Below are 57,030 nucleotides of genomic sequence, written 5' to 3'. Positions count from 1 at the left end.
GCGTGCGCGACACTCGCCACCAGGCATTCCTTGGCGCTTTTCCTGAGTTTTTTGATCAGTCGTTCCTGACGCAATGCGTCGCTCTTGTCGCGACACCGCTCGGTGTAGACCAACGCCATTGCCGGGCTGGAAAGAAAGAACCGGGCGCCCTTGCCGCTTTGATGCTTGGCAAAACGTCGCACGGGGTCATCGCTGATCCCGCAATAGAGCGAACCGTTGGCCGCGCGAACGAGGTAGACGAACCAGGTTTTACTCACGGGCGTGTCGGCGTCGACAGGGCTTTCGCTGAGGGTGGTCACGTGACGATCAGGGCTTGAAGGGAAACAAGCCGCGATCTTATCAGCGACTGGCCTGGAATGCCTTCAACCCCTTCAATGCCTGGGCGCGAACGGCATTGCGCACCAGCGGCGTCCAACCCAGCAGTAACCCTTTGAAACCCAGCGCCTGACGGGACCAGGTCCACAAGTCGAAGCTGTCGTGATGCTCGCAGATCTTGCCGTCGCGAAAAACAAAGCGCGCCTGAATGTCGTTGATCACGGTGTTGCCGGTCTGGCTGAACAGGTAGGTCGCGACCCAGTGAGCGCTGCCCGTGCGCTCGTCGGCTCGAACGTTATCGAACGTCAATGAGAAATCCTTGGCCCGTGTTGTGAGCATGCGCCACATGTCACCCGCGTCGCGCCCGCGCAGTTCGCCAAAGGCCGGATCGCTGAACACCACGTCGTCGGTGTAGCAGTCGGCCATGGCCTCGGCATCCAGGCGTTGGAAGGCTTGGTAGAACCGGGTGATCAACAGGGCGTGGGCATCACTCATGGGCAGACTCCGGGCGTCAGAAAAGATTGCCTGCACGATAGTCTGCAATTGCGCGCAGGACCATCGGCATTCGTGGGCCGAATACCGACAGTACGAGGCCGTCAGACTTTTTCGCTGACCACCTGAACATACAACGTCCGACCGGCCCCGAGACCGGCAATGATTGCACCGAGACCGATCACGCCGAAAATCCAGCCCACCGCGTTCCAGCCACCGGTCCAGTCATGCACGATACCGACCGCGAACGGCCCCATGGACGCCAGGGTGTAACCGAAGCCCTGGGCCATGCTCGACAGGTTCGCCGCCACATGCGCATCGCGCGAACGCAGCACGATCAGGGTCAACGCCAGGCTGAATGCACCGCCCTGCCCCAGGCCCAACAGGATCGCCCAACTCCACAGGCCATTGATCGGCGCATACAGGCAACCGAACAAACCACTGAGGGTCAGCAGCATGACCACGACAATCGCCAGTCGCTGGTCCTTGCCGCGTGTGGCCAGCCATGGAGCGGCCAGTGAACTGGCCAACTGGACGATCACCGAACCCGACAGCACCAGCCCCGCCTGGGTCGGGGTCAGGCCGCGGCCGATCAGAATCGAAGGCAACCAGCCGAACACGATGTACGCCAGGGACGATTGCAGGCCCATGTACAAGGTCACCTGCCACGCCAACGGGTCACGCAACAAGCCGCGAACGCGATACGCCACGTTGTGCGCGCCGTGTTTCTGACCACCCACTTGCGGCAACCAGAACAATGCCGCCACGAACGCCGGCACCACCCAGAAGCCCAGCCCCAGTGCCCAGCTCTTGTCGAAATGTTCGCTCAACGGCACGGTGGCGCCTGCCGCCATGGCCGCACCCAGGCACAGGGCCATGGTGTAGACACCGGTCATGGTGCCGGCCTGCTTTGGGAAATCGCGCTTGACGATGCCCGGCAGCAATACGCCGATCACGCCAATACTGGCGCCTGCCATCACGCTGCCTGCAAACAAACCGATCTCACCGAACGAACTGCGCACGATGATCCCGCCCGCCAGCATCAGCAAAATACCCAACACCACCCGCTCGGCACCGAAGCGACGCGCCAGCACGGGTGCCAATGGCGCAAACAGGCCGAGGCAAAGCACTGGCAAGGTGGTCAGCAAACCCGCTTGAACGGCGCTCAAGCCAAGGCTTTTCGACACTTCACTGAGCATCGGCGCCATGCTCGACAACGCCGGGCGCAAGTTCAGCGCCACCAGAATCAATCCCAGCAGCAACAGCCAGGGCCGCCCCAGGATCGGTCGGCTTTTCTGCACTTCTTCGTCATCGGCCTCGGCGTCAATCAACAGCTCATCAAGCTCTGCCGTGCGTTTGGGTTCATTCATGCTGCTGTTGCTGCTGGACATGGATTTCTCGGTTTCAGGGTTCATTGATCAACTGCCTGGACAGGGCTTTGGCCCTTTCCGGGTCACGTTGCTCGACGGCATCAAGCAGCTCGATGTGAAGATCGAACACCTCTTGGCGTCGTGGGGTGATGTTTAACGTCTGGCGCAATTGCGCGCCGACGATGCTGGAGAAGTAGCGATAAAGCTCGCTGAGTGTCGGGTTGTGCGCGGCGTCGACCAGACGGCGGTGAAACACCAGGTCGCACGCGATGTAACTGTCGAGATCACCGTGATAATGGCTGCCGCTGACGCCCAATGCCTCGCGCAACGCCACCAGGTCTTCGTCGGTGCGGCGCAGGGCCGCGAGGCCGATGGCCTCGACCTCGAGAATGTGCCGGGTCTCACGTGCCTGCTCATGGGAGCAGCGGGACAACGCTTTTACGGTGTCCAGCGGATCGACGACCGCACGCAGGTAACTGCCATCGCCCTGGCGAATTTCAATCAACCCGGAAAACGCCAGTACGCGCATGGCTTCACGCACGGTATTACGGCTGATGCCGAGCTCAGCGGATAACTCCGGCTCGGTGGGCAGGCGCTGCCCAACGGTCCAGGCACCTTGGGTAATGCGCAGGCGCAATTGATCCAGGGCCTGATCGACCAGGGATCGTTTAACCAATGGAGAAATTTCTGACATGTTATTCGCCCTGTCATCCAATCATAGGATGAATTTTCTGACATGGTAGTCAGCTTTGTCCGACAGAGCAACCACGGCGCACAAAACCCTGTAGCAGCTGGCGAGACCTGCGTTGGGACGCGAAGCGGCCCGATTTTCAAGCGGACATCGCGGCGTCCAGAGAACGACCGCTTCAGTCGAGCGCGACCCCGGAGCCAACGCAGGCTTCGCCAGCTGCTACAAAGGGCTGCATTTGCGTAAGCGAAAAAAAACCCGGAACACGTCCGGGTTTATGTTCAGCGCTTGAATCAGATCAATGCAGAATCTGGCTCAGGAACAGTTTGGTGCGCTCATTCTGCGGATTATCGAAGAAGTCATTCGGCGCAGCCTGTTCAACGATTTCACCCTTGTCCATGAAGATCACGCGGTTGGCCACGGTGCGCGCGAAACCCATTTCGTGGGTAACGCAGAGCATGGTCATGCCGTCTTCGGCGAGGCCGATCATCGTGTCCAATACCTCTTTCACCATCTCGGGGTCGAGTGCCGAAGTCGGTTCGTCGAACAGCATGATTTTCGGTTTCATGCACAGCGCGCGGGCGATCGCCACACGCTGTTGCTGGCCGCCGGACAGCTGCCCCGGGAATTTATGCGCCTGCTCCGGAATGCGTACGCGCTCCAGGTAATGCATGGCAATTTCCTCGGCCTTGCGCTTGGGCATCTTGCGCACCCACATCGGCGCCAGGGTGCAGTTCTGCAGGATGGTCAGGTGCGGGAACAGGTTGAAATGCTGGAACACCATGCCGACTTCACGGCGTACCGTTTCGATCTGTTTGAGGTCGTTGGTCAGCTCCACACCATCGACCACGATGCGGCCTTGCTGGTGTTCTTCCAGACGATTGAGGCAACGAATGGTCGTGGACTTGCCGGAACCCGACGGGCCGCACAGGACGATACGCTCGCCCTGCTTCACGTTCAGGTTGATGTCTTTCAACACGTGGAACTGGCCGTACCACTTGTTCACGCCCTGCATCTGAATAATGCCTTCAGGGCTCACAGGCTGTTTGATCGCTTCGCTCATAAAAGAACTCCTAACGCTTGTGGCCAGTGTCGAGCTTACGTTCCAAATGCATGGAGTAGCGCGACATACCAAAACAGAAAATCCAGAACACCAGGGCTGCAAACACATAGCCTTCAGTGGCCATGCCCAACCATTTCGGGTCGGCGGCGGCTTGCTTGACGCTGTTGAGCAAGTCGAACAGGCCGATGATGATCACTAGGCTCGTGTCCTTGAACAGCGCAATGAAGGTGTTGACGATGCCTGGGATCACCATCTTCAGGGCTTGCGGCAGAATCACCAGGCCCATGCTGCGCCAGTACCCGAGGCCCATCGCCGCAGCCGCTTCGTACTGACCCTTTGGAATCGCTTGCAGACCACCTCGCACCACTTCAGCCACATAGGCCGACTGGAACAGGATCACGCCGATCAGCGCTCGCAGGAGTTTGTCGAAGTTCATGCCTTCGGGCAGGAACAACGGCAGCATCACCGAGGACATGAACAGCACGGTGATCAAGGGCACGCCGCGCCAGAATTCGATGAAGGTCACACAGACCACACGAATCGCCGGCATGTTCGAACGACGACCCAGCGCCAGGACGATACCCAGCGGCAACGCACCGGCAATACCCACCGTCGCGATCACCAGGGTCAGCATCAGACCGCCCCACTGGCTGGTCGCCACTTGGGGCAGGCCGAACACGCCGCCATGCAGCAAGCACCAGGAAATGATCGGGTAGAGCACCAGGAAGCTCAGCCCGTACACCGCTTTACGCGGGAAGCGCGAGATGAACAACGGCGCGACGCCGATGACCGCGAGCCACACGGTCAGGTCCACGCGCCAGCGCAGTTCCGGTGGGTAGTAGCCGTACATGAACTGGCCAAAACGCTGCTGGATGAACACCCAGCAGGCGCCCTCCTTCGTGCAGTCGGCGCGTGTCGTGCCGACCCAGTTGGCGTCCAGGATGGCCCACTGCAGGATCGGCGGCACCACCAGATAGATCAGATAGAACGCGAACAGGGTCAGCAGGGTGTTGAGCCAGCTGGAAAACATGTTCGCGCGCATCCACGCCATCGGCCCGAAGACTTTGCTCGGTGGCGGCATGTCAGGTTTGAAAGTATGAGTACTCATGCGCTTTTCCTTACCGCTCGATCAGCGCAATGCGCTTGTTGTACCAGTTCATCAGCAGGGAAATGCTGATACTGATCGCCAGGTACACGCTCATGGTGATCGCAATCACCTCGATGGCTTGACCGGTCTGGTTCAGCACCGTGCCGGCAAACAACGAAACCATTTCCGGATAACCGATACCGGCCGCCAGCGAAGAGTTCTTCGCCAGGTTCAGGTATTGGCTGGTCAGCGGTGGAATGATCACGCGCAGGGCTTGCGGGATGATGACCTTGCGCAGGGTCGGACCGTTGCGCAGGCCCAGGGAATGCGCCGCCTCGGTCTGGCCATGGCTGACCGACTTGATGCCTGAACGCACGATCTCGGCGATGAACGCCGCGGTGTAAACGGTCAGGGCCAGGGTCAGCGCCAGCAATTCCGGGATCAGCACCCAGCCACCGACGAAGTTGAAGCCTTGCAGCTTGGGCATTTCCCAGTGCACAGGTGTACCGAAGATCAATATGCACAACGCAGGGATCACCAGAAACAGTGCCAGCCCGGTCCAGAACTTGTGGAACGGTACGCCAGTGGCCTCAAAGCGCTTGTTGGCCCAGCGGCACATCAGCACGATGGCGACGATGGCAACGACGACACTGACCACGAACGGCCAGAAGCCGTCCGCCGCCAGTGCGGCCGGCATGTTCAGGCCGCGGCTGCTGACGAAGAAGGTATCGCCGAAGTTGTGGCTGTTGCGCGGTCCTGGCATGGTCAGGAATACCGCGAAGTACCAGAACAGGATTTGCAGCAGCGGCGGAATGTTGCGGAAGACTTCCACATAAACAGTCGCCAGCTTGGCAATGATCCAGTTCTTCGACAGCCGTGACACGCCGACGATGAACCCGAGGATCGTCGCCAGGATCACGCCGATGAATGTCACCAGCAGTGTGTTGAGCAAGCCGATGACAAACACCCGGGCATAGCTGTCCGATTCGGTGTAGTCGATCAGGTGTTGAGCGATGCCGAAACCGGCACTGCGCTCCAGAAAGCTGAAGCCGGAGGTAATGCCCCGGTGTTGCAGGTTGGTCTGGGTGTTATCGAACAGATACCAGCCCATCGAGACCACCGCCACAATGGTGATGATCTGAAACAGCCACGCACGCACTTTGGGATCGCTGAGGCTGAGCCTCTGCTTTGGTGCGCCGATTGAATTTTGCATGAAGTGCCCCGGATGTAATGGAACAGAACATCACCCGGTGGTTGGCCCACCGGGTGATAGAACCATCAGCGCACTGGTGGTGCGTATTGAATGCCGCCGTTGTTCCACAGGGCGTTCAAGCCGCGGTCGATTTCCAGAGGCGTGCTTTTGCCGAGGTTTTTCTCGAACACTTCGCCGTAGTTACCGACTTGCTTGACGATCTGTACGACCCAGTCTTTCTTCACTTTCAGGTCTTTGCCGTATTCACCGTCGGTGCCCAGCAGACGAGCGACGTCCGGGTTCTTGGTGCCTTTGGCTTCAGCTTCAACGTTCTTCGACGTGATGCCGGCTTCTTCAGCGTTGAGCATGGCGTAGCCAACCCAGCGCACGATGGCCAGCCACTCGTCGTCGCCGTTACGCACGACCGGACCCAGAGGTTCTTTGGAAATGGTTTCCGGCAGAACCACGTAGTCCTTCGGCGCAGCCAGCTTGCTGCGCTGGGCGAACAGTTGGGACTTGTCGGAAGTCAGCACGTCGCAACGACCCGATTCCAGCGACTTGGCGCTTTCATCAGAGGTGTCGAACGTGATCGGGGTGTATTTCAGACCGTTGCCACGGAAGTAGTCGGAAACGTTCAGCTCGGTGGTGGTACCGGCCTGGATGCAGATGGTCGCGCCATCCAGCTCTTTGGCACTTTTCACGCCCAGTTTGTTGTTAACCAGGAAGCCGATGCCGTCGTAATAAGTGATGAAGCCCGGGAATTTCAGGCCCATGCCCGAGTCGCGGGAGCTGGTCATGGTGGTGTTGCGCGACAGGATGTCAATTTCGCCGGATTGCAGCGCGGTGAAGCGCTCCTTGGCGTTCAACTGACTGAACTTGACCTTGGTTGCGTCGCCGAAGACGGCAGCCGCTACAGCACGGCAGTAGTCAGCATCGATACCCACGATCTTGCCAGTGGAGTCCGGCACCGAAAAACCCGGCAGGCCGTCACTCACACCGCACTGTACGAAACCTTTCTTCTGTACGCCATCCAGGGTTGCACCCGCCTGAGCGAACCCGCTGACACCGAGTACTGCGGCTGCAGTCACGATAGCCAGGGTGGATTTCAACATCTTCATTCAAACCTCCAGTTTTGCTCTTGTTGTGTCGGAGCGTGAGTCCAGTCGCACCCTTATGAGGCGTTGTTGACCCGTGTTGGCTTTTTTTAGGGTCAAGCGACGTAAGACCTTAGCTATGAGTCTAGTAGGAGAAAATCCACATCATGGATCACTCACTTCTCACCAATCGGCCGAACGGGCTGTAGCCCTTTCACATTCGCTAAGCCCGTAGCGGCCATTGGCGAACATCCATCACCGGATTTTTTTTGCTATCCCACCAGGAACAATGGCCTGATAGTGTTACCGACAGGCGTGGGATTTTTCGTACTCGCTTTTCCATAGCAAAGCCCGTACCAGACCGTTCGTGAAAGCGATTCAGCGACAGGTCAAGATCAAAACTTGTAGCCTTGCGACATCTTCTTAACTGATCCACCAGACGCGCACTCAGATCTCGCACTCAATGAGCGCGCACGCACACATTTGGAGCGACCATGACCGAGCCCTTGATTCTTGAACCTGTAAAGCCAGTAGATGCCTGCGTTATCTGGCTGCACGGCCTGGGCGCCGACCGCTACGACTTCCTGCCGGTGGCCGAAGCCCTGCAGGAAACCCTGTTGACCACTCGCTTCGTTTTGCCTCAGGCACCGACCTGCGCCGTGACCATTAATGGTGGCTACGAGATGCCGAGCTGGTACGACATATTGGCCATGAGCCCGGCGCGCGCGATCAACCGCGAGCAGCTGGAAGAGTCGGCGCAACGGGTAATCAATTTGATCGAAGTGCAGCGCGCCGTTGGAATAGACGCCTCGCGGATTTTCCTGGCCGGTTTTTCACAGGGTGGCGCTGTCGTATTACACACCGCCTTTTTGAAATGGCAGGGTCCGCTGGGTGGCGTACTCGCCCTCTCCACTTATGCGCCGACCTTCAGTGATGAACTGGAGCTTTCGGCCAGTCAGCAGCGCACACCGGTGTTGTCCTTGCACGGGCAGTACGATGACGTGGTGCAAAATTCGATGGGTCGCAGCGCCTACGAGCATTTGAAGACCCGTGGTGTCACCGTGACATGGCAGGAATACCCAATGGGTCACGAAGTGTTACCTGAGGAGATTCGCGATATCGGTGTCTGGATCGCCGAGCGTTTGCGTTAAACACCCTGTGAAAAACAGCACCTTTAATCATCACACTACGCCGCGCCCGATTCTTGCATTACACTGGCCGGCGTACATTCCTTAATCAATTGATGAGATGACCGTGCTCAAAGCACTCAAGAAAATGTTCGGTAAAAGCGAGACTGAGCAGCTCGCGCCAGTCTCCAGCGCTCCGTCTCACAACCCCAGCCACCGCACCGACGGTAATCAGTCTGGCCGGACCGCAACCGCAGCGGTACCGACACACGAGCCGATGACCACACCGGCCACTCCTCCTGTCGAGGCCATTGCCTCTGAACAGCCGCGCAGCGAAGCGCCGAAACCTGTCAAACCCCGTCGCGAACCGAAGCCGAAAGCGCCGGTCATTCCCTGGAAACTCGAAGACTTCGTTGTCGAACCCCAGGAAGGCAAAACCCGTTTCCATGATTTCAAACTCGCCCCTGAACTGATGCATGCCATCCAGGACCTGGGCTTCCCGTACTGCACGCCGATCCAGGCACAGGTGCTGGGCTTTACGCTCGCGGGCAAAGACGCCATCGGTCGTGCCCAGACCGGCACCGGCAAAACCGCCGCGTTCCTGATCTCGATCATTACCCAACTGCTGCAAACCCCGCCGCCGAAAGAGCGTTACATGGGTGAACCGCGGGCACTGATCATTGCACCGACCCGGGAACTGGTGGTGCAGATCGCCAAGGACGCGGCCGACCTGACCAAGTACACCGGTCTCAACGTCATGACGTTTGTGGGCGGCATGGACTTCGACAAGCAACTCAAGCACCTCGAAGCCCGTCACTGCGACATCCTCGTGGCGACGCCGGGTCGCTTGCTCGACTTCAACCAGCGCGGCGACGTGCACCTGGACATGGTCGAAGTGATGGTGCTGGACGAAGCCGACCGGATGCTCGACATGGGTTTCATCCCGCAAGTGCGTCAGATCATTCGCCAGACTCCGCCGAAGAACGAGCGCCAGACGCTGCTGTTCTCCGCGACCTTCACCGAAGACGTGATGAACCTGGCCAAGCAATGGACCACCGAGCCGTCGATCGTCGAGATCGAGTCGCAGAACGTGGCCAGCGAAAACGTCGAGCAGCACATCTATGCAGTGGCCGGCGCCGACAAATACAAACTGCTCTACAACCTGGTCAACGACAATGGCTGGGAGCGAGTGATGGTCTTCGCCAACCGCAAGGATGAAGTACGGCGCATCGAAGAGCGCCTGGTACGTGACGGCGTCAACGCTGCGCAGTTGTCCGGCGATGTGCCGCAGCACAAGCGCATCAAGACCCTGGAAGGTTTCCGCGAAGGCAAGATCCGCGTGCTGGTCGCCACCGACGTTGCCGGCCGTGGCATCCACATCGACGGCATCAGCCACGTGATCAACTTCACGTTGCCGGAAGTCCCGGACGATTACGTGCACCGTATCGGTCGGACCGGTCGTGCCGGCGCTGAAGGCGTGTCCATCAGTTTTGCCGGTGAAGACGACTCCTACCAGCTACCGTCCATCGAGACGCTGCTGGGGCGCAAGATCAGCTGTGAAACGCCGCCGACGCATCTGCTGCGGGCCGTTGAGCGCAAGCGCCCGTAACGCGGGTCGAGTAAAAAAGGCGCAGCCGGAAACGGACTGCGCTTTTTTTTCGCCCGGGAATTTATCAGAGGCTTGCTAGAGACAACTAAAAGTCCATAATGGACAAATAAGTTTAGTTTAAGCCCCCCCGGAGCCGACCATGTCCAGTTCGTCGATCGTGATCACCCAACCCCAGGCTCGAGAGCTGCTGGCACAGGTCGATGTGCCGCAGATCCTGCGCAAACTGTTTCGCGACCTGGCTGCTGGAAAGGCCTTGCAACCGGCACAGCAGCTGGTCGAGTTCCCTCAAGGGGCGGGCGACTTCATCAACTATCTGGGTGTCCTGGCCGAAGACGGTGTCTATGGGGTCAAGACCTCGCCCTATATCGTGCGCGAACAAGGCCCATTGGTCACAGCGTGGACGTTGCTGATGTCGATGCAGACTGGCCAGCCCTTGCTGCTGTGCGATGCAGGAGAATTGACGACAGCGCGCACCGCCGCGACCACCGCCGTCGCCATCGACGCGCTCGCGCCGTTGAACGCGCGACGCCTGGCGATTATCGGCAGCGGCAAAGTGGCCCAGGCGCACCTGCATTACGTCAAGGGACTGCGCGATTGGCAGAGCATCACCCTCTATTCGCCAGGCTTGAGCACGCTTGATCCGCAGGCATTGGCGCAGCTCAAAAGCCTCGATCCGCGCCTGTCCCTTGTCGAGAGTCGCGAGGCCGCCGTCCACGACGCCGATGTGATCATGCTCTGCACCTCGTCCGCCGGCCCGGTGATCGATCCGGCCACGCTAAGCAAACCGGCGCTGATCACATCGATCAGCACTAACGCCCCTCGTGCCCACGAAGTACCGCCGCAAAGCCTCAATGACATGCAGGTGTTCTGTGACTATCGTCTGAGCACCCCGGGCTCGGCCGGTGAAATGCTGATCGCCGGTGAGCAACATGGTTGGGACAGCAACAGCATCGTGGGCGACCTGCCCGATCTGCTCAGCGAAAAAGTGCAGCGCCCGGACTATGACCGTCACGTGTTTTTCCGCTCGATCGGCCTGGGACTGGAAGACATTGCACTGACAAACGCCATTTACCAATTGCAGCACTAACACCACCGCCCCTCTGTGGGAGCCGGGCTTGTCCGCGATGCAGGCGCCACGGTCTGTCAGGCACACCGCGGTGATGCAATCGCGGGCAAGCCCGGCTCCCACAGGGTTCCTATATAACAATGGCATTTACGCCCCATCAGGAGACGTTCATGAGCCAGGCAGACTTCATCATCATCGGCGGCGGGATTGCCGGCGCTTCCACCGGTTTCTGGCTGTCGCAGCATGCCCGGGTCATCGTGCTCGAACGCGAATCCCATCCGGCCTATCACTCGACCGGACGTTCCGCCGCGCTGTACACCGCCGCTTACGGCACGCCCCAGGTGCGGGCGCTGACCCAGGCCAGTCGCGATTTCTTCGACGCGCCGCCCGCCGGTTTCTGTGAACACCCGCTGCTGACGCCGCGCGGCGAGATGACCGTGGACTTCACCGGTGACCCTGCCGAGCTGCAAAACCAGTACCTGAGCGCGAAAGCGACGGTGCCGCAAATGCAGCTGCTCAGTGCAGAAGAGGCCTGCGTGCGCCTGCCGATCCTGCGTCGGGAAAAAGTCCATGGGGCCATTTATGACCCTACCGCCAGCGACATCGATACCGATGCCCTGCATCAGGGGTATCTGCGCGGTATCCGTCGCAATAAAGGCGAAGTCCATACCGATACCGAAGTCCTGAGCCTGACCCGCGATGCCGACGGTGTATGGCAGGTGCAAACCCGCAATCAAACCTTCAGCGCCCCGATCATCATCAACGCCGCCGGCGCCTGGGCCGACAGGATCGGTGAGCTCGCTGGCGCCAGAACGCTGGGACTGCAACCGAAGCGCCGCGCGGCCTTTATTTTCGCCGGCCCTGAAGGTGTGGATATCCATCATTGGCCCATGCTGGTCAGCCTCGACGAATCCTTCTACATGAAACCCGACGCCGGTATGTTCCTTGGCTCTCCGGCGAACGCCGACCCTGTGGAACCCCACGACGTGCAGCCCGAAGAACTGGACATCGCCATGGGCATCTACCAGATCGAAGAAGCGACCACCCTGACCATCCGCCGTCCGACCCGCACCTGGGCCGGTTTGCGCAGTTTTGTCAGCGACGGTGATTTATTGTCGGGCTTCGATCCCCTGGTCCCAGGCCTGTTCTGGGTGGCTGCACAAGGCGGTTACGGCATCCAGACATCGCCCGCCATGGGCCAGGCCAGCGCCGCTTTGGTGCGCGGTGAAGCGCTGCCCGCATCCCTCACGCGTTTTGGCTTGAACGCCGAGATGCTTTCCCCGGCACGCCTCGGTTGATGCGGCACTGGAGTGACGTTTCAGACTGTTTGCGGCAAACTCCCGGCGCCCCTTTTGACGGGCGCTGACGTGGCCTGGAGCTCTACTTGATGAACGCACCCGAAAAAGACCCGGCCCTGGATAACTACCGAGCCATCAGCGATGCAATCGCCACCCTGTTCTTTCCCCACGCCGAGGTGGTGCTGCACGATCTGCGCACGCAAAAGGTCGACTACATCGCCAACAACCTGTCGAAGCGGGAAATCGGTGATGACTCATCCCTGGAAGACATGCTCAGCGAAGACATCAGCGAGCGAAACATCGGGCCGTACGAAAAGCTCAACTGGGACGGTCAGAAAATTCGCAGCCTGAGCAGTGTTTTGCGTGACAGCGAGGGCCAACCGCTGGCGGTGCTGTGCATCAATCTGAATATTTCTTTGTTCGAGAATGCCAAGGCGGCACTGGATTTGTTTCTGTCGCCGAGCAAGTTGATTCCACAACCGGATTCACTGTTTCGCGATGACTGGCAGGAGCGGATCAACACCTTCCTGCATGCCTGGCTGCGCGAGCGTCAGCTGAGCCTGAGCATGCTGACCCGGGACCATAAACGCGAACTGGTGCTGGCGCTGCACGCCGAAGGCGCCTTCAAGGGCAAAAGCGCCTCCAACTACGTCGCCAACGTCCTGAACATGGGCCGGGCAACGGTGTACAAGCATTTGAAGGAACTCAAAGGCTAAAAGCTGCACCGCGATCCGTGTAGCAGCTGGCGAAGCCTGCGTTCGAGGACGAAGTCCTCGCCTGCAAGATAACCGTGATCGACCTGTTGCATCGCAGCGACCGGACTGGCGAGGACTGCGTCCTCGAACGCAGGCTTCGCCAGCGGCTACAAGGGGTGTTGCGTCTGGACTGGCGAGGGCGGAGGTTACTCCAGCGCCGAAGCCGGGCCGAAGAACTCGTAGCGGCTTTGCTTCTCGGGTACGCCCAAGGCTTTGAGGTGGCGCTTGATCGCTGCCATGAAGCCTTTAGGCCCCAGGAAATAGGCGTCCACGTCGCGCTCCTGCGGCAACCATTCGCCCAACTGCTCCTGACTTAACAACCCGACGCGGTGCGCCGCCGGGCTCACACCATCATCTTCGTCATAGCAGTAGAAGCGCTGCAGCTGCGGATGACGTTCAGCCAGCCCGTCGATCCAGTCACGAAACGCGTGGACGCTACCGTTGCGCGCGCAGTGGATGAAATGCACCGGCCGTTCGGTCGCCAACGCCGCTTCGAGCATCGCCAGTGTCGGGGTGATGCCGACACCGCCGCTGATCAGCACCAGCGGCTTGTCGCTGGCACTCAGCGTGAATTCACCCGATGGCGGGAACAGCTGGATCTTTGCGCCGACATGCAGCTGATCGTGCAAATGATTGGAAGCGCGACCACCCTGTTCGCGCTTGACGCTGATGCGGTACTGACCATTGTTGGCCAACGCCGACAATGAATAGTTACGACGGATCTCTTCACCGTCGAGGACCAGCTTCATGCCGATGTACTGGCCGGGTTCTGCCGCCAGAATCGGGCCCTTGTCAGCCGGCTCGAAGTAGAACGAAATGATCTCCGCGCTCTCTTCCACTTTGCTCGCCACGATGAATTCCCGCGCGCCGCGCCAGCCACCGGGCGCGTGCTCCTTTTGGTCGTAGATAGCGGTCTCGGCACCGATCAGAATGTCAGCCAGTTGCCCATAAGCCGCACCCCAGGCGCTCATCACTTCGGGGGTCGCAATCTCGTCGCCAAGCACTTCGGAAATCGCGCGCAGCAGGCAGGTACCCACAATCGGGTAGTGTTCCGGAAGGATCTGCAGGGCCACGTGCTTGTTGATGATCTTGGCCACCAGGTCGCCCAACTGGTCAAGCTGATCGATGTGCCGCGCGTACATCAACACACCGTTCGCCAGGGCGCGAGGTTGATCACCGCTGGCCTGATGGGCCTGGTTGAACAGCGGGCGCACTTCAGGGTATTCGGAGAGCATCATGCGGTAGAAGTGAGTGATCAACGCTTCGCCGCCGCTTTCCAACAACGGCACGGTGGATTTGACGATTGCGCGGTCTTGAACGCTAAGCATAGGGTGACTCCTGAGCGACGTGGATTACCAACTGATTACCCTATGCTTATCAGTATTCGTGCCAGTTAATTTTTCGTTATAAATCAACAATTTAAAACCTTTATAGTCATTTAGACGCTTGCTTCTATATAGTCATACCGACTACACGGAGTCACTATGACTGCAAAATCCCTGCTGACGACATTGCTTCCACTGGTCGCTGACCTGTCCCGCGAACTTCCGGAAGGTGAGCGCTATCGGCGCTTGCTCGAAGCCATGCGCGCCCTGCTGCCCTGTGATGCAGCAGCGCTGTTGCGCCTTGATGGCGAATGGCTGGTGCCACTGGCAGTCGACGGCTTGAGTACCGACACCCTCGGTCGACGTTTCAAGGTGAGTGAGCATCCACGTTTCGCGGCGCTGCTCAGCAGCCCCGGACCGACCCGGTTCGCCGCCGATAGCGAACTGCCCGATCCGTACGACGGTCTGGTCGCGGGCCTGGATGAGCATCTTGAAGTCCACGATTGCATGGGCTGCCCCCTGTTCATCGACGAGCGCCCGTGGGGCTTGCTGACCCTTGACGCCCTTGATCCGGAACGCTTTGAACCGATCGAACTGGACGCCCTGCAAGCCTTCGCCAGCCTCGCCGCCGCCACGGTCAACGCTGCCGAACGCATCGAGCGCCTGGCCAATCGTGTCGAAGACGAGCATCAGCGCGCCGAGGTTTATCGCCAGGCGAGCGGGCAGCAAAACCGCGAAATGATCGGCCAGAGCAAGACCCACAAGCGACTGGTCGAAGAAATCAACCTGGTGGGCGGCAGCGACCTGACCGTGTTGATCACCGGGGAAACCGGGGTGGGCAAGGAACTGGTCGCCCAAGCCATCCACGCCGCGTCTGCCCGCGCCGATAAACCGATCATCAGCCTCAATTGCGCCGCACTGCCGGACACCTTGGTGGAAAGCGAACTGTTCGGCCATGTCCGAGGTGCGTTCACCGGTGCGATGAATGATCGACGCGGTAAGTTCGAACTGGCCAATGGCGGCACACTGTTTCTGGATGAAGTCGGCGAGTTGTCCCTGACGGTGCAGGCAAAGCTGCTGCGTGTTCTGCAAAGCGGCCAACTGCAGCGCCTGGGGTCGGACAAGGAGCATCAGGTGGACGTGCGCCTGATCGCGGCGACCAACCGTGACCTGGCGGAGGAAGTGCGCAGTGGTCGCTACCGTGCCGATTTCTATCACCGCCTGAGTGTCTACCCGCTGCTGGTGCCCGCCCTGCGCGACCGAGGCCGCGACGTGCTGTTGCTCAGCGGCTTCTTCCTCGAACAGAACCGCTCGCGCATGGGCTTGAACAGCCTGCGCCTGAACAGCGATGCCCAGGCTGCATTGCTGGCGTACGACTGGCCTGGCAACGTGCGAGAGCTGGAACACTTGATTGGCCGCAGTGCCTTGAAGGCGCTGGGCAACTGCAAGGAACGGCCGAAGATTCTCAGCTTGAGTGCCGCGGACCTGGACCTGCCCAACGGCAGCATTGAAGTGACCGCACAACCCTCCGCCGCCGCTCCGGTGCCGCTGGTGTCGGGAGATTTGCGCGAAGCCACCGAGCAGTATCAACGCCAACTGATCGGCGCCTGCCTTGAGCGCCACCACAACAACTGGGCAAGCGCAGCGCGTGAGCTAGGCTTGGACCGGGCGAATCTCGGGCGGATGGCCAAGCGATTGGGCATGAAATAACACACCCTCCATTCACCACGTTTCATGTAGCAGCTGGCGAAGCCTGCGTTCGGCTGCGAAGCAGTCGTGAAACCTGAGTATCGGGTCCCGTTGAGTCACTGGGTCGACTATATAGACGACTGCTGCGCAGCCGAACGCAGGCTTCGCCAGCTGCTACATAGGTCGCGTCGGTCGGTGATACCGGGTAATTGACCTAAAGCCTGCCCTTTACGAGTCGATAACCCGGCATCGATAGCTGTTGGCGATCCCGCGATCGCCTGCCACCTTTTTCCACAGAAGGTTTTTATGTCTTCCAACAAAGCCCGCGCAGACTCACTTTCGCTTCTGCTGTTTACCTTGCGCAGCGGCAAGCTGATGGCGATCAACCTGCTGAAAGTCAGTGAAATCATTCCCTGCCCGCCACTGACCAGGCTTCCGGAATCGCATCCACACGTCAAAGGCATCGCCACCTTGCGCGGTATGTCCCTGTCGGTGATCGACCTGAGTCGGGCCATCGGCGAACGTCCGCTTGAGGACCCCAACGGTGGTTGCCTGATCGTCACTGACGTCAGTCGCTCCAAGCAGGGCCTGCACGTCCAGGCGGTGAGCAAGATCGTCCACTGCCTGACCACTGACATCCGCCCACCGCCTTATGGCTCTGGCGGCCTGCGCTCGTATATTACCGGCGTCACGTCGGTCGACGGTACGCTGGTGCAGGTGCTGGATATCGAGAAAGTCATCCACGGCATTGCCCCGGCCCAGATCGAATCAGCCCCGACCGAACTCAGCATGGAAGACGCCGAAATACTCGGCACCGCGCGAATTCTGGTGGTAGATGACAGCCAGACAGCGCTGCAACAATCGGTACACACCCTGCGCAACCTCGGCCTGCAATGCCATACCGCCCGCAGCGCCAAGGAAGCCATCGACTGCCTGCTGGACCTGCAAGGCACCGATCAGCAGATCAACCTGATCGTCTCCGACATCGAAATGTCCGAGATGGACGGCTACGCCTTTACCCGCACCCTTCGCGAAACACCTGACTTCTCGCACCTCTACGTGCTGCTGCACACGTCGCTGGACAGCGCGATGAACAGCGAAAAGGCGCGACTGGCGGGCGCGAATGCCGTGCTGACCAAGTTTTCCTCACCCGACCTGACCAAGTGCCTGATCACAGCGGCCAAGGCTGTCGCAGAACAGGGTCATTGAGTGTTGGCTGAGCAATTCTGTTTCTTGATGCGGCGCAACCTCACCGAGGCTGTGCCTGACTTCATCTGGCCGCAGGACATCGTGTTGACCCTCTACCGTCCTGAATTGGCCGAGGCCGTTCATCAGCTGATGGAGATGGGTTATCAGCAAGGCGGCGGGCGAGTACCGGCGCTGGATCTCTGGCAACGGCGCTTTGAAACCGACCCCGAGTACGATCCGAGCCTGTGCTTTATTGCGCTGGATGCTCAAGGCGTCGTGGGCGTGGCCCAGTGCTGGACCAGCGCCTACATCAAGCACCTGGTGGTGCACCCTCGAGCCCAGGGCCGGGGATTGGGACGTGCTTTACTGCTGCAGGCGTTCAACGTGTTTCAACAGCGGCGCGAAGGGTTTGTGGATTTGAAGGTGCTAGAGGACAACGTTCGGGCGCAGCATCTGTATGAAAGTGTCGGGATGCGTGTCGTTCGCCGGGAACTGGTTCCGGGTTGATACCGCTATCGCCCCATCAGGCATACTGGCCACCAAAAGCCCAAGGACTCCTGAACCATGAAAGCCAGCACTCTGTCCCTTCTCTGCCTCACGGCTCTGGCCACCCACGCCAACGCTTCCAGCCCCGACGCCTGGACTGCCTACGACAAGGCCGTGATCGCCAGTTGCACCAAGGCCAGCGGCCTGAAGAACGTCAAACCCGTCGGCAAGTCCGCGCAGTTCGATGACCGGGTCGACTACACCGCCCTCCTGCTGCAAGGCCAATACCCGCAAAAACACATGAAAGGCCAGCAAGGGACCGAGTTGTGCCTCTACAACAAGAAAACCAAAACCGCCTACGTCACCGAATGGGATTCCATTCGCCCAACCACTAAGGCGCAGTGACCGGTCAGATCGGATAATGCTGCGCGCCGTGCATGACCGGTTCTAGCCATCAACACGGATGTGTGGCGCATAACTTGCTTCGACGCAGGTCTTCGCGGTGGCTTTCTGTCGCCGATTCCTGCTTCCGGATGCGACTGACTGCTCAATGAATACAACGTTTTCCTGCGTAGGTTGCGGCAAATGCTGCAACGACCACCATGTACCCCTGACCCTGGAAGAAGCCCGCATGTGGGCGAATGACGGCGGCCAGGTGATCGTGTTGGTCGAAGGTTTTCTGGGCAATGGCCTCGGGCTGCCCCTGCAGCAACGCGAACACGCCGAACGCCGTTCGGCGGTGGTTCGCAGCGGCGAGTCCGACGCGTACGTCGCCATCACCTTTGCTGCGTACAACGCCGGTCGCTGCCGGAATCTTGACGAAGACAACCTTTGTCGCATCTATGAACGTCGCCCCTTGGTGTGCCGCATCTACCCGATGGAAATCAATCCGCACATCCCCCTGAACACCGCGGTGAAGGAATGTCCGCCGGAGTCGTGGGAAAAAGGACCGGATCTGATTGTGGGGGGTGAATTGGTGGATCAGGAACTGGCAGGGTTGATCCATCGTTCCCGTCAGGCGGATCGTGACGAGATTCAAACCAAGGATGCGATTTGCGCGTTGCTGGGGATTCGCACCACCGCGCTCAAAGGTGACGGATTCACTGCCTATCTGCCGGACATGACGGCGTTTGCCACGACCCTCGATGAGGTGATCGGGCAAACGCTACCGGAATGGGGCAGTGAGTGGCAGTTTCATCTGTCAGGTGAAGACGTCGCCGGGCAGGTGCTGGCGGCGGGGGCGGAAGTGGCACGCGAGATGACGCCGAACTATGCGTTCATCTCGTTGCGGGCGGCTTGATTCAGCCAGAAGTGCTGTGCCTGAGATGGCCTCATCGCGAGCAGGCTCACTCCTACACCGAACCGCGCCTGGCGCGGTTTAAATGTGGGAGCAAAGCTTGCTCCGGGCGGCGTTCCGACGATAGCGGTACAGCGGATAACAAAGTTCTGAAACCTAACGCTTGCCCATCGAACGACGAGTACCCGGAGGCGCGGCACCTGGCGTCTTGGTGTGGCCGTTCTTAGCGCCGTTCTTGTACCACGGCTGGCTGGCGCTCTTGGCCGCTGCCAGGTCACCCGGTTTGAACGGGAACTTGAACGCCGGGATGGCGGCTTTGGTTTCGCTGTCTGCGCTGGAGTCGACGCTGTCTGGCAGGTCTGCCTGGTCGTCGCTCAAAGCGGCGGCAACCGGCGGTTGTGTCGGGGAAGTCATGAAAGCTCCGGGGTGATGCAATAGAGTCGGGCCCGGTCAGCGAGCCGCGAAAGGCGGCAGTATACCTGCACGGCCGACACACGCACGCGCACCTTCGGTCGGCCGTGAAAGAATTTCCCCTCGACCCTGCCCGCTGCTTCCTACAGGTAGGTGATGGTGACGATGCCCTTTTCAGAGGTTGTCGCCACGCCGATCCCGTCTGAACTCAAGCGCTCGAACGTCGCCGTAAGAGGCATCGAGCCGCGAGCACAAGCATTTCGGTAGGTGTTCACCTCTACGCTCACCCCCGGGGTTACCTGAAGACGTCTGGACTCGGTGAATTGCACAGCACCGGCCTGCCCTACCGCGCACCCGGCCTCGACAATCTGACCGACAAAACTGATCTGCCCCGATTCACTTCTGGGCGCAGCAGTCACCGCTAGCGGTATAAATAACAGCACACTCGAAAATAGAAATGTCAGCTTCATTTCAAGGCCACTCCGTTATTGTTTTGAGGTCACACCTTTTGTATCTGCCCGCAGGAAAAGATCTTTAGTCAGCGTAGTTCCTGTCGCTAACAGCCCCGCCCTCACACGGGAGCGTCTTGTACGCGGATATTTCGCGCAGACGCGTACGAAACTGACAGCGCCGTCAGTTAGCAGTCACTTTCCTGACGGCGTAACAGGGCTATAAGGAAGGTATAAACCTGACCGTCCTTCCGTCTCATCTGCCCGGCGCCCGACTCGCATGCGAATTCAGAAAAAACCCGCCCTGCTCGCCACCCTTCTGATCGCGCTGATAGCGCTGGGCGTCTGGTACGTGACAAAACCGGCCACGGCAAAACTCGCGGCCCCCACCGCAATCCCCGTGCGCGTGGTCAACGTCGCCGAAAAAGACGTCCCTCGCTATGTCACCGGCATTGGTTCGGTCCTGTCGCTGCATAGCGTTGTCGTGCGCCCGCAGATCGACGGCGTCCTCACCAAATTGCTGGTCAAGGAAGGTCAGTTGGTCAAGGCCGGCGACCTGCTGGCCACCATCGATGACCGCACGATTCGCGCCAACCTCGATCAGGCCCGGGCACAACTGGGCGAGAGTCAGGCGCAGCTGCAGGTGGCCCTGGTAAACCTCAAGCGCTACAAACTGTTGAGCGTCGATGATGGCGTTTCCAAGCAGACCTACGATCAGCAACAAGCATTGGTGAACCAGCTCAAGGCCACGGCACAGGGTAATCAGGCATCGATCGACGCGGCACAGGTGCAACTTTCCTACACCCAGATTCGCTCCCCGGTGACCGGTCGCGTCGGTATTCGTACCGTGGACGAAGGTAACTTCCTGCGCATGACGGATACCCAAGGGTTGTTTACGGTGACCCAGATCGATCCGATCGCGGTGGAGTTCTCGCTACCGCAGCAAATGCTGCCGACCCTGCAAGGCCTGATCAACGACCCGGAGCATGCTCAGGTCAAGGCGTACATCGGCGCCGACACCGACAGTGAGACCGACAACCTACTGGGCGAAGGCCATCTGACCCTCATCGACAACCAGATCAACGCCAACACCGGGACCATCCGCGCCAAGGCGGAATTCAACAATGCCGGACAGAAGCTGTGGCCCGGTCTGTTGGTGACGATAAAAATTCAGACAGCGCTGGTTAAAGATGCGCTAGTAGTCCCGCCTACCGTCGTACAACGCGGGCTCGATCAGCATTTCGTTTACCGGGTCAAAGGCGACAAGGTCGAAACCGTCCAGGTACAGATGGTCTATCAAGGCAGCGGCCAGGACATCATCAAAGGCGTGAACCCGGGCGATGTGTTGGTCAGTGATGGGCAGTCTCGGCTCAAGCCAGGCTCGACGGTTCAGGTGCTGACCGAGCCACCGCAGGTGGTTCAATCGGAGCCTAAGCCATGAAGGGTCATGGCTCGGTTTCCGCCTGGTGCATTGATCATCCGGTGGCGACGATCCTGCTGACCTTCGCCTTGGTATTGCTCGGCGTTATCGCCTTTCCGCGCTTGCCGATCGCTCCGCTGCCGGAAGCCGAGTTCCCGACAATTCAGGTGGCCGCGCAGCTACCCGGCGCCAGTCCGGAAACCATGGCTTCATCGGTGGCCACCCCACTTGAAGTGCAATTCAGCGCCATCCCCGGCGTGACCCAGATGACCTCGAGCAGCGCCTTGGGCTCGACCAACCTGACCCTGCAATTCACCCTCGACAAAAGCATCGACACTGCCGCGCAGGAAGTTCAGGCCGCGATCAACACCGCCGCCGGCAAACTGCCTAAAGACATGCCGACGTTGCCGACCTGGAGGAAGGTCAACCCGGCCGACAGCCCGGTGCTGATCCTGAGCGTCAATTCGACCCAGATGCCCGGCACCGAACTCAGCGACCTGGTGGAAACCCTGCTCGCCCGTCAGATCAGTCAGATCGACGGCGTAGGCCAAATCAACATTACCGGTCAGCAACGTCCCGCGATTCGCGTGCAGGCTTCGGCCGATAAACTCGCCGCCATCGGCCTGACGCTCGCGGACATTCGCCTGGCGATCCAGCAGACCAGCCTGAACCTGGCCAAAGGTGCGTTGTACGGAGAGTCGAGCATCTCGACGCTGTCCACCAATGACCAGTTGTTCCATCCCGAGGAATACAGCCAGCTCATCGTTTCCTACAAGGACGGTGCGCCGGTTCACCTCAAGGACGTGGCCAAAGTCGTCAACGGTTCGGAAGATGCCTACGTTCAAGCCTGGGCCGGCGATCAGCCGGGGGTCAACCTGGTGATCTCCCGTCAACCGGGGGCGAACATCGTCGAGACCGTGGACCGTATCCAGGCGGCCCTGCCGGCGCTGGAAGCCATGCTGCCGGCCTCGGTTCAGGTCAAGGTGCTGGTCGACCGCACACAGACTATTCGCGCCTCCCTGCACGAGGTGGAAATCACGCTACTGATCGCCGTCCTGTTAGTGGTGGCGGTCATGGCGTTGTTCCTGCGCCAATGGTCAGCCACGTTGATCGTGTCGGCGGTGCTGGGGGTATCGCTGATCGCCAGTTTCGCCCTGATGTACATCATGGGGTTCAGCCTGAACAACCTGACGCTGGTGGCGATCGTGGTGGCCGTGGGGTTTGTGGTGGACGACGCGATCGTGGTGGTGGAGAACATTCACCGCCATCTGGAGGCCGGCGACGGCATGCGCGAGGCGGCAATCAAGGGCGCCGGCGAGATCGGCTTCACCGTGGTGTCCATCAGTTTCTCGCTGGTGGCAGCGTTCATCCCGCTGCTGTTCATGGGCGGCGTGGTCGGGCGGTTGTTCAAGGAGTTTGCGCTGACGGCAACGTCGACCATCATGATTTCGGTGGTGGTTTCGCTGACGTTGGCACCGACGCTGGCCGCGCTGTTCATGCGTGCGCCTGTGCATCACGCCCACAGCAAACCGACGTTCGGCGAGCGCTTGCTGGCCGGCTACGAAAAACTGCTACGCCGCGCCCTGGCCCATCAGAAATTGATGATCGGTGTATTTGCCCTGTCCCTGGGCTTGGCAGTTGCCGGGTACATCTTCATTCCCAAGGGTTTCTTCCCGGTGCAGGACACCGGTTTTGTCCTCGGCACCACCGAAGCCGCCGCCGATATTTCCTACGGCGACATGGTGAAAAAACACCTGGCGATGGCCGAAATCGTCGCCGCCGATCCTGCCGTTCAGGCGTTTTCCCATTCGGTGGGCGTCTCCGGCAGCAACCAGACCATCGCCAATGGCCGGTTCTGGATCTCTCTCAAAAAACGCGGTGACCGCGATGTGTCGGCCAGTCAGTTCATCGACCGCATTCGCCCGCAACTGATGAAAGTCCCGGGTATCGTGCTGTACCTGCGCGCCGGGCAGGACATCAACCTCAGCTCGGGCCCGAGTCGCGCCCAATACCAGTACGTACTCAAGAGCAACGATGGCGCGACCCTCAGCACCTGGACCCAGCGTCTGACGGAAAAACTGCGCAGCAATCCGGCATTCCGCGACATTTCCAATGACCTGCAACTGGGCGGCAGCATTACGCACATCAATATCGACCGCAGCGCCGCTGCGCGTTTCGGGCTGACCGCCAGCGATGTAGACGAAGCGTTGTACGACGCTTTTGGGCAACGGCAGATCAATGAATTCCAGACCCAGATCAACCAGTACAACGTGATCCTGGAGCTGGACACCCAGCAACGCGGCAAAGCTGAAAGCCTCAACTACTTCTACCTGCGCTCGCCGTTGAGCGGTGAAATGGTGCCTCTGTCGGCCCTGGCCAAATTCGATGCGCCAACGGTCGGCCCGCTGTCCATCGCCCATGACGGCATGTTTCCCGCTGCCAACCTGTCGTTCAACCTGGCACCCGGCGTCGCGCTGGGCGATGCGGTGATCATGCTCAACCAGGCCAAGGCGGAGATCGGCATGCCGGCGGCCATGAGCGGTAACTTCCAGGGTGCGGCCCAGGCGTTCCAGAGTTCGTTGGCCAGCCAGCCATGGCTGATTCTTGCGGCCCTGTTGGCGGTCTACATCATTCTCGGCGTGCTGTACGAGAGCTTCGTCCATCCGTTGACCATCATTTCGACGCTGCCTTCTGCGGGGCTCGGAGCGGTCATCATGCTGTGGATTTGCGGCCAGGACTTTTCGATCATGGCGCTGATCGGTCTGGTGCTGCTGATCGGGATCGTGAAGAAGAACGGCATCCTGATGATCGACTTCGCCCTCGACGCACAACGCAATCGTGGCTTGCCGCCGGAAGAAGCGATTTATGAGGCCTGTATCACCCGATTCCGGCCGATCATCATGACCACGCTCGCCGCCCTGCTTGGCGCGTTGCCGCTGATGCTTGGCTACGGCACCGGCGCCGAGCTGCGCCAGCCATTGGGGATCGCGGTGGTCGGCGGCTTGCTGGTGAGCCAGGCGCTGACGCTGTTCACCACTCCGGTCATATACTTGTGGCTTGAGCGGGTTTTCCACCGGGGCTCACCCACTCCAGCACCCGCAGCGATGCCGGGGCTGGCGAACACAGACTGAGGCGGGGTCATGCGCGTTCTGATTATCGAAGACGAAGAAAAAACCGCGGATTATCTGCACCGTGGCCTGACGGAACAGGGTTACACCGTGGATCTCGCGCGCGATGGTGTCGAGGGTCTGCACATGGCGCTGGAAAGCGACTACGCGGTGATCGTCCTCGACGTCATGCTCCCGGGCCTCGATGGCTTCGGCGTATTGCGTGCCTTGCGTGCGCGCAAGCAAACCCCGGTGATCATGCTCACCGCCCGCGAGCGTGTCGAAGACCGCATCAAAGGGCTGCGCGACGGTGCCGACGATTACCTCGGCAAACCGTTTTCCTTCCTGGAACTGGTCGCGCGCTTGCAGGCCCTGACACGGCGCAGCGGCGGCCATGAACCGGTGCAGGTGAGCATCGCCGACCTGTGGATCGATTTGATCAGCCGCAAGGCCACCCGCGCCGGCACCCGCCTGGACCTGACGGCCAAAGAATTCTCGCTGCTCAGCGTGCTGGCCCGCCGCCAAGGCGAAATCCTCTCGAAAACCGCCATTGCGGAGATGGTCTGGGACATCAATTTTGACAGTGATGCGAACGTTGTCGAAGTCGCGATCAAACGCCTGCGCGCCAAGCTCGACGGGCCATTCGACGAGAAACTGCTGCACACGATCCGTGGCATGGGTTATGTGCTGGAGAGCCGTGGTGTCCAGTAATTCGATTGCCTTGCGTTTGAGCGGAATGTTCACGCTGGTGGCGCTGCTGGTGTTCCTGTTGATTGGCTGGGCGCTGTATCAACAAGTCGACAAGGGCTTGGGCCTGCTGCCGGAAGCGGAACTGGACGCGCGCTACAGCGTGCTCGAATCCACCGTCGGCCGTTACGGCACGCCCGAGCATTGGGTGAAGATCAATAACAAGCTCAAGCTGCTTGGCGAAGAAGACAAACGCATCAGCTTCTGGATTATCAGCGGCGACCCCCACTACGAATACGGCAACCTGACACCGCAGATTCGCGCGTTCGCCGAAGGTCCGCTGGGCATGCGCGACTTGAAATTACCCGAACAGCCCTACCCCCTGAAAGTGCTGGTCAGTCAGTTCCCGGCCAAGGACCAGCGACCGCCGCTGCGTTTCATGATCGGAATCGACACCGAGACGTTTTTCCAGACGCAACATCACCTGCTGATCGCATTGATCAGCCTGGCGATCATTGGTGTGCTGCTGGCCTCGGCGCTGGGCTACTGGGTGGCGCGGATCGGCCTCAAGCCACTGATCAAGCTGTCTCAGGAAGCGCAACGGTTGGCGCCGCCCTTGTTGTCCGGGCGCCTGCAGTTATCGCCACTGCCGCCGGAGCTCAATCAATTCGTCAACTCTTTCAACTCCACACTGGAGCGGGTCGAACAGGCTTACTCGCGCCTTGAATCCTTCAACGCCGACGTGGCGCATGAACTGCGCTCACCCCTGACCAACCTGATTGGCCAGACCCAGGTGGCGCTGACTCGCGGCCGGTCGGCGGAGCATTACTTCGAGGTACTGCAATCGAACCTTGAAGAGCTCGAGCGACTGCGCTCGATCATCAACGACATGCTGTTCCTGGCCAGTGCCGATCAGGGCAGCAAGGCCACCAAACTGACGTCAACCTCCCTGGCGGATGAAGTGGCGACCACGTTGGAATATCTGGATTTCATCCTTGAAGATGCACAGGTTCGGGTACAGGTCAGCGGCGATGCGCAAGTACGGATCGAGATCGCTCATTTGCGTCGGGCGCTGATCAATCTGCTGAGCAACGCGGTGCAGCACACTGAGCCTGGACAGGTGATTCAGGTAAGGATCGAGGTTGAAGCGCATCAGGTGAGTATCGGCGTCACCAACCCGGGATCGCCGATTGCCAGCGAGCATCTGTCGCGGTTGTTCGAACGGTTCTATCGGGTCGATGCATCGCGCAGCAACAGCGGAAACAACCATGGGTTGGGGTTGGCGATCGTCAAGGCGATTGCGCTGATGCATGGTGGGGATGTGTTTGTGCGCAGTGATCAGGGCGTGAACACCTTCGGTATTCATCTGCCTGTCTAAAGCCTATCCAGATCCCCTGTGGCGAGCGAGCTTGCTCGCGCTGGGTTGCGAAGCAGCCCCTCACATTCTTCCAGTCAGACCGCATTCGCAGGATCTGCGCCTGCTGCGCAGCCGAGCGGGAGTAAACTCCCTCGCCACAAAAAACCTCCATTCCTCTGTGGAGCTGTGGCGCTGTGGCTCTGTGGCTCTGTGGCTCTGTGGCTCTGTGGCGAGCGAGCTTGCTCGCGCTGGGTTGCGAAGCGACCCCATGCATCCTTCCAGTCAGACCGCATTCGCAGGATCTGCGCCTGCTGCGCAGCCGAGCGGGAGTAAACTCCCTCGCCACAAAAACTCTCGCGCATCCCGCACCGACTATTGCCTCCAATGCAACAGTCCTTTCATGAATCCGTTCTTTTTCCCCTCTTCATTCCCCCTTATCGTTGCGCCACCAAACAGCACTTGCCAAGCAAGAAGGTTTTAAAGATGTCCAACACCATGGGTATTGCCAGCGCTTTCGTTTTGTCCTCATTGTTCCTTTCCCCGCTCGCCTTTGCCGAAGAGTCCCAGGCCTTCGTTGCGCACAACAACGAGCGTGCCGCCGCGTTCGAAGCGTACCAAAGCGAAATGACGGCCAAAGCGCAAGATGCCGCGCAAACCCCACAAGCGTCGAATGCTCAGTCCCGCCAAACGATTGAGAAAGACAGCTGATCAACCGAATCCGCTCTGTTTCCCTCGACACTTTTCATCGGCTCTTCCCTTTGAAAAGTTGTCTTCAAGCCGCTGCTATCAGCGGCTTTTTTTCGTCGCGAATTTAGACTTCCCTGGCTCGCTGTGCCTGAGTAGACGCGTCAACGCTTCAGGATGATCGTCGACTACCCCGCTAATGTCTTCTAAGCTTCAATCAATCAGGGACCGGCACGAGTGCCGGTTTTTTTGTTCTGGACGTATATGCGGACATCATTCCCATGATCACGAGCCGCCTGCCGCAGGTTTCAGGCAAGAACCGTCGACCTGAAATCATGGTGATCCTCGGCAGCTCCCTGACCGTCATCGCGATCATCAGCATCGTCACCTTCCTGCTGATTCGCGAACACGCCAGCGCCCAAGAAGCCGCGACCCGCAGCGCGACCACCATCGCTCAACTCATCGATGCCGACGTGCTGCGCACCGTGGAACTCTATGACCTGTCCCTGCAAGGCCTGATTGCGGCAGCGCAACGGGACGATTTGAAACAGGTGTCTGCACAAATTCGCCATCTGGTCCTGTTCGACCGTTCCACCACGGCGCGTTTCAAAGGTGACATTTTGCTGCTGGACAAGCATGGCGAGGTACTGGCTGACTCTTCACTGATCGAGCCAAAGCCTGGCAACTTCGCGGACCGTGATTATTTCCAGACACATGTTTCCAGCCGCGACACCGGCATGTTCATCAGCCGACCTTTCAAGCCTCGCTGCGACTGCGAAGACAGCAATGAATGGCGGATCAGCTTCAGCCGCCGGATCGCCTCCCCAACCGGTGAATTCCTGGGTGTTGCCGTGGCGTCGATGCGTCTGACCTACTTCGACCAACTGTTCAACACCCTGAACATCGGCAACGACAGCACGCTGAACATCATCAACGACGAAGGCATCCTGCTGGCTCAGAAGCCGTACCTGGAACACGATTCGATCGGTAAGAGTTTCGCCAATCGCCCTAACATCATGCGCATCCTGCGCGAGGGCAGTGGCAGCTTCAACAGCGTGTCGAGCATTGACGGGCAGCAGCGGCTGTACACTTTTTCCAGGGTGGGTAATCTGCCGCTGACGGTGATCGTCGCCCTTTCCGGTACCGACGTGTTTGGGGCGTGGAGACGAACGGCGATGGTGATCAGCGGCGCCGCAGGCGTGCTGTGTATCGGCCTGCTATGGCTGAGCTGGTTGCTGTGCCGGGAGCTGCGTCTGCGCCACAACGCCGAGCAGGAATTGTCCCTGTTGGCCGCCACCGACCGCTGACCGGTGTTGCCAATCGCAGGATTCTGGACCTGACCCTGCGGCATGAATGGTTCCGCGCCCAGCGATCCGGCCTGCCATTGTCGGTGCTGATGATCGATGCCGACCATTTCAAGGCTTTCAACGATCGACACGGCCATCAGCGTGGCGACGAGGCATTGCGAACGATAGCCAAGGTGATTTCAGCCAATGTGCGACGTCCTGCAGATCTGGTGGCCCGCTATGGCGGCGAAGAGTTTTCCGTGATCCTGGCGGAAACCGACAGCGCGGGCGCGCAGAAGATTGCCGAACAGATCCGTTCGGCGGTGGAACAATTGCCACGGGTGGAAGGCGATGACTCGCCGATGACTGTCAGTATCGGTATCAGTACCTGGACCACCAAGACCGACGCCACGCTGGAGCAATTGCTGTTCGCGGCAGACAAGGCGTTGTATCAGGCGAAGGAGCGCGGGCGTAATCGGGTGGTGGCTGCGCTGTGAAATCCTTGGTGTGACAAAGGGCTTGCCCGCGATGAGGCCGCTACAAGCACCGCTTCACTTTTGCGCGGACATAAAAAAAGGCCACCCGAAGGCAGCCTTTAAAAACTAGAGAGGTTTTTACTTACACGGCCGCAACTGGACGCATGTAAGAGATCGGTGCTGTGCTGGCGTCTTCGAAAGTCACGACTTCCCAAGCATCTGTCTGCTCAATCAACTTGCGCAGCAGCTGGTTGTTCAATGCATGTCCGGACTTGAAGCCCTTGAACTCACCAATCAGGCTATTGCCCAGCAGGTAGAGATCACCAATAGCATCGAGGATCTTGTGCTTCACGAATTCGTCTTCATAGCGAAGGCCGTCTTCGTTCAGTACACCATCCGCGTCGACCACAATAGCGTTTTCAACGCTGCCGCCGAGTGCGAGGTTGTGCTTGCGCAGGTACTCGATGTCACTCATGAAACCAAAGGTACGGGCGCGGCTGACTTCTTTTACGAACGAAGTGCTGGAAAAATCCACGCTTGCACTTTGTGTGCGGTCACGGAAAACCGGGTGATCAAAATCGATCTCGAAGCTCACTTTGAAACCTTCGAAAGGGACGAAAGTGGCGCGCTTGTCGCCGTCTTCCACTGTCACTTCCCGCAGGATCCGGATGAACTTCTTGGCAGCGTCCTGTTCTTCCAGGCCAGCCGACTGAATCAGAAATACGAAGGGTCCAGCGCTACCATCCATGATTGGTACTTCGGACGCGGAGAGCTCGACGTAGGCGTTATCGATGCCCAGGCCAGCCATGGCCGAGAGCAAGTGCTCCACCGTGTCCACTTTGACGTCACCGTTAACCAGTGTGGTCGACATAGTGGTTTCGCCAACATTTTCTGCGCGAGCAGGTATCTGCACCACAGGATCGAGGTCAGCACGACAAAACACAATGCCGGTGTCGATAGGCGCGGGCTTGAGGGTCAGGTATACCTTCTCCCCGGAGTGCAGGCCTACACCTGTGGCACGGATAATATTTTTCAGTGTGCGTTGTTTAATCATGGCTTGGGCCGCTTCAGCGCAAATTGCGAACTGGTATCAACAAAGGCTGGCGATAATAGCAGACCAGACCTTTGCTGAACACCAATCACCTTCATAGCCCTGATACATTCCATCAATCGGCCTGACGACGCAGGAAAGCCGGGATGTCCAGGTAGTCCAGGTCATCTTGCGGATTCATCTTCGCGGCAGTCGCTGCACCGGCCTGAGCCTGGTTGCGCATAACGGTCGGACGGTCCAGATCACGGTAGTTCACAGCAGGTGCGTCCTGACGAGCGGGCGCCTGTTGTTGTGGCTGGGAAGCCATGGAGGTGTGAACGGTATTGTCGATAATCTTTACAGGTTTCTCGATTTTAGCGCCCAGACCAGTGGCAACCACGGTCACGTGCAGCTCGTCACGCATGTCCGGATCGATAACGGTACCGACCTTGACCATCGCGTGTTCGGAAGCGAAGGCTTCGATGATGCTACCCACGTCGGAGTACTCACCCAGGGACAGGTCAGGACCGGCGGTGATGTTCACCAGGATGCCACGTGCGCCTTGCAGGTTCACGTCTTCCAGCAGCGGGTTGCGAATGGCCGCTTCGGTGGCCTCGCGTGCACGGTTCGGACCGCTGGCGCAGCCAGTGCCCATCATTGCCATGCCCATTTCGCTCATCACGGTACGTACGTCGGCAAAGTCGACGTTGATCATGCCCGGACGCTTGATGATGTCGGAGATACCGCGAACGGCACCGGCCAGTACATCGTCTGCCTTGGCGAAAGCCGACAGCAGGCTGGCGTCCTTACCGAGGATGGTCAGCAGCTTCTCGTTGGGAATAGTGATCAACGAGTCGACGCTTTCAGACAGCAGACGGATACCTTCGTCAGCGATCTGCATACGCTTGCGGCCTTCGAACGGGAACGGACGCGTCACTACCGCAACGGTGAGAATGCCCATTTCCTTGGCCACTTCAGCAATGATCGGCGCAGCACCGGTACCGGTACCACCGCCCATGCCAGTGGTGATGAACACCATATTGGTGCCCTGCAGGACTTCGGCAATGCGCTCACGGTCTTCGAGAGCGGCCTGACGACCTACTTCAGGGTTGGCACCAGCGCCGAGACCTTTGGTCACGCCAGTACCCAGTTGCAGGATGGTCCGCGCGCCGATGCTTTTCAGCGCCTGGGCATCAGTGTTGGCGCAGATGAACTCAACGCCTTCAATGTTGCTCTTGACCATGTGGTTGACAGCGTTGCCGCCGCCTCCGCCAACACCGATAACTTTGATGACCGGGCTTGCGGGGATGTTGTCTACGAGTTCGAACATTTTCCCTCTCCTTTACATTCTCTAGTTTTTTCGCCTACTGCTTTTGTTGCCGTGCTGCATGTCGCTTGAAACTGATGCTTAGAAGTTGCCTTGTACCCAGCTCTTGATGCGATCGAGCAAAGCGGGTTTAGGCTCTTCATTGCTGTAACTGTCGCGGCTGCTGATACCCGAGAACGAAATCCCGTCGGACTGCTTTTGCAGGCCGTACATCAACAGGCCAACGCCTGTGGAGTAAATCGGGTTGCGGACCACGTCATCGAGACCCTTCACGCCATGGGGCACGCCCAGGCGTACCGGCATGTGGAAAATTTCTTCGGCCAGTTCGACCGCGCCTTCCATTTTCGACGTACCACCGGTCAGCACGATGCCGGCCGGAATCAGGTCTTCGTAGCCACTGCGACGCAGCTCGGCCTGGATCAACGTGAACAGCTCGTCGTAACGCGGCTCGACCACTTCGGCCAGGGCCTGACGGGACAGTTCGCGCGGTGGACGGTCGCCAACGCTTGGCACCTTGATGGTTTCACCGGCACCGGCCAGTTTGGCCAGGGCGCAGGCGTAGCGAATCTTGATCTCTTCGGCGTACTGGGTCGGGGTGCGCAACGCCATGGCGATGTCGTTGGTGACCTGGTCGCCTGCAATCGGGATGACCGCCGTGTGACGGATCGCGCCTTCGGTGAAGATCGCGATGTCGGTGGTGCCGCCACCGATGTCCACCAGGCAAACGCCCAGCTCTTTCTCGTCATCGGTCAGTACCGAATACGCGGAAGCCAGTTGCTCGAGAATGATGTCGTCGATTTCCAGACCGCAACGACGCACGCATTTTTCAATGTTCTGTGCAGCGTTGACCGCGCAGGTCACAACGTGGACCTTGGCTTCCAGACGTACACCGGACATGCCCAGTGGCTCACGTACGCCTTCCTGGTTATCGATCACGTAATCCTGCGGCAGGGTATGCAGTACGCGCTGGTCGGCCGGGATCGCTACGGCCTGGGCGGCGTCGAGGACGCGCTCAAGGTCGGCGGAGCTGACTTCGCGATCGCGGATCGCAACGATGCCGTGGGAGTTCAGGCTGCGGATGTGATTGCCTGCAACACCGACGAACGCCGAGTGAATTCGGCAACCGGCCATCAGCTGCGCTTCTTCGATTGCGCGCTGGATCGATTGCACGGTGGACTCGATGTTCACCACCACGCCTTTTTTCAGGCCACGGGAAGGGTGGGTACCGATCCCGACGATTTCCAGCGTGCCGTCGTCCGAGACCTCGCCGACCAGCGCCACCACTTTGGAGGTGCCGATATCGAGACCGACGATCATTTTCCCGCTTTGCACGTTTGCCATGGGTCCTGCCTCTTCTTAATTCTTCGCGACAGCGGGTTGGGCTGCCGTGGGCGCTACAGGTTCCCGCCAGCCAACAGCGAGGCCGTTGGCGTAGCGCAGATCGATGCGCGCAATGTTCGTTATCTGTTCTTTAAGCGTCTTGTCATAGATGGCAATGAAGCGGCGCATCTTTTCCAGCAGGTTGCCGCGTCCGAGCAACAGTTCGATTCCCGGGCCCGCGCTGCCGGCGCCAGTGGTCAGGAACCAGCTGCCCCGGTCACGCAACTCCAGGCGTGCAATCGAGAAGCCCAAAGGCCGGAGCATCTGGCTCAGTACCTGGTATTGCTGCATCACTTGCTGTTGCGCCCGTTGAGGGCCGAACAGCTGTGGCAAATGTTCGTAATTGGCCAGCTCACGCGGGGTAAACGCCTGCCCCTGGTTGTTCAACAGCGACTCATCGCCCCAACGCGCCACCGGCAGTTGTTCTTCCAGGCGGATCACGACCTGGTCCGGCCACACCCTGCGCACTTCGGCGTGGGCAATCCATGGCATCTGTTCCAGCTCGGTCCGCATGCTGGCCAGGTCAATGGTGAAGAAACTCGCCGCCACGTAAGGGGCGATCCGTTGCTGCACCGCTTGCTGGCTGATGTAACTCAAGTCGCCCTGTACGGCGATCTTGGTGATCGGTCGATCCGCGTACGGCAGCAACCGCTGTGCGCCTTCGTAGGTACCAAAGCCCAGCGCGACCAGCAGCACCGGCCAGAACAACGCTTTGAGAAAGCCAAAGTTGGCTTTCGGCAGGCGCGCAGACATCGGCTCTTTAGCCACCATTCGGCTGGCACCCCGCGGCACCGGCTTGCGGCCGGGCGGTGCGGGAGGCTGATGTCTAAGCTGTGCGCCTTGCATGGTCTTACCCTCGCGGCTCAATGCTTGCGGCCAGAATGGCCAGAACCAACTGCTGGAAATCCAGACCGGCAGCACGGGCCGCCATCGGCACCAGGCTGTGATCGGTCATACCGGGAGCGGTGTTGACTTCCAGGAACCAGAACTGCCCGTCGGCGTCCTGCATCACGTCTGCCCTGCCCCAACCGGCGATACCCAGCGCCTCACAGGCTTTCGCCGTGAGGTCCATCAATTCTTTTTCCTTGTCGACGTCGAGACCGCACGGAATCCGGTACTGCGTATCGGACGCCACGTACTTGGCGTCGTAGTCGTAGAAACTGTGCGTCGTGCCCAGGGCAATCGCAGGTAACACCTGGTCACGCAGGGTGGCGATGGTGAACTCCGGACCTTGAATCCATTGCTCGACCAACACTTGCGAATCGTAGGTACTGGCCGCTTTCCAGGCGTCGATCAACTCAGACGCGGAAGTCACTTTGGCCATGCCGATACTTGAACCTTCATGGGCCGGTTTGACGATCAAAGGGAAGCCCAGTTCCGTCGCTGCAGAAATACAATCGGCCTCGCAACCCAGTACCGCATGACGCGGCGTAGGAATACCCAGACTGTGCCAGACCTGTTTGGTCCGCAGCTTGTCCATGGCCAGCGCCGACGCAAGGATGCCGCTGCCGGTGTAGGGAATACCCAGGCATTCCAGCAGGCCCTGCATGCTGCCGTCTTCACCGCCACGACCGTGAAGGATGATGAAGGCGCGATCGATTTTTTCGTTCAGCAGACGCTGCAACAGATCATCGCCTACGTCGAGACCGAACGCGTCCACACCCGCGCTTTGCAGCGCTTCGAGAACCGCATTGCCCGACTTCAAGGAGACCTCACGCTCGGCACTCTTGCCGCCAAAAAGCACGGCAACGCGGCCGAAGTCTTTCGGCGCGACAGTGGAGACGAGGTTGGCGTATGCAGCGGTCATTTCAACTTCCCCACGCTCGGTGCGGCAACGGCACCTGCGAACAACGGACTCTTCAACAGTTTCGGTGCGAGACCACCGATATCACCGGCGCCCTGGCACAGCAGGATGTCGCCGGCACGCAGCAGCGGCTTGACCACTGGCGCTAGATCAACGCCACGCTCGATGTAGATCGGGTCGAGCTGGCCGCGTTGACGGATGCTGTTGCACAACTTGCGGCTGTCTGCGCCCGGGATCGGTTCTTCACCGGCCGGGTAGACTTCCATCAGCAGCAGGACGTTGGCATCGGCCAGTACATTGACGAAATCGTCGTACAGGTCGCGGGTGCGGCTGTAGCGGTGCGGCTGGTAGACCATCACCAGACGGCGCTCCGGCCATCCACCGCGCACGGCCTTGATCACCGCGGCGACTTCGGTCGGGTGGTGACCATAGTCATCGACCAGCATCACGTTGCCGCCTTCGACCGGCAGTTCGCCGTAGACCTGGAAGCGACGGCCAACGCCCTGGAACCCGGACAGGCCCTGGACGATGGCTTCATCGCTGACACCCTCGTCAGTGGCGATGCAGATGGTCGCCAGTGAGTTCAATACGTTGTGGTTGCCCGGCATGTTCACCGAAACGTCCAGCGGATCACGATCCGGGCGCAGTACGGTGAAGAAGGTTTGCATGCCCTGCTGACGCACGTTGATCGCGCGCACGTCGCAATCGTCGCCGAAGCCATAGGTCACGGTCGGACGCTTGACCAGAGGCAGGATTTCACGCACCACCGGATCGTCCAGGCACACCACCGCCAGACCGTAGAACGGCAGGTTGTGGAGAAACTCGACGAAGGTTTTCTTCAGTTTGTTGAAGTCACCGTCGTAGGTCGCCATGTGATCGGCGTCGATGTTGGTGACCACGGCAACCAGCGGCTGCAAGTGCAGGAAACTGGCGTCGCTTTCGTCGGCTTCGGCGATCAGGTAACGGCTGGTGCCAAGCTGTGCATTGGTGCCCGCTGCATTCAGTCTGCCACCGATCACGAATGTCGGGTCCAGGCCGCCGGCTGCGAACACCGAAGCGATCAGGCTGGTGGTCGTGGTTTTACCATGGGTACCGGCGACGGCAATGCCGTGGCGATAGCGCATCAGCTCCGCCAGCATTTCGGCGCGCGGTACCACGGGAATACGACGTTCCAGCGCGGTGGCGACTTCCGGGTTGGAAGTGTTCACGGCACTCGAGGTGACCAGTACATCTGCAGTCGCTGCGTTCTCGGCACGGTGGCCGATATAGATGTGCGCACCGAAGGATTCGAGACGTTCGGTGACCGGCGAGGCTTTCAGGTCGGAACCGGACACTTCGTAGCCCAGGTTCAACAACACTTCAGCGATACCGCACATGCCCACGCCGCCGATACCGACGAAGTGGATACGACGGATACGGCGCATTTCCGGTTGAGGCATGGCTTTCTGATTCTCAACCATGGGCCACCTCCAGGCAGGTATCGACAACGTTACGGGTAGCGTCGGGTTTGGCCAGTCGGCGTGCGGCAAGAGCCATGTCGGTGAGTCGTTGTGGTTGCATCAGGACCTCTGTCAGGCGCGCGGCAAGATCCGCTGCGCCGGTCGTTCTTTGTGGCATCAGGAAGGCAGCGCCTTCACGGGCCAAATAGTCGGCGTTGCGGGTCTGGTGATCGTCGATTGCGTGGGGCAGAGGCACCAGCATCGAGGGCAGACCGGCGGCGGCCAGTTCACTGATGGTCAGCGCGCCTGCGCGGCACACCACCAGGTCGGCCCAGCCATAGGCTTGGGCCATGTCTTTGATGAAAGGCTGCACTTGCGCCTCGACGCCAGCCGCGCGATAGCGCTCTGCAGTCACTTCATCGTGGTTTTTACCAGCCTGATGAAACACTTCCGGACGCAGGTCAGCGGCAACTTGCGACAGGGCTTCAGGCAACAATTTGTTCAACGGTTCTGCGCCCAGGCTTCCACCCAGGATCAGCAAACGCGCCTTGCGACCGGCCAGGGCCTGCCGCGGTGTTTCGAGGAACAGCTCGGTACGCACCGGGTTACCGGTGGTGCGGCGGCTGTCCGACAGGGTAAAGGTGTCGGGGAATGCTTCACAGACTCGGGCGGCCAACGGCACCAGCAACCGATTGGCGGTACCGGCCACGGCGTTCTGTTCGTGAACGATCACCGGAACGCCAGCCAGTTTGGCGGCAACGCCACCCGGGCCGGTCACATAGCCACCAAAGCCAACAACGCAGACGGGCTGCAGCTGACGAATGATCGCCCGCGCCTGCCACACCGATTTAAGCAACATGAACGGTGCCTTGAGCAGGGACAATTTGCCCTTGCCCCGCAGTCCGCTGGCATTGATCCGGTGCAGCTCGATACCGGCCAACGGCACCAGCTCGTTTTCGATGCCGCGAGGAGTACCGAGCCAATGCACGGTATAACCGCGGGCCTGGAATTCGCGCGCACACGCCAGTGCCGGGAACACGTGGCCGCCGGTGCCGCCTGCCATGATCAGCACGTTAGCGCCCATGGGTCGGCTCCTCGGCGAAGTCACTTTCCTGGAACTCCATCTCTTCGCTGCCCAGGTGGGTTCGACTCTCCCACTCGATACGCAGCAACAAGCCAAGACAGGCACAGCAAATCACCAACGAACTACCGCCATAGCTGAGGAACGGCAGTGTCAGGCCTTTGGTTGGCAACAGACCGACGTTCACCCCGATATTGATCAGGAACTGACCAATCCACAGGAACGACAAGCCATAGGCGATGTAAGCCGCGAAGAATTGCTTGGCTTTCTCGGCCCAGTAACCGATGTACATGCCACGAATACAGACGAAGGTGAACAGCGCTACGGTGAACAGGGAGCCCACGGCGCCCAGTTCTTCTGCCAAAACCGAGAATACGAAGTCGGTGTGGGCTTCCGGCAGGTAAAACTGCTTCTGCACGCTATTGCCCAGGCCGACACCCAACCACTCGCCACGACCGAAAGCGATCAATGCCTGGGACAGCTGATAACCCGCACCGAACTGGTCAGCCCATGGATCCGCGAAGTTGGTCAGACGCGCCATGCGATAGGGCTGAACCTGAATCAGCAACACCACCGCCGCAACGGCGAGAACCACCATCAGGGAGAACCGGAACAACCCGACCCCGCCGAGAAACAGCATCGCTGCGGCAGCGCCCATCATCACGACGGTGGCCCCGAAGTCCGGCTCCATCAGGAGCAGGCCGGCCATTGGCAGCAGCACGATGAACGGCTTGAAGAAGCCCATCCAGCTTTCACGCACTTCTTTCTGGCGACGCACCAGGTAACCGGCGAGGTAAATCACCACGAACACCTTGGCGATCTCGGAAGGCTGAACGTTGAAGAAGCTGAACCCGATCCAGCGCATCGAACCGTTCACTTCACGGCCGATGCCCGGGATGATCACCATCACCAGCAAGCCGAACGCACCGATCAGCATCAGCCAGCCCAGGCGTTGCCAGGTAGCGATCGGGATCATCATGGTGACGATGCAGGCACCCAGGCCCAACACCACGTAAATAAGGTGGCGAATCATGTAATACAGCGCGCTGCCGGACTGCACCGCCGCCACTTCGGTGGACGCCGATGCAATCATGACCAGACCCAGGCCGAGCAATGCCAGGCAACCGGCGAGCATCGGAAAATCCAGGTCGATACCGCGCCCGGTGATGATCGGCGACGGGTAAGGCTTGATGATATTTCTCAGACTCATGCCAAGTCCTCCACGGCGCGGGCGAACAACGTTCCACGCTCTTCGTAGTTCTTGAACATGTCGAAACTGGCGCAGGCGGGCGACAGCAGCACCGCATCACCTGGCTCGGCGATGGCGCGGCATTGCTCCACCGCTTCGTTCAGCGAGCTGACGCGAATCAATGGCACGGCATCGCCGATGGCCTGGCCGATCAGGTCCGAGTCGCGACCCATCAACACCACGGCGCGGCAATTGACTGCCACCGGATCACGCAGGTCCTTGAAGTCGGCACCCTTGCCGTCGCCACCGGCGATCAACACGAGTTTGCCGTCGATGTCCGCGCCCAGCCCTTCGATGGCGGCCAATGCGGCCCCGACGTTGGTGGCTTTGGAATCGTTGTAGTAGCTCACGCCATTCAAGTCGCGAACCCACTGGCAGCGGTGCTCAAGGCCAGCGAAGGTGCGCAGGCTCGCGAGCATGGCGTCGAAAGGCAGGCCGACCGCATGCCCCAGCGCCAAGGCAGCGAGGGCGTTGGACTGGTTATGGGCGCCACGAATTTTCAATTCGCGCACGGGCATCAGGTTCTGGAATTCGAAGGCCAGGTACTTCTCGCCTTCTTCTTCGCGGATACCGAAGGCCTTGAAATCAGGCTTGGTCAAACCGAAGGTCCAGCAAGGCTGGCCTTCGCCCATCAGTGGGCGGCTCAGGGCATCCTGGCGGTTGACCACGAACTGCTTGGCACCCCGGAAAATCCGGTGCTTGGCCAGGTGATAAGCCGGCAGGCCGCTGTAGCGGTCCATGTGGTCTTCACTGACGTTGAGCACGGTCGCCACTTCGGCGCCGAGGTTATCAGTGGTCTCAAGCTGGAAGCTCGACAGTTCCATCACGTACAGCTCGACGTCGTCGCTGAGCAAATCCAGCGCTGGTGTGCCGAGGTTACCGCCAACAGCAACACGCTTACCGGCCGCAGCCGCCATCTCGCCGACCAGCGTGGTGACGGTGCTTTTTGCGTTGGAACCACTGATGGCAACGATCGGCGCCTTCGCGTGACGCGCGAACAGCTCGATGTCGCCGGACAATTTCACGCCACGGGCGGCGGCAGCCTGCAGGGCCGGGGTCGCCAGCGCCAGGCCGGGGCTCACGTAGAGCTCGTCGGCACGGCACAGGAATTCGACGTCCAGCTCGCCACAACGCACTTCCACGTGCGGATAGTCACGCTTGAGCGTGGCCAGTTCCGGTGGATTTTCCCGCGTGTCGGCGACAGCAAACGACGTGCCCCGGTTCGCCAGGAAGCGAACCAGGGACATGCCGCTCTTGCCGAGGCCGACAACGATGCGGAAGTGGTCAGAAGCGATCAGAGACACTCGTTCTACCTCAGCTTCAGGGTGGCAAGGCCGACCAGTACCAGAATCACGGTGATGATCCAGAAACGGACGATCACGCGTGGCTCGGGCCAGCCCTTGAGTTCAAAATGGTGGTGAATCGGTGCCATGCGGAATACGCGGCGCCCGGTCAGCTTGAAAGAGGCAACCTGAATGACGACCGACAGGGTCTCCATCACGAACACGCCGCCCATGATGAACAGGACGATTTCCTGACGGACAATCACTGCGATGGTGCCCAGGGCCGCGCCCAGCGCCAGTGCGCCAACGTCGCCCATGAAGACTTGCGCCGGGTAGGTGTTGAACCAGAGAAACCCGAGACCCGCACCGATCAATGCGCCGCAGAACACGATCAACTCACCCGCGCCCGGAACGTAAGGAATCAGCAGGTATTCCGCGAACTTCACGTTACCGGACAGGTAGCAGAAGATCCCCAAACCACCGCCAACCATCACGGTCGGCATGATCGCCAGACCGTCGAGGCCATCGGTCAGGTTGACCGCGTTGCTCGAGCCAACGATCACGAAATAGGTCAGGACGATAAAGCCCGCGCCCAGGGGAATGCTGTAGTCCTTGAGCATCGGCAGGATCAGCGTGGTTTCCACAGGAGTGCTGGCGGTCATATAAAGGAAGATCGCCGCGCCCAGGCCGAACACCGATTGCCAGAAGTATTTCCAGCGACTTGGCAGGCCACGTGAGTTCTTTTCGATCACCTTGCGGTAGTCATCGACCCAGCCAATCGCACCAAACAGCAAGGTGACCAGCAGCACGGTCCAGACATAGCGGTTGCTGAGGTCGGCCCAGAGCAAGGTGCTGACGCCGATGGACGACAGGATCAGCGCGCCGCCCATGGTCGGGGTGCCTGATTTGGACAGATGCGATTGCGGACCGTCGTTGCGAACGGATTGACCGATCTGACGCTTCTGCAAAGTACGGATCATCCACGGGCCATAGCACAGCGACAAAACCAGCGCGGTCAGCACACCGAGAATCCCGCGCAGGGTCAGGTACTGGAAGACCGCGAAGCCTTTGTAGAACTGTTGCATGTACTCCGCTAGCAGCAGCAGCATTAATGTTTCTCCAGACTGGACCCGCACAAAGCGGCGACGACGTTTTCCATCGCAGCGCTACGCGAGCCCTTGATCAAAATGGTGGTGTTTGTGTCTTGCTCGGCGTCCAGGGCCTTGATCAGTTCAGCCTGAGTGGCGAAGTGACAAGCCTGTTCACCGAAAGCGTTTACGGCGTGAACCATCATGGGTCCGACGGCGTAAAGCGCGGAAACCTTGCCACGGGCGTACTCGCCCACGTCGCGGTGTCCCTGCTCTGCCCAATCGCCCAACTCGCCGATATCCCCGAGCACCAGGACGGTGCGGCCGGAAAAGCCGGCGAGTATATCAACGGCGGCGCACATTGAGGTGGGGTTCGCGTTGTAGGTGTCATCGATGACGCGCATGCCGTTGCTGGCCAGTTGCGCAACGGTGCGCCCCTTGACCGGCTGCACTGCGCCAAGCCCGGTGGCGATGCCGAACAGCGAGACACCCAGCGCATGGGCGGCAGCTGCGGCGGCCATCGCATTGGCAACGTTATGAGTGCCGAGCAGGTTCAATTGAACGCGCTCCACACCTTCAGGACTGTGCAGATTGAACGCCGGGCAACCGCGAGCATCACGGTCCAGATCGCTGGCGTAGAAGTCAGCGCTGAGGTTGCTCAAGGCGAACGTCAGCACTTTGCGACCGGCTGCACGGGTCTTCCAGATACCGAACGCCTTGTCATCGAGATTAAGAACGGCGACGCCATCGGCATCCAGCCCTTCAATGATCTCGCCCTTGGCTTCAACGATTTTTTCCGGCCCGCCGAACTCGCCAACGTGGGCGGTCCCGGCGTTGTTGAGAATGGCCACATGAGGTTTGGTCATGGCCACTGTGTAAGCGATTTCGCCGAGTCGCGAGGCACCCAGCTCAATGACCGCTGCGGTGTGTTCCGGCGCAAGTTCGAGCAGGGTCAACGGAACGCCGAGGTCGTTGTTCAGGTTCCCACGGGTCGCCAGTACCGGACCCCGCGTGCGCAGGATGCTCGCAAGCATTTCCTTGACCGTGGTCTTACCGCTGGAACCGGTGATTGCTGCAACCTGATGCGTGAAACCGGCACGGTTCATCGCGCCCAGTTGGCCAAGCGCCTGGCGTGTATCTTTCACCAGCAATTGCGCAAGCGTGCTGTCAGTAACTTCGCGCTCGACCAGGGCTGCAACGGCGCCTTTTGCGGCGACGTCGTTCAAGTAGTCATGACCATCAAAACGCGGGCCGGTCAGGGCGATAAACAGTTGGCCTGGCTGGATCGCACGACTGTCGATGCTGACACCGTCGAAAGTGGCATCAGTATTCACCAGGCGGGCGTTCAGCGCGCCGGTCAGTTCGCTCAGTGTCAGGGCTTTAAGCATGGGCCACCTCCCACGCGGTCAGGGCATGATCAGCCTCGACCAGATCGGAGAAAGCGTGGCGCTCGCCGTTGATTTCCTGATAGTCCTCGTGCCCTTTACCGGCCAGGACAATCACGTCATCCGCCGACGCTCCGGCGATAAGCTGAGCAATCGCCTGGCCACGGCCGGCAACGAATGCGACGTTATCCACAGCGCTGAAACCGGCGCGGATGTCGTCGAAAATCACCGACGGGTCTTCGGTACGCGGATTGTCATCGGTGACGAGCACGCCATCGGCCAGACGCTCGACCACTTCGGCCATCAGCGGACGCTTGCCGCGATCACGATCACCGCCGCAACCGAACAGGCACAGCAGCCGACCTTTGGCGTGTGGACGCAGGGCCGTCAGTACTTTCTCCAGCGCGTCAGGCGTATGGGCGTAATCCACGACCACCAAGGGCTGAGAGCCGCCGCCAAGGCGTTGCATACGACCGGCCGGGCCTTCGAGTTTTGGCAAGACCTTGAGGATTTCGTCCAGCGCGTAATCCAGGCCGAGCAGTGCGCCGACCGCTGCCAGCACGTTGCTCAGGTTGAAACGGCCGAGCAAGGTACTGCGCAAATGGTGTTCGCCCTGGGGCGTGACCAGCGTGGCGCGCACGCCTTCGTCGTCGAATTGCGCTTCGCGGCAATACAGGTAAGCGCTGGCGTCTTCAAGACTGTAGGTAATCAGCCGCGACTCGCGTTTTTCCGCAGCCAGCTGGCGGCCGAATTCGTCGTCGAGGTTAACCACCCGGCATTTAAGATCGTTCCAGGCAAACAGCTTGGCCTTGGCTTCGCCGTAGGCCTGCATGGTGCCGTGGTAATCAAGATGGTCCCGGGAAAGATTGGTCATCACCGCCACATCAAACGCCAGCGCAGTGACTCGCCCCTGATCAAGCCCGTGGGACGAAACTTCCATGGCGATGGCTTTGGCGCCGGCCTTTTTCAGGTCGGCAAGGGTCGCCTGGACGGCAATCGGGTTCGGCGTGGTGTGCAGGCCGCTTTCGAGCGCGCCGTAGAAACCGGTACCCAGTGTGCCGACAATCCCGCAGTGCTGACCGAGCAGGTCCAACGCTTGCGCAACCAATTGCGTCACGCTGGTTTTGCCATTTGTACCGGTCACGCCAACCAGGTTCAGGTGGCGACTCGGGTCACCGTAAAAACGTCCAGCGATGTCCGACAGCTGCGCCGCCAGGCCTTTGACCGGAATCAGCGGCACATCGGTGATCGGCAGCACCGTGGCGCCTTGGACTTCATAGGCCACGGCCGCCGCACCGCGCTGCAGTGCGTCGGCGATGTGCGCGCGACCGTCGAACTTGCCGCCAGGAACGGCGAGGAACAGATCGCCCGCCCGCACGTTGCGGCTGTCGAGGGTCAGTTCCCGGATCAGCAGATCGCGACCGGCGTGGGCAAAAATCTTGTTCAGACTAAGAGACATCAGCCGCGCCCTCCATTGGCTTTCAGCGGAACGACCGGTGTGGCATTGGCCTGTTGAGTCGGTGGCAGGTTGTCAGGCGTGATGTTCATCAGGCGCAAGGTCCCGGACATCACTTTGCTGAAGACCGGTGCCGAAACCAGACCACCGAAATAACCGGCTTTGGTCGGTTCATCGATCACTACTACGATGGCGTAACGCGGATCGCTCATCGGGCCGAAGCCGGCGAACAGCGAACGGTAGGAATTCTCGGCGTAGCCTTTGGTACCGACCGACGTTTTGCGCGCGGTACCCGATTTGCCAGCCACGTGATAAGCCGGCACCTGCGCACGGAACACGCCGCGCGGGGCTTCGATTACCTGGGTCAGCATGCCCTGCATGGTTTTCGCGACGGCTTCCGGCAATACCTGAGTGGTTTGTGGCGCCTTGTCAGTCTTGATCAGGGTCAGCGGCGCGAGACGACCGTTATTGGCCAGGGCCGAGAAGGCGTGGACCAACTGGATCGCCGTCACGGAAATGCCGTAGCCGTAAGACAGCGTGGCGGTCTCGGCTTTGCGCCATTCGCGATAGTTCGGCAGGTTGCCGACGCGCTCACCCGGAAAACCGAGGCCGGTGTCCTGGCCGAGCCCGACTTTTTGGGCGAGACGGAAGATTGTTTCGCCGCCGATATCAAACGCGACCTTGCTCATGCCGACGTTACTGGAGTTGATCAGGATGCCTGTCAGATCGAGTACCGGACCTTCGCTCCTGGAAACGTCCTTGATGGTGTACTTACCAATCTGCAAGGTGCCCGGGTAAACCTCGACGGTATCGCTCGGTTTCCAGCGACCGCTTTCGATCGCAGCGCTCATGGAGATGGCTTTCATGGTCGAACCCGGCTCGAACACGTCGATCATTGCGCGGTTGCGCATCATCGCCGGTTGCAGGTTGCGACGGTTGTTCGGGTTGTAGGTCGGCTGATTGACCATGGCCAGGATCTCGCCGCTCTTCACGTCCATGATCACGAGGCTGCCGGCCTTGGCGCCGTTCTCGATGATCGCGTTACGCAGTTCGCGGTTGGCGAGGTATTGCAGGCGCAGGTCAATGGACAACGCCAAGGGCTTACCGGCCTTGGCGTTTTTGGTGACCTGGACATCCTTGATGAGCCGACCGCGCCGGTCCTTGATGACCTGGCGTTTGCCAGGGACACCGGCGAGCCATTCGTCGTAGGCCAGCTCGACACCTTCGCGACCGTGATCATCGATGTCGGTAAAGCCGACCATGTGCGCGGTCACTTCACCGGCAGGGTAGAAACGCCGGAACTCTTCAATGCCATAGACGCCCGGTACTTTAAGATCGAGCACGGACTGGCCTTGCTCGGGGGTCAGACCGCGCACCAGATAGATGAATTCTTTGTTGGCCTGGGCCTCGAGACGTTCGGTCAAGGCTTTGGGATCCTGGCCCAGCGCGGCTGCGAGTGCCGGCCATTTTTCTTTGGCCTGCTGCATTTCCTTGGCGTTGGCCCACAGGGTCGTGACCGGCGTACTGACGGCCAACGGCTCGCCGTTACGGTCAGTGATCAAACCACGGTGAGCGGGAATCGGAATATGACGAACGCTGCGCGCGTCGCCCTGGCCTTTAAGGAAGGCACGGTCAACCACTTGCAAATCGATAATGCGCCAGGCAATCGCCGCCACCATGACGCTGAGCAAACCCACCACCAGGCGAAACCGCCATGGAAAGAGAGCACCTTCAAGTTTCATCATGGCGCCACCATCTGCACTTCAGCTGCGCCGGGAATGCGCATCTTCAGTTGCTCAGTGGCCAGGACTTCGATACGGCTGTGTGCGGTCCAGGTGCTCTGCTCGAGGATCAGACGGCCCCACTCCGCTTGCGCCTTGTCGCGCACGCTCAGTTCGTTGTACAGCGAGTTCAACAGCTGACGGTTCCAGTGGGCGCTGTACGACACGCCGATGGCCGACACGAGCACGCCGAGAAACAGCAGCAGCATGAAAAAGCTTCCGCCTGGAAGTGGCTTGGCGAAAAGTTTGCTCACCGCAGCTTCTCCGCCACGCGCATGACGGCGCTACGGGAACGTGGGTTGGCTTTGAGTTCGGCCTCGGAGGCGGACTGCGCTTTGCCATGGACTTTGATTTTTGGTTCGAAGGCTACGTGCCGGACCGGCAGGTTGCGTGGCAGGTTGTCGGCTTCGCCTTTCACCAGTTTGCGCATGAACAGTTTGACGATGCGGTCTTCCAGCGAGTGGAAGCTGATCACGACCAGGCGGCCGCCGACTTCCAGGCAATCCAGCGCCGCTTCAAGACCGGCTTCCAGATCGCCCAGTTCGTTATTGACGTGAATACGCAGGCCCTGGAACGCACGGGTAGCCGGGTTTTTGCCCTTTTCCCATGCCGGGTTGGCGACCTTCAGGACTTCAGCCAGGTCGGCTGTACGCTCGAAGGGCTTGATATCACGGCGCTCGGCGACAGCTCGGGCCATGCGACCGGAAAAACGCTCTTCGCCATATTCCTTGAATACCCGGGCGATTTCTTCGGCCGGCGCAGTGTTGACGAATTCGGCAGCACTGATCCCGCGGGACGGGTCCATGCGCATGTCCAGCGGACCATCGTTGAGGAAGCTGAAGCCGCGTTCCGGGTCGTCAAGCTGCGGCGAGGACACACCAAGGTCGAGCAGGATACCGCTGACTTTGCCAGTCAGACCGCGATCTGCCACTTCCGAACCCAGCTCGGCAAAGCTGCGCTGCACAACGACAAAGCGGCCGTCTTCGGCCGCTAGCGTTTGCCCGGTGGCAATCGCTTGAGGATCTTTGTCGAACCCGAGCAACCGGCCTTCGGGACCGAGCTGGCTGAGGATCAACCGACTGTGTCCGCCGCGACCGAACGTGCCGTCCAGATAGCAACCATCAGGACGTACGGCGAGAGCCTCCACGGCTTCGTCGAGCAGTACGGTGATGTGGTTAAAGCCGCTATCAATAGTCACAGAATTAGATCACGCAGTTCATCAGGCATCGCGCCCGGTTGTTGAATAGCAGCCAGGTCAGCGGCAGAAACCGCATCCCAGGCATCCTCGTCCCACAATTGGAACTTGTTCAGTTGGCCTACCAACATCGCGCGCTTATCCAACTTGGCATATTCACGCAGACGCGGTGGAACCAGAAAACGACCACTGCCATCGAGTTCGAGGTCGACGGCATTACCAATCAGTAAACGTTGCAGGCGGCGGTTCTCTTCGCGAAGCGAAGGCAGTGCGCGCAGTTTGGTTTCAATAATTTCCCACTCATCGAGGGGGTAAACACACAAACACGGATCAACGGCATCGATTGTGACGATTAACTGCCCGGAACTTCTCGAAACCAGCTCGTCGCGATACCGGCTCGGCATAGCGAGACGGCCCTTTGCGTCGAGACTGATAGCGTTAGCTCCGCGAAACACGTCAGCGTTTCTCCAAATATTAGCGTTTTTAGCTCAAAAAACCCACTTCATGCCACTTTCCGCCACTTGCGCACACTATAGGAATGCGCCTACCGCACCGTCAAGGCGCGCAGTAAAGGAAAAGCCTTACAGAACTGTGATTTAGGAGCCTAAAAGGAGGGGTAACGAGAATCTGACGCGTAATCTTGCTCAATAACTTGATTCAGCACTGACGGCTGCGCTCGAAAGTTAAAGTAGTTTGTTAAGAGTAAGATTTTTTTGGTATTACGAAAGTGCTTCAGCTGATGATTCTGGAAGGAGATAAATCGGCGCTGCGAGGAGTTTAATGAGAATGCCATCAATGCAGGCCAATCAATATCACTCAGCCCTTCCAGCGGTCAATCGCAAGGAAGGAGTAACACTACTGTGCCTGCGCCCTGTTCAAAGCCTCAAACAGGAAGGGGAAAAAGGTGGAGAGTCGATCTGTAAGCCGGGTTCTGTCTTGAACAGTCATTCGTCTACGATGGCCATCACTGGACATCTTTAGCAACCTACCCGGTCCCAGCGCGGGCCACGCCTTGGGACCCTATTTGGTCTTGCTCCAAGTGGGGTTTACCTAGCCACGAACTGTTGCCAGTCGTGCGGTGCGCTCTTACCGCACCTTTTCACCCTTACCGGCGCCGAAGCGCTTAGGCGGTTATTTTCTGTGGCACTTTCCGTAGGCTCACGCCTCCCAGGCATTACCTGGCACTTCGCCCTATGGAGCCCGGACTTTCCTCCCCCCCCTAATTTTCATAGAGGGCAGCGACTGTCCAATCGACTCTCCGCCGCGAAGGTTAACGGCAGAGCGCCCGAAGAACAAGCGCTAAAAGCCTTCAGCCATGCCTTCGCGTCGGGTTTTACTCGCCCTTCTGTTTATCCAGCGCAACTTGATAGAGCACATTCTTGCGCTCTCCGGTAATTTGCGCCGCCAGTGCCGCGGCTCGCTTGAGAGGCATTTCCTCCAGCAACAAATTGAGAATACGCATTGCCTCACTGCTGACCGCGTCTTCTGTTTCGGGCGCCGACCAGCCCGCCACCAGCACCACACACTCACCGCGCTGCTGATTGCTGTCTGACTCGACAAACGCACGCAGCTCGGCCAGCGGCAACCCTTTGAGGGTCTCGAACGTTTTCGTCAGCTCGCGGGCCAGCAATGCCGGGCGCTCAGGACCGAACACCAACTCCATGTCCTGCAGGCATTCCAGAATACGATGCGGGGCTTCGTAGAAAATCAGCGTACGCGGCTCTTCCTTTACCAATTCCAGACGAGCGCGCCGACCGACGGCCTTGGCTGGCAGAAAGCCCTCGAAGATGAACCGGTCCGACGGCAATCCCGCCGCCGACAGCGCGGCAATCAATGCACAGGCACCCGGGACCGGTACCACGCTGATGCCCGCGGCACGCGCCTGGCGCACCAGGTGATAGCCCGGATCGGAAATCAGTGGCGTCCCGGCATCGGAGATCAGCGCAACGTCGTCACCGGCAAGCAAACGGGTAATAAAGCGGCTACCTTCATCCCGCTCGTTGTGTTCATGACAGGCCGCCAGCGGCGTAGGAATGCCGAAGTGCTGCATCAATCGCTGGGAATGGCGAGTGTCTTCAGCGGCGATCAACGCAACGTCACGCAGGATTTTCAGCGCGCGCGCACTGATGTCGTCCAGGTTGCCGATGGGCGTCGCCACCACATAAAGCGAGCCAGCAGCGGAATTCAAAGCACCTGGAGCAGTCAAAGCGCACACCTCATGATCGTTAAAAGGCGACATTGTAGCGCGTAGATCCGTTTCCGATACGCGCAAGCAACTTGGGGTTTTTCATGCCTTTTGACCGCGCAGCAACATTTACACGAGCTAAATTGATCGATTCACACCAGTAACATCGCGCCCCGGCCAGTGCTTGGGTACAATTCCACGCTAATTTGATCGAGTATCAGGAACACTACATGATCGCTTGCCTGCGGCTGTTCACTGCCCTCTGCCTTGCTGCCTTGCTGGCGGCTTGCGCCAGCTCGCCCTCCTCCAGCCTTGGCGAACTTCCACGGACCCCGGATGCCAGTATCGAGCAACTGCTCGAACAGGCGACTCAAAGCAAAGACCCGGAAAAAGCTGCGTTGCTGCGCCTGAGCGCCGCAGACCTGGCCTTCCGCCAAGGGAATGCCGGCCAATCCGCGCAAATCCTGCAGCAAGTGCCTGTCGAACAACTCAAGCCTGGCCAACAGGTTTTCGCGAGCACACTGGCAGCTGAACTGGCCATGGCGCGCAATCAGCCGAAAGCCGCCTTGACCGCGTTGAGCCATCCAAGCCTGCAACGACTGAGCGAACTGCCTGTCGAGCAGCAAGTCCGCACCGGCACCGTTCACGCCCGCGCACTTGAAGCCGACGGCCAAACCCTGGCTGCTGCGAAGGAGCGAATCTTTATCGCCCCGATGCTCGAAGGTGAAGCGGCCAGCAAAAACCACGAAGCGATCTGGACCCTGATCGCCTCACTGCCAACCGATCAACTGCAGCCCACCACCACCGACGACCTCGGCGGCTGGATGAGCCTGGCCCTGGCCGTGAAAACAGCGGGCACCCTGGAGCAACAGCAAGCCGCGATCGACAACTGGCGCGCGCAGAACCCCAAGCATCCGGCGGCCATTCAATTGCCGCTGCCACTGACCAGGCTCAAGGAGCTGGCCAGCCAGCCGCTGAGCAAGATCGCCCTGCTGCTGCCACAAGACGGGCCACTGGCTTCGGTCGGCAAAGCACTGCGCGAAGGTTTCATGGCCGCTCACTACCAGGCGCAACAAGCCGGGCAGAAGCCACCGGCTATCGAGTTCTATGACAGCTCGCGCCTGACGTCTCTGGATGAGTTCTACCGCAAGGCTCAGGCAGATGGCGTGCAACTGGTCATCGGCCCGCTGGAAAAGCCCCTGGTCAAACAGCTCAGTACGCGCCCGCAATTGCCGATTACCACGCTGGCACTGAACTACAGCGAGGGCGCACAAGGCCCGGCTCAACTGTTCCAGTTCGGTCTTGCCGCTGAAGATGAAGCCCGTGAAGTCTCTCGCCGCGCCCGCGCCGATGGCCTGCATCGCGCCGCCATCATGGTGCCGAAAGGCGAATGGGGCGACCGCGTGCTGAAAGCGTTCAGCCAGGATTGGCAAGCCAATGGCGGCAGCATTGTTGCTACCGAGCGCGTTGATCAGCCGGTGCAACTGGCGCAGCAAATTGCCGACATGTTCCAGCTACGCCAGAGCGAAGGTCGCGCCAAGAGCCTGCAAAGCACCGTGGGCTCGCAGGTTGCCGCCCAGCCTTCGCGTCGCCAGGACATCGAGTTCATCTTCCTGGCCGCTACCCCCCAGCAAGCCCAGCAGATCAAACCGACCCTGAACTTCCAATACGCAGGCGACGTACCGGTTTACGCAACGTCCCACGTATTCAGCGCCAGCGGCGATGTGAATCAGTACAACGACATGAATGGCGTCCGGTTCTGCGAAACGCCATGGCTGCTGGACGTCAACGATCCGCTGCGCAAACAAGTCACCGCTCAATGGCCACAAGCTGCTGGCAGTCTGGGTCGCCTCTACGCAATGGGCGCGGATGCCTACCGTTTGGCGCCTCGCCTAGGCCAGCTGAAGGCTTTGCCGGACAGCCGTATCGAGGGTGAATCCGGCAGCCTGGGCATGACCCAGAATCAACGGGTTGAACGTCAGTTGCCGTGGGCTCAGTTCGTCAATGGCCAGGTTCAACGCCTGCCGGACACCCCACGCTGATGCCCGACAGGTCACGCCAGCAAAGCGGACAAGATGCCGAGCGCCATGCGCTCGAGCATCTTCAGCAACACGGTCTGCGCCTGGTGGCGCAGAACTGGTTGTGTAAACGTGGCGAGCTTGATCTGGTCATGCTTGATGGCGATACAGTAGTATTCGTTGAAGTCCGCTACAGAAAAAACACTCAATGGGGTGGCGCGCTCGATAGCATCGATGGGCGCAAACGGCAGAAACTGATTTTTGCCGCGCAGTATTTTCTTCAGCGCGAATCGCGCTGGGCCAATTCCCCTTGCCGTTTCGACGTGGTTGCCATCGACAGCAACCTCGATCAGCTCAACTGGTTGCAAAATGCCTTCGACAGCTGATTGCTCATGCGCTGAACCGGACACTTTCACCCAACACTTTTGCTCTTTGCTTTGCGGGCTGCACATTCCTGTGCCAAGTAGCCGCGCTAATTAAGGTCACACAGATGGACATGCAATCCCGAATTCGCCAGCTTTTTCAGGCCAGTATCGACACCAAGCAAATGGCGATGGACGTACTTGCACCGCACATCGAGCAAGCCAGCCAGGTCATGGTCAACGCCCTGCTTAACGAAGGGAAAATGCTGTCCTGCGGCAACGGCGGCTCTGCCGGCGACGCCCAGCATTTTTCGTCGGAACTGCTCAACCGTTTCGAGCGTGAACGTCCAAGCCTGCCCGCCATTGCGCTGACCACCGACACGTCGACGATCACCTCGATCGCCAATGACTACAGCTACAACGAAATCTTCTCGAAGCAGATCCGCGCGCTCGGCCAACCGGGCGATGTGTTGCTGGCGATTTCAACCAGCGGCAACTCGGCGAACATTATTCAAGCGATCCAGGCCGCACATGATCGCGAAATGATTGTCGTAGCAATGACGGGTCGCGATGGCGGCGGCATGGCGTCACTGCTTTTGCCCGAGGACGTTGAGATCCGGGTACCGGCCAACGTCACTGCACGTATTCAAGAAGTCCACCTGCTGGCGATCCATTGCCTATGCGACTTGATCGACAGCCAACTGTTCGGGAGTGAAGAATGACCCCTAATCGCCTAGGCCTTCTGGCCTTGACCCTATGCCTCGGCATCAGCGGCTGCACCTCGGTGGTAAACGCCAGCCGGGAAGCGCCGATTGAAGACGACCGCGGCACCCGCACCTTCGGCAGTAAAATTGACGATTCCCTGATCGAGACCAAGGTCGGTGTGAACATCGCCAAGGCCGACCCTGCACTGGATAACGACTCGCACATCGTCGTCACCAGCTTCAACGGCGTTGTACTGCTTGCCGGCCAGACCCCACGCGAAGACCTCAAAGCCAAGGCCGAGCAGGCAGCCTCTGTCGTCCAGCGCGTGAAGAAAGTCCATAACGAACTGCAAGTGCTGCCGCCTTCCGGCTTCCTTGCCCGCCAGAACGATGCCTGGCTGACCTCCAAGATCAAGACCCAGATGCTCACCGACCCGAACATCCCGGGCTCGCGCATCAAGGTCATTACCGAAAACGGCATCGTCTATCTGCTGGGCCTGCTGACCAAGCAGGAAGCGGCGCAGGCGACCAATCTGGTGCAGGGCGTTTCTGGCGTGCAGAAGATTGTGAAGCTATTTGAATATATCGATTGATGCGTTATCGAACCTACAGGTTTGAAGTGGTGAAGTAATAAAAAAGGCGATCCTTTCGGATCGCCTTTTTTATTACTTCACCACTTTCAAACTGGGTCGACCGCTTGGACGCGGCGGCTCGGTGTCGGGTGGCGGAATATCATCATCCAGCTCGATCTCTTCCTCGTCTTCCATGGGCGATTCCAGATCAAACACCATGCCCTGACCGTTCTCCCGGGCGTAAATACCCAGGATCGATGCGATAGGCACGTACAGGGTGTGCGGAACGCCACCGAAGCGCCCTTCGAAGCTGACCGCTTCGTTATCCATGTGCAAATGACGCACAGCTGCCGGCGATACGTTCAGGACAATTTGTCCGTCACTGGCAAAACCCTGAGGCACCTGTACCGACGGATACTCGGAATTGACCAGCATGTGCGGGGTGCAATCGTTATCCACAATCCACTCATAGAGCGCGCGGACCAGATAAGGTCGACTGGAGTTCATAGCGGCTCCTTAAGCCTTAGCGCATATCGCGTTCGACACCAGACAGACTCGCCTGGAAAGCCTCACGCGCAAACGAGCGCTCCATATAATCAAGCAGCGGCTTGGCTGGCCGCGGCAGTTCAATACCCAAAATCGGCAAACGCCAGAGTATTGGTAGTAGGCAGCAATCCACCAGGCTTTGTTCCTCACTGAGGAAAAACGGCTTGTCAGCGAACAACGGCGACACGCCGCTCAGGCTTTCTCGCAGCTCTTTACGAGCAACGACACGGGCCGCTTCCTTGGTCCGCGAATCCAGGATCAGATCCACCAGGCCACACCAGTCACGCTGAATACGATGTATCAGCAGACGGCTGTTCGCTCGCGCCACTGGATAAACCGGCAGTAACGGCGGATGCGGGTAACGCTCATCCAGATATTCCATCACCACGGTCGACTCCCACAGCGCCAGGTCACGATCGACCAGGGTGGGCAGACTTCCGTAAGGGTTCACTTCAATCAGTTTAGGCGGCTGGCGACCAGCTTCCACATAAATGATCTCTGCGCTGACACCCTTCTCTGCAAGTACGATACGTACCCGGTGGGAATAGTGGTCGGCGGGGTCGGAGTAACAGGCCAACCGATTGGTCACGCCCATGGCGGTCCTCCTCGCTTGTTGAAATTTCGAAAGCGGAAAAACGAGCGCGCCCAGAGGGCGTCTCCCCGTAACGCCTGGATAACCAGATCCGTTACACCTTTAGAGACGCCCTTGGGCGCGCGCGATTAACAGCAATTGCTTAAAGCGTTATCAGTGCACGTCTTTCCAGTATTCGCGCTTGAGCAGGTAAGCGAATACGAAGAAGAACGCCAGGTACAGCAATACATACGTACCGATGCGCTGATGTTGCAGCTTAACCGGGTTAGCCGAGTAAGCGAGGAAGGTTACCAGATTCTTCACCTTCTCATCGAACTGCTCTTCAGTCAGCGTTCCGCTTTTCGGCACGATGGTCAGCTGATCGCACGCTTCATGAGTCAGCGGCGTACCGGTCAGCGGATCATATTGCTTCTTGCCGTCTTCGACGATCTGGACCTGTTTGCAGCCCACGACCTGACGACCTTGCAGACCGACCAGAACGTTTGGCATCCCTACGTTAGGAAATACCTTGTTGTTCACGCCCCATGGACGCGCTGGGTCTTCGTAGAAAGACTTCAGGTAGCCATAGAGCCAGTCTGTACCACGAACGCGAGCAACCAGGGTCAGGTCAGGCGGTGCCGCACCAAACCAGGTCTTCGCGTCAGCCGGCTGCATACCGATGTTCATGTGGTCGCCGATCTTGGCGCCAGTGAGCACCAGGTTCGAGAGCATCAAGTCATGCGGAATGCCGAGGTCGTCGGCAACACGCTCGTAACGCTGGAACTTGGCGCTGTGGCAACCCATGCAGTAGTTGGCGAACGTACGTGCGCCATCTTGCATTGCAGCCTTGTCGGAAACGTCGATATCGACTTTTTCCAACTCAGGACCACCGTGTTCAGCCGCAAAAGACAGCACAGGCAGAGCAGCAAGAATCAGTACAGCAAATAGCTTTTTCATCAGCCAGTCACCCTTTCCGGAACCGGTTTTGTCTTCTCGAGCCTGGTGTAGAACGGCATCAGAATGAAGTAGGCGAAGTACAGGAAGGTGCATACCTGCGACAGCAGCGTACGACCTGGCGTTGGAGCGAGTACGCCCAACACGCCCAGGATCACGAACGAGATGCAGAACACCCACAACCAGATCTTGCTCATCCAGCCCTTGTAACGCATCGACTTGACCGGACTCCGGTCGAGCCACGGCAGGACGAACAGCACAGCGATCGCCGCACCCATGGCAATGACACCCAGGAGCTTGTCGGGAATCGCCCGCAAAATTGCGTAGAACGGCGTGAAGTACCAGACGGGTGCAATGTGCTCAGGTGTCTTGAACGCGTTCGCCTGTTCAAAGTTCGGCTTCTCGAGGAAGTAGCCGCCCATTTCCGGGAAGAAGAACACGATCGAGCAGAAGATGAACAGGAACACCACAACGCCAACGATATCTTTCACGGTGTAGTACGGGTGGAAAGCAATGCCATCCAGCGGTACGCCGTTTTCGTCTTTGTACTTCTTGATGTCCACGCCGTCCGGGTTGTTCGAGCCGACTTCGTGCAGCGCCAGCACGTGCAACACCACCAGACCGAGAATCACGATTGGCAGGGCAACAACGTGTAGGGCAAAGAAGCGGTTCAGGGTGATACCGGAAATCAGGTAGTCACCACGGATCCACTGAGTCAGGTCGTCACCGATGACCGGAATCGCACCGAACAGCGAGATGATTACCTGGGCACCCCAGTACGACATCTGGCCCCAAGGCAGCAGGTAGCCCATGAAGGCCTCTGCCATCAACGCCAGGTAGATCAGCATGCCGAAGACCCACACCAGCTCACGCGGCTTCTGATACGAGCCGTAGAGCAAGCCACGGAACATGTGCAGATAGACCACGATGAAAAACGCCGAAGCGCCGGTGGAGTGCAGCAGACGCAGGATCGAGCCGTACTCGACGTCGCGCATGATGTATTCGACGGAGGCAAACGCTTCTTCCGCCGACGGGGTGTAGCTCATGGTCAGCCAGACACCGGTGACGATCTGGTTGACCAGAACGAGCAGCGCGAGGGAACCAAAGAAATAGAAGAAGTTAAAGTTCTTCGGGGCGTAATACTTGCTGAGATGGTCTTCCCACATTTTGGTCGCGGGGAAGCGTGCATCAACCCAATCCATGAACTTGCTCATCACGCTTTCTCCGTATCGACGCCAATGACAATGATGTCATCGGTCTCATAGGAATGCGGGGGAACTGGCAGGTTCAAAGGCGCAGGTTGCGACTTGTAGACGCGGCCAGCCAGATCGTAGTGGGAACCGTGGCAAGGGCAGAAATAACCACCTACCCAATCCTTGCCCAGATCCGCAGGTGCCACTTCCGGACGGAAAGTCGGCGAGCAACCCAGGTGCGTGCAAATACCGATCAGCAGCAGAACCTCTGGCTTGATCGAACGCGTTTCCGGGTCGACATAAGTCGGTTGTGTCGAGTTCTTGGAGGTAGGGTCAGACAGCTGGCCCTCGATCTTTTTCAGATTCCCCAGGATTTCCTCGGTACGGCGGACGATGAATACCGGCTGACCGCGCCACTCAGCAATCATCTGCTGGCCTGGCTCGATTTTGCTGACATTCACTTTCACCGGTGCACCTGCGGCTTTCGCCTTGGCACTGGGAAACCATGACCCCACGAACGGGACCGCAGCCCCCACCGCTCCTGCAGCACCCACCACGGATGTGGCTGCTACCAAGAAGCGACGCCGGCCTGCATTCACGCCGTCATTGCTCATTCAGTCCTCTCCCATCAGCTTTGTGGCCTGTTAAATCAGGCATCTACTAAGTAAATCTATGTACTTATAAAAATTTTGCCGAATGGTAATGAAAAGCCCCAATTCTGACAAGGTAATTACCCAAGTGCTCCACTGCCAAGCCTTGCAGTATAGGGGCTCTGCGCGTGTGGCAAGTTGTCACAGCGCAATTATTCAAGAATTCGCGCCCATAAAAAAACGCCCAGCTCCGTGAGGAAACTGGGCGTTCTTTTTTGAACGTAGAAGCGAATTAACGCTTCGAGTACTGCGGACGCTTACGCGCTTTACGCAGACCAACTTTCTTACGTTCAACTTCACGAGCATCGCGAGTAACGAAGCCAGCTTTGCGCAGAGCGCCACGCAGGGTTTCGTCGTACTGCATCAGTGCGCGAGTGATACCGTGGCGGATTGCGCCAGCTTGACCACTTACACCACCGCCGATCACGGTGACGTAGATGTCGAACTTCTCGACAGTCTCAGTCAATTCCAGCGGCTGACGAACTACCATACGGGCAGTTTCGCGGCCGAAGAAATTATCCAGCGAACGGTTGTTGATGGAGATGTTACCAGTACCCGGACGCAGGAAAACGCGTGCGGTTGCGGTCTTGCGACGGCCAGTGCCGTAATTTTGAGTCGCCGACATAATGAACTATTCCGTTAAAACTTCAGTTCTTGGGGCTGCTGAGCAGTATGAGGGTGTACAGCGCCCGCATAGACTTTCAGCTTACGATACATGTCGCGACCCAGCGGGTTCTTAGGCAGCATGCCTTTGACCGC

General features: G+C 59.3%; 54 protein-coding genes, 1 other RNA gene and 1 pseudogene (2 of these 56 running past the window's edge). 20 read left to right on the top strand and 36 right to left on the bottom strand.

Features of this window, described 5'->3' with window-relative positions; genetic code table 11:
- The 8 genes from GBC55_RS09765 to GBC55_RS09730 all read right to left on the bottom strand — a co-directional run.
- Window positions 1–299, bottom strand: partial view of a GIY-YIG nuclease family protein gene (locus tag GBC55_RS09765; RefSeq protein ID WP_162437263.1) — the 5' portion only. It extends 13 nt beyond the left edge of the window; the window shows 299 of its 312 coding nt (coding positions 1–299); its start codon is at window positions 297–299; its stop codon lies off the left edge, out of view.
- Window positions 300–339: 40 nt separating this feature from the next.
- Window positions 340–810 (bottom strand): nuclear transport factor 2 family protein, encoded by a 471-nt coding sequence (locus GBC55_RS09760; protein ID WP_162437262.1) that lies wholly within the window; start codon window positions 808–810, stop codon window positions 340–342.
- A gap of 101 nt (window positions 811–911) precedes the next feature.
- Complete coding sequence (locus tag GBC55_RS09755; protein ID WP_162437261.1) at window positions 912–2,222, bottom strand: CynX/NimT family MFS transporter; 1,311 nt, start codon at window positions 2,220–2,222, stop codon at window positions 912–914.
- On the bottom strand, window positions 2,212–2,871 hold the full coding sequence (locus tag GBC55_RS09750) for a FadR/GntR family transcriptional regulator (protein WP_162437260.1): 660 nt from the start codon (window positions 2,869–2,871) through the stop codon (window positions 2,212–2,214). Before GBC55_RS09750 ends, GBC55_RS09755 begins: the two co-directional genes overlap by 11 nt.
- A 292-nt stretch (window positions 2,872–3,163) precedes the next feature.
- A complete protein-coding gene (locus GBC55_RS09745; RefSeq protein WP_032859991.1) occupies window positions 3,164–3,928 on the bottom strand; it encodes an amino acid ABC transporter ATP-binding protein in 765 nt (254 codons plus the stop codon).
- A gap of 10 nt (window positions 3,929–3,938) precedes the next feature.
- Window positions 3,939–5,036, bottom strand: coding sequence for an amino acid ABC transporter permease (locus tag GBC55_RS09740; RefSeq protein ID WP_162437259.1), 1,098 nt, complete (start codon window positions 5,034–5,036; stop codon window positions 3,939–3,941).
- A 10-nt stretch (window positions 5,037–5,046) separates the two neighbouring features.
- Complete coding sequence (locus GBC55_RS09735; protein ID WP_162437258.1) at window positions 5,047–6,228, bottom strand: amino acid ABC transporter permease; 1,182 nt, start codon at window positions 6,226–6,228, stop codon at window positions 5,047–5,049.
- A gap of 65 nt (window positions 6,229–6,293) precedes the next feature.
- Window positions 6,294–7,325 carry an amino acid ABC transporter substrate-binding protein gene (locus tag GBC55_RS09730; protein ID WP_162437257.1) on the bottom strand — a complete coding sequence of 344 codons (1,032 nt, stop codon included), beginning with the start codon at window positions 7,323–7,325 and terminating at the stop codon, window positions 6,294–6,296.
- A gap of 470 nt (window positions 7,326–7,795) precedes the next feature.
- On the opposite strand from GBC55_RS09730, the gene GBC55_RS09725 reads away from it, so the two are divergent.
- From GBC55_RS09725 to GBC55_RS09705, 5 genes are all read left to right on the top strand, one after another.
- The gene (locus tag GBC55_RS09725; protein ID WP_162437256.1) at window positions 7,796–8,452 is read left to right on the top strand and encodes an alpha/beta hydrolase; all 657 of its coding nucleotides are present in this window, start codon (window positions 7,796–7,798) and stop codon (window positions 8,450–8,452) included.
- Window positions 8,453–8,549: 97 nt separating this feature from the next.
- Window positions 8,550–10,037 (top strand): ATP-dependent RNA helicase RhlB, encoded by a 1,488-nt coding sequence (gene rhlB, locus GBC55_RS09720; RefSeq protein ID WP_162437255.1) that lies wholly within the window; start codon window positions 8,550–8,552, stop codon window positions 10,035–10,037.
- A 139-nt stretch (window positions 10,038–10,176) separates the two neighbouring features.
- Window positions 10,177–11,124 carry an ornithine cyclodeaminase family protein gene (locus GBC55_RS09715; RefSeq protein ID WP_162437254.1) on the top strand — a complete coding sequence of 316 codons (948 nt, stop codon included), beginning with the start codon at window positions 10,177–10,179 and terminating at the stop codon, window positions 11,122–11,124.
- Between the two features lie 149 nt (window positions 11,125–11,273).
- Entirely contained in the window at window positions 11,274–12,401 is a 1,128-nt protein-coding gene (locus GBC55_RS09710) for an FAD-binding oxidoreductase (protein WP_162437253.1), read from the top strand.
- 89 nt (window positions 12,402–12,490) lie between these two features.
- Window positions 12,491–13,117 carry a transcriptional regulator gene (locus tag GBC55_RS09705; RefSeq protein WP_162437252.1) on the top strand — a complete coding sequence of 209 codons (627 nt, stop codon included), beginning with the start codon at window positions 12,491–12,493 and terminating at the stop codon, window positions 13,115–13,117.
- Between the two features lie 185 nt (window positions 13,118–13,302).
- Here the strand turns inward: GBC55_RS09705 and hmpA are convergent, their stop codons facing one another.
- Entirely contained in the window at window positions 13,303–14,484 is a 1,182-nt protein-coding gene (hmpA, locus tag GBC55_RS09700; RefSeq protein WP_162437251.1) for an NO-inducible flavohemoprotein, read from the bottom strand.
- A 156-nt stretch (window positions 14,485–14,640) separates the two neighbouring features.
- On the opposite strand from hmpA, the gene norR reads away from it, so the two are divergent.
- The 5 genes from norR to GBC55_RS09675 all read left to right on the top strand — a co-directional run bounded on the left by norR (window position 14,641) and on the right by GBC55_RS09675 (window position 19,144).
- The gene (norR, locus tag GBC55_RS09695) at window positions 14,641–16,191 is read left to right on the top strand and encodes a nitric oxide reductase transcriptional regulator NorR (RefSeq protein WP_162437250.1); all 1,551 of its coding nucleotides are present in this window, start codon (window positions 14,641–14,643) and stop codon (window positions 16,189–16,191) included.
- A 285-nt stretch (window positions 16,192–16,476) separates the two neighbouring features.
- Window positions 16,477–17,379, top strand: coding sequence for a chemotaxis protein (locus tag GBC55_RS09690; protein ID WP_162437249.1), 903 nt, complete (start codon window positions 16,477–16,479; stop codon window positions 17,377–17,379).
- A 27-nt stretch (window positions 17,380–17,406) separates the two neighbouring features.
- Window positions 17,407–17,865, top strand: a complete 459-nt coding sequence (locus GBC55_RS09685; RefSeq protein WP_162437271.1) for a GNAT family N-acetyltransferase — start codon at window positions 17,407–17,409, stop codon at window positions 17,863–17,865.
- Between the two features lie 57 nt (window positions 17,866–17,922).
- Entirely contained in the window at window positions 17,923–18,249 is a 327-nt protein-coding gene (locus GBC55_RS09680) for a hypothetical protein (protein ID WP_162437248.1), read from the top strand.
- 145 nt (window positions 18,250–18,394) lie between these two features.
- Window positions 18,395–19,144, top strand: coding sequence for a YkgJ family cysteine cluster protein (locus tag GBC55_RS09675; RefSeq protein ID WP_162437247.1), 750 nt, complete (start codon window positions 18,395–18,397; stop codon window positions 19,142–19,144).
- A gap of 153 nt (window positions 19,145–19,297) precedes the next feature.
- On the opposite strand, the gene GBC55_RS09670 is transcribed toward GBC55_RS09675, so the two are convergent.
- The gene (locus GBC55_RS09670; RefSeq protein ID WP_162437246.1) at window positions 19,298–19,555 is read right to left on the bottom strand and encodes a hypothetical protein; all 258 of its coding nucleotides are present in this window, start codon (window positions 19,553–19,555) and stop codon (window positions 19,298–19,300) included.
- A gap of 140 nt (window positions 19,556–19,695) precedes the next feature.
- The gene (locus tag GBC55_RS09665; RefSeq protein WP_162437245.1) at window positions 19,696–20,022 is read right to left on the bottom strand and encodes a type 1 fimbrial protein; all 327 of its coding nucleotides are present in this window, start codon (window positions 20,020–20,022) and stop codon (window positions 19,696–19,698) included.
- Between the two features lie 259 nt (window positions 20,023–20,281).
- Here GBC55_RS09665 and GBC55_RS09660 point away from each other — a divergent pair, with 259 nt between their 5' ends.
- The 6 genes and pseudogenes from GBC55_RS09660 (at window position 20,282) to GBC55_RS09635 (ending at window position 29,039) form a co-directional block, all read left to right on the top strand.
- Window positions 20,282–21,442 (top strand): efflux RND transporter periplasmic adaptor subunit, encoded by a 1,161-nt coding sequence (locus GBC55_RS09660; RefSeq protein ID WP_162437244.1) that lies wholly within the window; start codon window positions 20,282–20,284, stop codon window positions 21,440–21,442.
- The gene (locus GBC55_RS09655; RefSeq protein ID WP_162437243.1) at window positions 21,439–24,552 is read left to right on the top strand and encodes a multidrug efflux RND transporter permease subunit; all 3,114 of its coding nucleotides are present in this window, start codon (window positions 21,439–21,441) and stop codon (window positions 24,550–24,552) included. Before GBC55_RS09660 ends, GBC55_RS09655 begins: the two co-directional genes overlap by 4 nt.
- 9 nt (window positions 24,553–24,561) lie before the next feature.
- Window positions 24,562–25,239, top strand: coding sequence for a heavy metal response regulator transcription factor (locus GBC55_RS09650; protein WP_077044915.1), 678 nt, complete (start codon window positions 24,562–24,564; stop codon window positions 25,237–25,239).
- Entirely contained in the window at window positions 25,229–26,593 is a 1,365-nt protein-coding gene (locus tag GBC55_RS09645; protein ID WP_162437242.1) for a heavy metal sensor histidine kinase, read from the top strand. Before GBC55_RS09650 ends, GBC55_RS09645 begins: the two co-directional genes overlap by 11 nt.
- A gap of 462 nt (window positions 26,594–27,055) precedes the next feature.
- On the top strand, window positions 27,056–27,280 hold the full coding sequence (locus tag GBC55_RS09640) for a hypothetical protein (protein ID WP_162437270.1): 225 nt from the start codon (window positions 27,056–27,058) through the stop codon (window positions 27,278–27,280).
- 257 nt (window positions 27,281–27,537) lie between these two features.
- A pseudogene (locus GBC55_RS09635) lies at window positions 27,538–29,039 on the top strand (sensor domain-containing diguanylate cyclase).
- Between the two features lie 121 nt (window positions 29,040–29,160).
- Here GBC55_RS09635 and lpxC read toward each other — a convergent pair.
- From lpxC to rsmI, 18 genes are all read right to left on the bottom strand, one after another.
- Window positions 29,161–30,072 (bottom strand): UDP-3-O-acyl-N-acetylglucosamine deacetylase, encoded by a 912-nt coding sequence (gene lpxC, locus GBC55_RS09630; protein WP_008060300.1) that lies wholly within the window; start codon window positions 30,070–30,072, stop codon window positions 29,161–29,163.
- Window positions 30,073–30,184: 112 nt separating this feature from the next.
- Entirely contained in the window at window positions 30,185–31,378 is a 1,194-nt protein-coding gene (gene ftsZ, locus GBC55_RS09625; protein ID WP_162437241.1) for a cell division protein FtsZ, read from the bottom strand.
- Between the two features lie 78 nt (window positions 31,379–31,456).
- Window positions 31,457–32,716 carry a cell division protein FtsA gene (ftsA, locus tag GBC55_RS09620; RefSeq protein WP_059406214.1) on the bottom strand — a complete coding sequence of 420 codons (1,260 nt, stop codon included), beginning with the start codon at window positions 32,714–32,716 and terminating at the stop codon, window positions 31,457–31,459.
- 15 nt (window positions 32,717–32,731) lie between these two features.
- Window positions 32,732–33,601, bottom strand: a complete 870-nt coding sequence (locus GBC55_RS09615) for a cell division protein FtsQ/DivIB (protein WP_162437240.1) — start codon at window positions 33,599–33,601, stop codon at window positions 32,732–32,734.
- Between the two features lie 4 nt (window positions 33,602–33,605).
- On the bottom strand, window positions 33,606–34,562 hold the full coding sequence (locus GBC55_RS09610) for a D-alanine--D-alanine ligase (protein ID WP_162437239.1): 957 nt from the start codon (window positions 34,560–34,562) through the stop codon (window positions 33,606–33,608).
- The gene (gene murC / locus GBC55_RS09605; protein ID WP_162437238.1) at window positions 34,559–36,019 is read right to left on the bottom strand and encodes a UDP-N-acetylmuramate--L-alanine ligase; all 1,461 of its coding nucleotides are present in this window, start codon (window positions 36,017–36,019) and stop codon (window positions 34,559–34,561) included. Before murC ends, GBC55_RS09610 begins: the two co-directional genes overlap by 4 nt.
- On the bottom strand, window positions 36,012–37,082 hold the full coding sequence (gene murG, locus GBC55_RS09600; RefSeq protein ID WP_162437237.1) for an undecaprenyldiphospho-muramoylpentapeptide beta-N-acetylglucosaminyltransferase: 1,071 nt from the start codon (window positions 37,080–37,082) through the stop codon (window positions 36,012–36,014). Before murG ends, murC begins: the two co-directional genes overlap by 8 nt.
- Entirely contained in the window at window positions 37,072–38,283 is a 1,212-nt protein-coding gene (gene ftsW, locus GBC55_RS09595; RefSeq protein WP_178114291.1) for a putative lipid II flippase FtsW, read from the bottom strand. Before ftsW ends, murG begins: the two co-directional genes overlap by 11 nt.
- A 2-nt stretch (window positions 38,284–38,285) precedes the next feature.
- A complete protein-coding gene (murD, locus tag GBC55_RS09590; RefSeq protein WP_162437235.1) occupies window positions 38,286–39,632 on the bottom strand; it encodes a UDP-N-acetylmuramoyl-L-alanine--D-glutamate ligase in 1,347 nt (448 codons plus the stop codon).
- A 5-nt stretch (window positions 39,633–39,637) separates the two neighbouring features.
- Window positions 39,638–40,720, bottom strand: a complete 1,083-nt coding sequence (gene mraY / locus GBC55_RS09585; RefSeq protein ID WP_162437234.1) for a phospho-N-acetylmuramoyl-pentapeptide-transferase — start codon at window positions 40,718–40,720, stop codon at window positions 39,638–39,640.
- Window positions 40,720–42,087 carry a UDP-N-acetylmuramoyl-tripeptide--D-alanyl-D-alanine ligase gene (murF, locus tag GBC55_RS09580; protein WP_162437233.1) on the bottom strand — a complete coding sequence of 456 codons (1,368 nt, stop codon included), beginning with the start codon at window positions 42,085–42,087 and terminating at the stop codon, window positions 40,720–40,722. Before murF ends, mraY begins: the two co-directional genes overlap by 1 nt.
- Complete coding sequence (locus GBC55_RS09575; protein WP_162437232.1) at window positions 42,080–43,543, bottom strand: UDP-N-acetylmuramoyl-L-alanyl-D-glutamate--2,6-diaminopimelate ligase; 1,464 nt, start codon at window positions 43,541–43,543, stop codon at window positions 42,080–42,082. Before GBC55_RS09575 ends, murF begins: the two co-directional genes overlap by 8 nt.
- Window positions 43,543–45,282: a penicillin-binding protein 2 gene (locus GBC55_RS09570; protein WP_178114290.1), complete on the bottom strand. Its 1,740-nt coding sequence runs from the start codon at window positions 45,280–45,282 to the stop codon at window positions 43,543–43,545. The genes GBC55_RS09575 and GBC55_RS09570 overlap by 1 nt, the downstream gene beginning before the upstream one ends.
- On the bottom strand, window positions 45,282–45,575 hold the full coding sequence (gene ftsL / locus GBC55_RS09565) for a cell division protein FtsL (protein ID WP_110964807.1): 294 nt from the start codon (window positions 45,573–45,575) through the stop codon (window positions 45,282–45,284). Before ftsL ends, GBC55_RS09570 begins: the two co-directional genes overlap by 1 nt.
- Window positions 45,572–46,513: a 16S rRNA (cytosine(1402)-N(4))-methyltransferase RsmH gene (rsmH, locus tag GBC55_RS09560; protein WP_178114289.1), complete on the bottom strand. Its 942-nt coding sequence runs from the start codon at window positions 46,511–46,513 to the stop codon at window positions 45,572–45,574. Before rsmH ends, ftsL begins: the two co-directional genes overlap by 4 nt.
- 2 nt (window positions 46,514–46,515) lie before the next feature.
- Complete coding sequence (gene mraZ, locus GBC55_RS09555; protein ID WP_008147486.1) at window positions 46,516–46,971, bottom strand: division/cell wall cluster transcriptional repressor MraZ; 456 nt, start codon at window positions 46,969–46,971, stop codon at window positions 46,516–46,518.
- A 449-nt stretch (window positions 46,972–47,420) separates the two neighbouring features.
- Window positions 47,421–47,774, bottom strand: an RNA gene (gene rnpB / locus GBC55_RS09550) — RNase P RNA component class A.
- 75 nt (window positions 47,775–47,849) lie between these two features.
- Window positions 47,850–48,755, bottom strand: a complete 906-nt coding sequence (rsmI, locus tag GBC55_RS09545) for a 16S rRNA (cytidine(1402)-2'-O)-methyltransferase (RefSeq protein ID WP_162437229.1) — start codon at window positions 48,753–48,755, stop codon at window positions 47,850–47,852.
- Window positions 48,756–48,931: 176 nt separating this feature from the next.
- Between rsmI and GBC55_RS09540 the strand changes: the two genes are divergently transcribed.
- The 4 genes from GBC55_RS09540 to GBC55_RS09525 all read left to right on the top strand — a co-directional run bounded on the left by GBC55_RS09540 (window position 48,932) and on the right by GBC55_RS09525 (window position 52,378).
- Complete coding sequence (locus GBC55_RS09540; protein ID WP_162437228.1) at window positions 48,932–50,743, top strand: penicillin-binding protein activator; 1,812 nt, start codon at window positions 48,932–48,934, stop codon at window positions 50,741–50,743.
- Window positions 50,743–51,105, top strand: coding sequence for a YraN family protein (locus GBC55_RS09535; RefSeq protein ID WP_162437227.1), 363 nt, complete (start codon window positions 50,743–50,745; stop codon window positions 51,103–51,105). Before GBC55_RS09540 ends, GBC55_RS09535 begins: the two co-directional genes overlap by 1 nt.
- A 104-nt stretch (window positions 51,106–51,209) precedes the next feature.
- Window positions 51,210–51,803, top strand: coding sequence for a phosphoheptose isomerase (locus GBC55_RS09530; RefSeq protein ID WP_162437226.1), 594 nt, complete (start codon window positions 51,210–51,212; stop codon window positions 51,801–51,803).
- A complete protein-coding gene (locus tag GBC55_RS09525; protein WP_162437225.1) occupies window positions 51,800–52,378 on the top strand; it encodes a BON domain-containing protein in 579 nt (192 codons plus the stop codon). Before GBC55_RS09530 ends, GBC55_RS09525 begins: the two co-directional genes overlap by 4 nt.
- 72 nt (window positions 52,379–52,450) lie before the next feature.
- Here the strand turns inward: GBC55_RS09525 and GBC55_RS09520 are convergent, their stop codons facing one another.
- The 7 genes from GBC55_RS09520 to rplM all read right to left on the bottom strand — a co-directional run.
- The gene (locus tag GBC55_RS09520; protein ID WP_162437224.1) at window positions 52,451–52,864 is read right to left on the bottom strand and encodes a ClpXP protease specificity-enhancing factor; all 414 of its coding nucleotides are present in this window, start codon (window positions 52,862–52,864) and stop codon (window positions 52,451–52,453) included.
- Window positions 52,865–52,880: 16 nt separating this feature from the next.
- A complete protein-coding gene (locus tag GBC55_RS09515) occupies window positions 52,881–53,498 on the bottom strand; it encodes a glutathione S-transferase N-terminal domain-containing protein (RefSeq protein ID WP_162437223.1) in 618 nt (205 codons plus the stop codon).
- A gap of 150 nt (window positions 53,499–53,648) precedes the next feature.
- Window positions 53,649–54,431, bottom strand: a complete 783-nt coding sequence (locus tag GBC55_RS09510; RefSeq protein WP_162437222.1) for a cytochrome c1 — start codon at window positions 54,429–54,431, stop codon at window positions 53,649–53,651.
- Window positions 54,431–55,642, bottom strand: coding sequence for a cytochrome bc complex cytochrome b subunit (locus GBC55_RS09505; RefSeq protein ID WP_162437221.1), 1,212 nt, complete (start codon window positions 55,640–55,642; stop codon window positions 54,431–54,433). Before GBC55_RS09505 ends, GBC55_RS09510 begins: the two co-directional genes overlap by 1 nt.
- The gene (petA, locus tag GBC55_RS09500; RefSeq protein ID WP_007905300.1) at window positions 55,642–56,235 is read right to left on the bottom strand and encodes a ubiquinol-cytochrome c reductase iron-sulfur subunit; all 594 of its coding nucleotides are present in this window, start codon (window positions 56,233–56,235) and stop codon (window positions 55,642–55,644) included. The genes GBC55_RS09505 and petA overlap by 1 nt, the downstream gene beginning before the upstream one ends.
- 268 nt (window positions 56,236–56,503) lie before the next feature.
- The gene (gene rpsI / locus GBC55_RS09495; RefSeq protein WP_002555064.1) at window positions 56,504–56,896 is read right to left on the bottom strand and encodes a 30S ribosomal protein S9; all 393 of its coding nucleotides are present in this window, start codon (window positions 56,894–56,896) and stop codon (window positions 56,504–56,506) included.
- 14 nt (window positions 56,897–56,910) lie between these two features.
- Window positions 56,911–57,030 carry the end of a 50S ribosomal protein L13 gene (rplM, locus tag GBC55_RS09490; RefSeq protein WP_007905295.1) on the bottom strand. 309 nt of this gene lie beyond the right edge of the window, so the window shows 120 of its 429 coding nt (coding positions 310–429); its start codon lies beyond the right edge, outside the window; the stop codon is at window positions 56,911–56,913.

The organism is Pseudomonas sp. TNT3, from assembly GCF_010095445.2.
In the GTDB taxonomy this organism is placed as follows: Bacteria; Pseudomonadota; Gammaproteobacteria; order Pseudomonadales; family Pseudomonadaceae; genus Aquipseudomonas.
Note: the sequence above shows the minus strand (reverse complement) of the source record. Positions and strands in the feature narration are given on the sequence as shown.

Coding starts and splice junctions, on each gene's coding strand:
- GBC55_RS09760 (WP_162437262.1), bottom strand. CDS start 810: ATGAGTGATGCCCACGCCCTGTTGATCACCCGGTTCTACCAAGCCTTC.
- GBC55_RS09755 (WP_162437261.1), bottom strand. CDS start 2,222: ATGAACCCTGAAACCGAGAAATCCATGTCCAGCAGCAACAGCAGCATG.
- GBC55_RS09750 (WP_162437260.1), bottom strand. CDS start 2,871: ATGTCAGAAATTTCTCCATTGGTTAAACGATCCCTGGTCGATCAGGCC.
- GBC55_RS09745 (WP_032859991.1), bottom strand. CDS start 3,928: ATGAGCGAAGCGATCAAACAGCCTGTGAGCCCTGAAGGCATTATTCAG.
- GBC55_RS09740 (WP_162437259.1), bottom strand. CDS start 5,036: ATGAGTACTCATACTTTCAAACCTGACATGCCGCCACCGAGCAAAGTC.
- GBC55_RS09735 (WP_162437258.1), bottom strand. CDS start 6,228: ATGCAAAATTCAATCGGCGCACCAAAGCAGAGGCTCAGCCTCAGCGAT.
- GBC55_RS09730 (WP_162437257.1), bottom strand. CDS start 7,325: ATGAAGATGTTGAAATCCACCCTGGCTATCGTGACTGCAGCCGCAGTA.
- GBC55_RS09725 (WP_162437256.1), top strand. CDS start 7,796: ATGACCGAGCCCTTGATTCTTGAACCTGTAAAGCCAGTAGATGCCTGC.
- rhlB (WP_162437255.1), top strand. CDS start 8,550: ATGACCGTGCTCAAAGCACTCAAGAAAATGTTCGGTAAAAGCGAGACT.
- GBC55_RS09715 (WP_162437254.1), top strand. CDS start 10,177: ATGTCCAGTTCGTCGATCGTGATCACCCAACCCCAGGCTCGAGAGCTG.
- GBC55_RS09710 (WP_162437253.1), top strand. CDS start 11,274: ATGAGCCAGGCAGACTTCATCATCATCGGCGGCGGGATTGCCGGCGCT.
- GBC55_RS09705 (WP_162437252.1), top strand. CDS start 12,491: ATGAACGCACCCGAAAAAGACCCGGCCCTGGATAACTACCGAGCCATC.
- hmpA (WP_162437251.1), bottom strand. CDS start 14,484: ATGCTTAGCGTTCAAGACCGCGCAATCGTCAAATCCACCGTGCCGTTG.
- norR (WP_162437250.1), top strand. CDS start 14,641: ATGACTGCAAAATCCCTGCTGACGACATTGCTTCCACTGGTCGCTGAC.
- GBC55_RS09690 (WP_162437249.1), top strand. CDS start 16,477: ATGTCTTCCAACAAAGCCCGCGCAGACTCACTTTCGCTTCTGCTGTTT.
- GBC55_RS09685 (WP_162437271.1), top strand. CDS start 17,407: ATGCGGCGCAACCTCACCGAGGCTGTGCCTGACTTCATCTGGCCGCAG.
- GBC55_RS09680 (WP_162437248.1), top strand. CDS start 17,923: ATGAAAGCCAGCACTCTGTCCCTTCTCTGCCTCACGGCTCTGGCCACC.
- GBC55_RS09675 (WP_162437247.1), top strand. CDS start 18,395: ATGAATACAACGTTTTCCTGCGTAGGTTGCGGCAAATGCTGCAACGAC.
- GBC55_RS09670 (WP_162437246.1), bottom strand. CDS start 19,555: ATGACTTCCCCGACACAACCGCCGGTTGCCGCCGCTTTGAGCGACGAC.
- GBC55_RS09665 (WP_162437245.1), bottom strand. CDS start 20,022: ATGAAGCTGACATTTCTATTTTCGAGTGTGCTGTTATTTATACCGCTA.
- GBC55_RS09660 (WP_162437244.1), top strand. CDS start 20,282: ATGCGAATTCAGAAAAAACCCGCCCTGCTCGCCACCCTTCTGATCGCG.
- GBC55_RS09655 (WP_162437243.1), top strand. CDS start 21,439: ATGAAGGGTCATGGCTCGGTTTCCGCCTGGTGCATTGATCATCCGGTG.
- GBC55_RS09650 (WP_077044915.1), top strand. CDS start 24,562: ATGCGCGTTCTGATTATCGAAGACGAAGAAAAAACCGCGGATTATCTG.
- GBC55_RS09640 (WP_162437270.1), top strand. CDS start 27,056: ATGTCCAACACCATGGGTATTGCCAGCGCTTTCGTTTTGTCCTCATTG.
- lpxC (WP_008060300.1), bottom strand. CDS start 30,072: ATGATTAAACAACGCACACTGAAAAATATTATCCGTGCCACAGGTGTA.
- ftsZ (WP_162437241.1), bottom strand. CDS start 31,378: ATGTTCGAACTCGTAGACAACATCCCCGCAAGCCCGGTCATCAAAGTT.
- ftsA (WP_059406214.1), bottom strand. CDS start 32,716: ATGGCAAACGTGCAAAGCGGGAAAATGATCGTCGGTCTCGATATCGGC.
- GBC55_RS09615 (WP_162437240.1), bottom strand. CDS start 33,601: ATGCAAGGCGCACAGCTTAGACATCAGCCTCCCGCACCGCCCGGCCGC.
- GBC55_RS09610 (WP_162437239.1), bottom strand. CDS start 34,562: ATGACCGCTGCATACGCCAACCTCGTCTCCACTGTCGCGCCGAAAGAC.
- murC (WP_162437238.1), bottom strand. CDS start 36,019: ATGGTTGAGAATCAGAAAGCCATGCCTCAACCGGAAATGCGCCGTATC.
- murG (WP_162437237.1), bottom strand. CDS start 37,082: ATGGGCGCTAACGTGCTGATCATGGCAGGCGGCACCGGCGGCCACGTG.
- mraY (WP_162437234.1), bottom strand. CDS start 40,720: ATGCTGCTGCTGCTAGCGGAGTACATGCAACAGTTCTACAAAGGCTTC.
- murF (WP_162437233.1), bottom strand. CDS start 42,087: ATGCTTAAAGCCCTGACACTGAGCGAACTGACCGGCGCGCTGAACGCC.
- GBC55_RS09575 (WP_162437232.1), bottom strand. CDS start 43,543: ATGTCTCTTAGTCTGAACAAGATTTTTGCCCACGCCGGTCGCGATCTG.
- GBC55_RS09570 (WP_178114290.1), bottom strand. CDS start 45,282: ATGAAACTTGAAGGTGCTCTCTTTCCATGGCGGTTTCGCCTGGTGGTG.
- rsmI (WP_162437229.1), bottom strand. CDS start 48,755: ATGTCGCCTTTTAACGATCATGAGGTGTGCGCTTTGACTGCTCCAGGT.
- GBC55_RS09540 (WP_162437228.1), top strand. CDS start 48,932: ATGATCGCTTGCCTGCGGCTGTTCACTGCCCTCTGCCTTGCTGCCTTG.
- GBC55_RS09535 (WP_162437227.1), top strand. CDS start 50,743: ATGCCCGACAGGTCACGCCAGCAAAGCGGACAAGATGCCGAGCGCCAT.
- GBC55_RS09530 (WP_162437226.1), top strand. CDS start 51,210: ATGGACATGCAATCCCGAATTCGCCAGCTTTTTCAGGCCAGTATCGAC.
- GBC55_RS09525 (WP_162437225.1), top strand. CDS start 51,800: ATGACCCCTAATCGCCTAGGCCTTCTGGCCTTGACCCTATGCCTCGGC.
- GBC55_RS09520 (WP_162437224.1), bottom strand. CDS start 52,864: ATGAACTCCAGTCGACCTTATCTGGTCCGCGCGCTCTATGAGTGGATT.
- GBC55_RS09515 (WP_162437223.1), bottom strand. CDS start 53,498: ATGGGCGTGACCAATCGGTTGGCCTGTTACTCCGACCCCGCCGACCAC.
- GBC55_RS09510 (WP_162437222.1), bottom strand. CDS start 54,431: ATGAAAAAGCTATTTGCTGTACTGATTCTTGCTGCTCTGCCTGTGCTG.
- GBC55_RS09505 (WP_162437221.1), bottom strand. CDS start 55,642: ATGAGCAAGTTCATGGATTGGGTTGATGCACGCTTCCCCGCGACCAAA.
- petA (WP_007905300.1), bottom strand. CDS start 56,235: ATGAGCAATGACGGCGTGAATGCAGGCCGGCGTCGCTTCTTGGTAGCA.
- rpsI (WP_002555064.1), bottom strand. CDS start 56,896: ATGTCGGCGACTCAAAATTACGGCACTGGCCGTCGCAAGACCGCAACC.